The 57,671-nt window shown below is 58.4% G+C and carries 50 protein-coding genes, 2 tRNA genes, 1 other RNA gene and 1 pseudogene (1 of these 54 only partly in view); 17 read left to right on the forward strand and 37 right to left on the reverse strand.

Going from position 1 to position 57,671, the window contains the following annotated elements:
- Positions 1-167: 167 nt before the first annotated feature.
- From rpsO to rlmE, 14 genes are all read right to left on the reverse strand, one after another.
- The gene (rpsO, locus tag GTU76_RS06460; protein ID WP_003177875.1) at positions 168-437 is read right to left on the reverse strand and encodes a 30S ribosomal protein S15; all 270 of its coding nucleotides are present in this window, start codon (positions 435-437) and stop codon (positions 168-170) included.
- 142 nt (positions 438-579) lie between these two features.
- Positions 580-1,497, reverse strand: coding sequence for a tRNA pseudouridine(55) synthase TruB (gene truB / locus GTU76_RS06465; RefSeq protein ID WP_008088346.1), 918 nt, complete (start codon positions 1,495-1,497; stop codon positions 580-582).
- 4 nt (positions 1,498-1,501) lie between these two features.
- On the reverse strand, positions 1,502-1,903 hold the full coding sequence (rbfA, locus tag GTU76_RS06470; protein WP_016986495.1) for a 30S ribosome-binding factor RbfA: 402 nt from the start codon (positions 1,901-1,903) through the stop codon (positions 1,502-1,504).
- 160 nt (positions 1,904-2,063) lie between these two features.
- Positions 2,064-4,595 carry a translation initiation factor IF-2 gene (gene infB / locus GTU76_RS06475; RefSeq protein ID WP_180698271.1) on the reverse strand — a complete coding sequence of 844 codons (2,532 nt, stop codon included), beginning with the start codon at positions 4,593-4,595 and terminating at the stop codon, positions 2,064-2,066.
- 27 nt (positions 4,596-4,622) lie between these two features.
- Positions 4,623-6,104, reverse strand: a complete 1,482-nt coding sequence (nusA, locus tag GTU76_RS06480; RefSeq protein WP_008088341.1) for a transcription termination factor NusA — start codon at positions 6,102-6,104, stop codon at positions 4,623-4,625.
- Between the two features lie 47 nt (positions 6,105-6,151).
- Entirely contained in the window at positions 6,152-6,610 is a 459-nt protein-coding gene (gene rimP, locus GTU76_RS06485) for a ribosome maturation factor RimP (protein ID WP_016986496.1), read from the reverse strand.
- 139 nt (positions 6,611-6,749) lie between these two features.
- Positions 6,750-6,826: transfer RNA gene (locus tag GTU76_RS06490), tRNA-Met, on the reverse strand.
- 97 nt (positions 6,827-6,923) lie between these two features.
- Positions 6,924-7,009, reverse strand: a tRNA-Leu gene (locus GTU76_RS06495).
- A gap of 22 nt (positions 7,010-7,031) precedes the next feature.
- Complete coding sequence (gene secG / locus GTU76_RS06500) at positions 7,032-7,418, reverse strand: preprotein translocase subunit SecG (protein WP_016986497.1); 387 nt, start codon at positions 7,416-7,418, stop codon at positions 7,032-7,034.
- A 4-nt stretch (positions 7,419-7,422) separates the two neighbouring features.
- On the reverse strand, positions 7,423-8,178 hold the full coding sequence (gene tpiA / locus GTU76_RS06505) for a triose-phosphate isomerase (protein WP_016986498.1): 756 nt from the start codon (positions 8,176-8,178) through the stop codon (positions 7,423-7,425).
- A 65-nt stretch (positions 8,179-8,243) separates the two neighbouring features.
- The gene (glmM, locus tag GTU76_RS06510; protein ID WP_016986499.1) at positions 8,244-9,581 is read right to left on the reverse strand and encodes a phosphoglucosamine mutase; all 1,338 of its coding nucleotides are present in this window, start codon (positions 9,579-9,581) and stop codon (positions 8,244-8,246) included.
- A gap of 16 nt (positions 9,582-9,597) precedes the next feature.
- Positions 9,598-10,449 carry a dihydropteroate synthase gene (gene folP, locus GTU76_RS06515; RefSeq protein ID WP_016986500.1) on the reverse strand — a complete coding sequence of 284 codons (852 nt, stop codon included), beginning with the start codon at positions 10,447-10,449 and terminating at the stop codon, positions 9,598-9,600.
- An 8-nt stretch (positions 10,450-10,457) separates the two neighbouring features.
- On the reverse strand, positions 10,458-12,365 hold the full coding sequence (ftsH, locus tag GTU76_RS06520; protein ID WP_016986501.1) for an ATP-dependent zinc metalloprotease FtsH: 1,908 nt from the start codon (positions 12,363-12,365) through the stop codon (positions 10,458-10,460).
- 202 nt (positions 12,366-12,567) lie between these two features.
- Entirely contained in the window at positions 12,568-13,197 is a 630-nt protein-coding gene (rlmE, locus tag GTU76_RS06525) for a 23S rRNA (uridine(2552)-2'-O)-methyltransferase RlmE (RefSeq protein WP_008088328.1), read from the reverse strand.
- A 101-nt stretch (positions 13,198-13,298) separates the two neighbouring features.
- Here rlmE and GTU76_RS06530 point away from each other — a divergent pair, with 101 nt between their 5' ends.
- On the forward strand, positions 13,299-13,607 hold the full coding sequence (locus tag GTU76_RS06530; protein WP_016771761.1) for a YhbY family RNA-binding protein: 309 nt from the start codon (positions 13,299-13,301) through the stop codon (positions 13,605-13,607).
- A gap of 9 nt (positions 13,608-13,616) precedes the next feature.
- Here GTU76_RS06530 and GTU76_RS06535 read toward each other — a convergent pair whose 3' ends face one another.
- From GTU76_RS06535 to grpE, 8 genes are all read right to left on the reverse strand, one after another.
- On the reverse strand, positions 13,617-14,021 hold the full coding sequence (locus GTU76_RS06535) for a hypothetical protein (protein WP_016986502.1): 405 nt from the start codon (positions 14,019-14,021) through the stop codon (positions 13,617-13,619).
- 28 nt (positions 14,022-14,049) lie between these two features.
- The gene (gene greA, locus GTU76_RS06540) at positions 14,050-14,526 is read right to left on the reverse strand and encodes a transcription elongation factor GreA (RefSeq protein ID WP_003221530.1); all 477 of its coding nucleotides are present in this window, start codon (positions 14,524-14,526) and stop codon (positions 14,050-14,052) included.
- Positions 14,523-17,744, reverse strand: a complete 3,222-nt coding sequence (carB, locus tag GTU76_RS06545; protein WP_016986503.1) for a carbamoyl-phosphate synthase large subunit — start codon at positions 17,742-17,744, stop codon at positions 14,523-14,525. The genes greA and carB overlap by 4 nt, the downstream gene beginning before the upstream one ends.
- 126 nt (positions 17,745-17,870) lie before the next feature.
- Positions 17,871-19,007 (reverse strand): glutamine-hydrolyzing carbamoyl-phosphate synthase small subunit, encoded by a 1,137-nt coding sequence (gene carA / locus GTU76_RS06550; protein WP_007915228.1) that lies wholly within the window; start codon positions 19,005-19,007, stop codon positions 17,871-17,873.
- A gap of 257 nt (positions 19,008-19,264) precedes the next feature.
- Positions 19,265-20,071 (reverse strand): 4-hydroxy-tetrahydrodipicolinate reductase, encoded by an 807-nt coding sequence (dapB, locus tag GTU76_RS06555; RefSeq protein ID WP_175555413.1) that lies wholly within the window; start codon positions 20,069-20,071, stop codon positions 19,265-19,267.
- Between the two features lie 9 nt (positions 20,072-20,080).
- The gene (gene dnaJ / locus GTU76_RS06560) at positions 20,081-21,205 is read right to left on the reverse strand and encodes a molecular chaperone DnaJ (protein WP_175555414.1); all 1,125 of its coding nucleotides are present in this window, start codon (positions 21,203-21,205) and stop codon (positions 20,081-20,083) included.
- A 297-nt stretch (positions 21,206-21,502) separates the two neighbouring features.
- Positions 21,503-23,419: a molecular chaperone DnaK gene (dnaK, locus tag GTU76_RS06565; RefSeq protein WP_007915221.1), complete on the reverse strand. Its 1,917-nt coding sequence runs from the start codon at positions 23,417-23,419 to the stop codon at positions 21,503-21,505.
- Positions 23,420-23,521: 102 nt separating this feature from the next.
- Entirely contained in the window at positions 23,522-24,088 is a 567-nt protein-coding gene (gene grpE, locus GTU76_RS06570; protein WP_180698272.1) for a nucleotide exchange factor GrpE, read from the reverse strand.
- 240 nt (positions 24,089-24,328) lie between these two features.
- On the opposite strand from grpE, the gene recN reads away from it, so the two are divergent.
- The gene (gene recN, locus GTU76_RS06575; protein WP_016986507.1) at positions 24,329-26,002 is read left to right on the forward strand and encodes a DNA repair protein RecN; all 1,674 of its coding nucleotides are present in this window, start codon (positions 24,329-24,331) and stop codon (positions 26,000-26,002) included.
- 74 nt (positions 26,003-26,076) lie between these two features.
- On the opposite strand, the gene fur is transcribed toward recN, so the two are convergent.
- Positions 26,077-26,481 (reverse strand): ferric iron uptake transcriptional regulator, encoded by a 405-nt coding sequence (gene fur / locus GTU76_RS06580; RefSeq protein ID WP_016771770.1) that lies wholly within the window; start codon positions 26,479-26,481, stop codon positions 26,077-26,079.
- A 97-nt stretch (positions 26,482-26,578) separates the two neighbouring features.
- Here fur and GTU76_RS06585 point away from each other — a divergent pair, with 97 nt between their 5' ends.
- On the forward strand, positions 26,579-27,106 hold the full coding sequence (locus GTU76_RS06585) for an outer membrane protein assembly factor BamE (RefSeq protein WP_016986508.1): 528 nt from the start codon (positions 26,579-26,581) through the stop codon (positions 27,104-27,106).
- A gap of 64 nt (positions 27,107-27,170) precedes the next feature.
- On the opposite strand, the gene GTU76_RS06590 is transcribed toward GTU76_RS06585, so the two are convergent.
- The 3 genes from GTU76_RS06590 to GTU76_RS06600 are packed head-to-tail and all read right to left on the reverse strand — an operon-like array spanning position 27,171 to position 29,323.
- Positions 27,171-27,485 (reverse strand): RnfH family protein, encoded by a 315-nt coding sequence (locus GTU76_RS06590; RefSeq protein ID WP_016986509.1) that lies wholly within the window; start codon positions 27,483-27,485, stop codon positions 27,171-27,173.
- The gene (locus GTU76_RS06595) at positions 27,478-27,912 is read right to left on the reverse strand and encodes a type II toxin-antitoxin system RatA family toxin (protein WP_016986510.1); all 435 of its coding nucleotides are present in this window, start codon (positions 27,910-27,912) and stop codon (positions 27,478-27,480) included. Before GTU76_RS06595 ends, GTU76_RS06590 begins: the two co-directional genes overlap by 8 nt.
- Positions 27,913-27,919: 7 nt before the next feature.
- Entirely contained in the window at positions 27,920-29,323 is a 1,404-nt protein-coding gene (locus tag GTU76_RS06600; protein ID WP_016986511.1) for a sodium-dependent transporter, read from the reverse strand.
- A gap of 119 nt (positions 29,324-29,442) precedes the next feature.
- Here GTU76_RS06600 and smpB point away from each other — a divergent pair, with 119 nt between their 5' ends.
- Positions 29,443-29,925, forward strand: coding sequence for an SsrA-binding protein SmpB (smpB, locus tag GTU76_RS06605; protein WP_008088297.1), 483 nt, complete (start codon positions 29,443-29,445; stop codon positions 29,923-29,925).
- 119 nt (positions 29,926-30,044) lie between these two features.
- Here smpB and GTU76_RS06610 read toward each other — a convergent pair whose 3' ends face one another.
- Positions 30,045-30,812, reverse strand: coding sequence for an FCD domain-containing protein (locus GTU76_RS06610; protein WP_016986512.1), 768 nt, complete (start codon positions 30,810-30,812; stop codon positions 30,045-30,047).
- 262 nt (positions 30,813-31,074) lie between these two features.
- Between GTU76_RS06610 and GTU76_RS06615 the strand changes: the two genes are divergently transcribed.
- The 8 genes from GTU76_RS06615 to ssrA all read left to right on the forward strand — a co-directional run bounded on the left by GTU76_RS06615 (position 31,075) and on the right by ssrA (position 40,053).
- The gene (locus tag GTU76_RS06615) at positions 31,075-32,769 is read left to right on the forward strand and encodes a lactate permease LctP family transporter (RefSeq protein ID WP_180698273.1); all 1,695 of its coding nucleotides are present in this window, start codon (positions 31,075-31,077) and stop codon (positions 32,767-32,769) included.
- A gap of 149 nt (positions 32,770-32,918) precedes the next feature.
- Positions 32,919-33,743, forward strand: a complete 825-nt coding sequence (locus tag GTU76_RS06620; RefSeq protein ID WP_180698274.1) for a (Fe-S)-binding protein — start codon at positions 32,919-32,921, stop codon at positions 33,741-33,743.
- Positions 33,740-35,194: a LutB/LldF family L-lactate oxidation iron-sulfur protein gene (locus GTU76_RS06625; protein ID WP_180698275.1), complete on the forward strand. Its 1,455-nt coding sequence runs from the start codon at positions 33,740-33,742 to the stop codon at positions 35,192-35,194. Before GTU76_RS06620 ends, GTU76_RS06625 begins: the two co-directional genes overlap by 4 nt.
- Positions 35,194-35,865, forward strand: a complete 672-nt coding sequence (locus GTU76_RS06630) for a LutC/YkgG family protein (protein WP_016986516.1) — start codon at positions 35,194-35,196, stop codon at positions 35,863-35,865. Before GTU76_RS06625 ends, GTU76_RS06630 begins: the two co-directional genes overlap by 1 nt.
- Entirely contained in the window at positions 35,862-38,672 is a 2,811-nt protein-coding gene (locus GTU76_RS06635; protein WP_180698276.1) for an FAD-binding and (Fe-S)-binding domain-containing protein, read from the forward strand. Before GTU76_RS06630 ends, GTU76_RS06635 begins: the two co-directional genes overlap by 4 nt.
- A 130-nt stretch (positions 38,673-38,802) precedes the next feature.
- Positions 38,803-39,084 carry a BAR domain-containing protein gene (locus GTU76_RS06640; RefSeq protein ID WP_180698277.1) on the forward strand — a complete coding sequence of 94 codons (282 nt, stop codon included), beginning with the start codon at positions 38,803-38,805 and terminating at the stop codon, positions 39,082-39,084.
- Positions 39,085-39,291: 207 nt separating this feature from the next.
- Entirely contained in the window at positions 39,292-39,567 is a 276-nt protein-coding gene (locus GTU76_RS06645; protein WP_016986519.1) for a hypothetical protein, read from the forward strand.
- 97 nt (positions 39,568-39,664) lie between these two features.
- Positions 39,665-40,053, forward strand: a transfer-messenger RNA (tmRNA) gene (gene ssrA / locus GTU76_RS06650).
- Positions 40,054-40,144: 91 nt separating this feature from the next.
- Here the strand turns inward: ssrA and GTU76_RS06655 are convergent.
- Positions 40,145-41,185: a DMT family transporter gene (locus GTU76_RS06655; protein WP_180698278.1), complete on the reverse strand. Its 1,041-nt coding sequence runs from the start codon at positions 41,183-41,185 to the stop codon at positions 40,145-40,147.
- A gap of 316 nt (positions 41,186-41,501) precedes the next feature.
- On the opposite strand from GTU76_RS06655, the gene GTU76_RS06660 reads away from it, so the two are divergent.
- The 3 genes from GTU76_RS06660 to GTU76_RS06670 all read left to right on the forward strand — a co-directional run bounded on the left by GTU76_RS06660 (position 41,502) and on the right by GTU76_RS06670 (position 44,223).
- Positions 41,502-41,876, forward strand: a complete 375-nt coding sequence (locus GTU76_RS06660; protein ID WP_016986521.1) for a DUF6124 family protein — start codon at positions 41,502-41,504, stop codon at positions 41,874-41,876.
- A 250-nt stretch (positions 41,877-42,126) separates the two neighbouring features.
- Complete coding sequence (gene rimJ / locus GTU76_RS06665) at positions 42,127-42,714, forward strand: ribosomal protein S5-alanine N-acetyltransferase (RefSeq protein WP_175555420.1); 588 nt, start codon at positions 42,127-42,129, stop codon at positions 42,712-42,714.
- A 30-nt stretch (positions 42,715-42,744) separates the two neighbouring features.
- Positions 42,745-44,223, forward strand: a complete 1,479-nt coding sequence (locus tag GTU76_RS06670; RefSeq protein WP_425503629.1) for an ArnT family glycosyltransferase — start codon at positions 42,745-42,747, stop codon at positions 44,221-44,223.
- A gap of 66 nt (positions 44,224-44,289) precedes the next feature.
- Here the strand turns inward: GTU76_RS06670 and GTU76_RS06675 are convergent, their stop codons facing one another.
- Together GTU76_RS06675 and pmrG are read right to left on the reverse strand one after the other, a co-directional pair.
- Positions 44,290-45,111, reverse strand: coding sequence for a phosphatase PAP2 family protein (locus GTU76_RS06675; RefSeq protein WP_180698279.1), 822 nt, complete (start codon positions 45,109-45,111; stop codon positions 44,290-44,292).
- Positions 45,108-45,779, reverse strand: coding sequence for a lipopolysaccharide core heptose(II)-phosphate phosphatase PmrG (gene pmrG / locus GTU76_RS06680; protein WP_175555422.1), 672 nt, complete (start codon positions 45,777-45,779; stop codon positions 45,108-45,110). Before pmrG ends, GTU76_RS06675 begins: the two co-directional genes overlap by 4 nt.
- A 388-nt stretch (positions 45,780-46,167) precedes the next feature.
- Here pmrG and GTU76_RS30515 point away from each other — a divergent pair.
- A pseudogene (locus GTU76_RS30515) lies at positions 46,168-47,094 on the forward strand (methyl-accepting chemotaxis protein); the annotation flags it as partial.
- A gap of 144 nt (positions 47,095-47,238) precedes the next feature.
- Positions 47,239-47,952, forward strand: a complete 714-nt coding sequence (locus tag GTU76_RS30520; protein ID WP_371042694.1) for a methyl-accepting chemotaxis protein — start codon at positions 47,239-47,241, stop codon at positions 47,950-47,952.
- A gap of 177 nt (positions 47,953-48,129) precedes the next feature.
- Here the strand turns inward: GTU76_RS30520 and GTU76_RS06690 are convergent, their stop codons facing one another.
- The 7 genes from GTU76_RS06690 to GTU76_RS06720 form a co-directional block, all read right to left on the reverse strand.
- A complete protein-coding gene (locus GTU76_RS06690; RefSeq protein WP_180698280.1) occupies positions 48,130-48,342 on the reverse strand; it encodes a FitA-like ribbon-helix-helix domain-containing protein in 213 nt (70 codons plus the stop codon).
- A 106-nt stretch (positions 48,343-48,448) separates the two neighbouring features.
- Positions 48,449-49,777 carry a DUF1329 domain-containing protein gene (locus GTU76_RS06695; protein WP_425503630.1) on the reverse strand — a complete coding sequence of 443 codons (1,329 nt, stop codon included), beginning with the start codon at positions 49,775-49,777 and terminating at the stop codon, positions 48,449-48,451.
- A gap of 194 nt (positions 49,778-49,971) precedes the next feature.
- Complete coding sequence (locus tag GTU76_RS06700; protein ID WP_180698282.1) at positions 49,972-51,930, reverse strand: DUF1302 domain-containing protein; 1,959 nt, start codon at positions 51,928-51,930, stop codon at positions 49,972-49,974.
- A gap of 48 nt (positions 51,931-51,978) precedes the next feature.
- A complete protein-coding gene (locus GTU76_RS06705; RefSeq protein ID WP_180698283.1) occupies positions 51,979-53,268 on the reverse strand; it encodes a phospholipase C/P1 nuclease family protein in 1,290 nt (429 codons plus the stop codon).
- A 240-nt stretch (positions 53,269-53,508) separates the two neighbouring features.
- Positions 53,509-55,077 carry an FGGY-family carbohydrate kinase gene (locus tag GTU76_RS06710; RefSeq protein WP_180698284.1) on the reverse strand — a complete coding sequence of 523 codons (1,569 nt, stop codon included), beginning with the start codon at positions 55,075-55,077 and terminating at the stop codon, positions 53,509-53,511.
- Positions 55,078-55,097: 20 nt separating this feature from the next.
- Positions 55,098-56,690 carry a glycerol-3-phosphate dehydrogenase/oxidase gene (locus GTU76_RS06715; RefSeq protein WP_180698285.1) on the reverse strand — a complete coding sequence of 531 codons (1,593 nt, stop codon included), beginning with the start codon at positions 56,688-56,690 and terminating at the stop codon, positions 55,098-55,100.
- A gap of 5 nt (positions 56,691-56,695) precedes the next feature.
- Positions 56,696-57,671 carry the 3' portion of an FAD-binding oxidoreductase gene (locus tag GTU76_RS06720; protein WP_016986533.1) on the reverse strand. 620 nt of this gene lie beyond the right edge of the window, so 976 of the gene's 1,596 nt are visible here — the last part of the coding sequence; its start codon lies off the right edge, out of view; its stop codon occupies positions 56,696-56,698.

The raw sequence follows: 57,671 nt of genomic DNA on the forward strand, positions 1-57,671 counted from the left end.
GGGGGAACTGGTTTCTTGCGAATTCTTGGGCAATGTCGGGAATCGGCCCAACCGTTGTCCGGGGTAAAACGTGTATCCAGATAAAACTTGAGGCTGGGAGCCTGCAAGGCGTCTGCGGTAAACCGCAGACGTCCGACAGACAACCAACCTCATAGCGCAATCGCTGATTAGCGACGCAGACCCAGGCGACCGATCAGAGTCTGATAACGACCCAGATCCTTGCCTTTCAGGTAGTCCAGCAGCTTGCGACGCTGGTTTACCATGCGGATCAGACCACGACGGGAGTGGTGATCTTTACCGTTGGCCTTGAAGTGACCTTGCAGCTTGTTGATGTTGTGGGTCAGCAGTGCAACTTGCACTTCTGGCGAACCAGTGTCACCAACAGCTTGCTGGTAGTCAGCAACGATTTGAGCTTTTTCTTGAACGTCGAGAGCCATGAGGCAATCCTTTTATCAGGAAACTGTTTCAAAGAAACAGCTTCAACAGGCCAGGGACAAATCCCTGTATCTATAAATGAGTAGTGACCGTGCCTGTTAACAGCCACCCTCGCCAGCCTGCTTTGACACAGACCGGTTTCGGTCATTCCGACCGAATCAGTCGACGCGGCGCGATGCGCCCGTCTTCGCTCACTTCACCGATGCCGATGAAGCGACCATTGTGATCCTGTACCCGTACCATGCCGAACTTCGGAGCATCCGGGGCACGTACCGGCTGGCCGTTGAGCCAGTAGAACGCACTCGCTTCGGAGAAGTGCAGCAACGGCCAATCCTGCAAGCCGCTGTCCGATGGCATCAGGAAGCGATCCACCGCTTCGTTGCCGCCTTCGGCATGTACCGCTTCCAGCTCTTCGAGGGTAACGGTCTGCGCCAAAGTGAAAGGCCCGGCCTGGGTACGGCGCAATTCAGCGACGTACGCACCACAACCGAGTTGCTCACCGATATCCTCCACCAGGGTGCGAATATAGGTGCCTTTGCTGCAGTCCACCGCAAGTCGCGCAGTATCGCCTTCGAAGGCCAGTAATTCCAAGCGCGCAATAGTAACAGAACGCGGTTCGCGCTCCACTACTTCGCCTGCACGCGCCAACTTGTACAGCGGCTGGCCATCACGCTTGAGCGCCGAGTACATCGGCGGTATCTGACTGATTTGCCCACGAAATTTCGGCAATGCCGCTTCGACATCGGCGCGACCAACGGTCACCGGGCGCTCCTGCAAAACCTCACCTTCGGCATCGGCCGTGGTGGTGGTCTTGCCCAGTTGCGCCAGGGTTTCATAAGCCTTGTCGGAATCGAGCAGGTACTGCGAAAACTTGGTCGCTTCACCAAAGCACAACGGCAAGACGCCGGTGGCCAATGGATCGAGGCTGCCGGTGTGACCGGCCTTCTCGGCATTGAGCAGCCAGCGAACCTTCTGCAACGCGGCGTTGGAGGTGAACCCCAACGGTTTGTCGAGCAGGATGATGCCACTGACGTTACGACGGATACGTTTGACCTGAGCCACCGAATTACTCCTTGGTGTCTTCAGGTTCAGCAACGACCGGATGCTGATTGTCTTCAGCCACGGCACGCTCGATCAGCGCCGACAGGTGCGCACCACGGACAACGGATTCGTCGTAGTGGAAGTGCAATTGCGGCACGCTGCGCAGTTTCATTTCACGGGCCAATTGCATGCGCAGGAAGCCTGCGGCGGAATTGAGCACCTTGATACTTTGCGCGATGTCTTCAGCGTTGTCCTGCCCCATCACGGTGATGAAAATCTTCGCATGACCGACGTCACGGCTGACTTCCACTGCGGTAATGGTGACCAGACCCACACGTGGATCTTTGACTTCGCGACGGATCAGTTGAGCCAGCTCACGCTGCATCTGATCGCCGATACGTTGGGTACGGCTGTATTCTTTTGCCATGATTTTGTTACCTGTTACTGCCCGGCGGTGAAACCCGCCAGGTCTGAAAGCGGCAAACGCCCGGCCTGACAAAAGCCAGACCGGGCGTTGCGTTTAGAGTCCGGGGGATGCGCCACACCGTTGAGTGCGGCCGACCATCACGGCTCCTGAAGTGCGCGAGTTAGAGGCTGCGAGCAACCTGAACCTTCTCGAAGACTTCGATCTTGTCGCCGACTTTGACGTCGTTGTAGCTCTTCACGCCGATACCGCATTCCATGCCGGCACGTACTTCGGAAGCGTCATCCTTGAAGCGGCGCAGGGATTCCAGCTCGCCTTCGAAGATAACGATGTCTTCACGCAGTACACGGATCGGACGGTTACGGTGCACAACACCTTCGATCACCATGCAGCCTGCGATCGCGCCAAACTTCGGCGAACGGAACACGTCACGCACTTCAGCCACACCCAGAATGTTCTCGCGAACATCGCTGCCGAGCATGCCGGTCAGGGCTTTCTTGACGTCTTCGATGATGTCGTAGATCACGTTGTAGTAACGCATGTCCAGACCTTCCTGCTCGACGATCTTCCGTGCGCCAGCATCGGCACGCACGTTGAAGCCGAACAGTACAGCGTTGGAAGCCAGTGCCAGGTTAGCGTCGGACTCGGTGATACCACCGACGCCGCCGCCGACTACGCGCACTTGAACTTCGTCGTTGCCCAGGCCATTCAAGGCACCGTTCAACGCTTCCAGCGAACCACGGACGTCGGATTTGAGGACGATGTTGAGCGTCTTCTTCTCGGCCTGACCCATGTTTTCGAAGATGTTTTCCAGCTTGCCGGCGTGAGCGCGAGCCAGTTTGACTTCGCGGAACTTGCCTTGACGGAACAGAGCCACTTCACGGGCTTTCTTCTCGTCAGCAACTACGCTCATCTCGTCGCCAGCGTCCGGGGTACCGTCCAGGCCGAGGATCTCGACAGGGATGGATGGACCGGCTTCTTTGATTGGCTTGCCGTTCTCGTCGAGCATGGCACGCACGCGGCCATAGTTCGAACCGACCAGAACCATGTCGCCTTGGCGCAGGGTACCGTCTTGAACCAGAACGGTTGCCACCGGGCCACGACCTTTGTCGAGACGCGATTCAACCACAACGCCACGGCCAGGAGCCGATGGAGTTGCTTTCAGTTCGAGAACTTCAGCTTGCAGCAGAACGGCTTCAAGCAACTCGTCCACGCCAGTACCGACTTTCGCCGAAACCGGAACGAACGGCGTATCACCGCCCCACTCTTCGGAAGTCACGCCGTGAACCGACAGTTCGCTACGGATGCGATCGAGATCGGCGCCCGGCTTGTCGATCTTGTTCACTGCTACAACCAATGGAACGCCAGCCGCTACAGCGTGCTGAACAGCTTCAATGGTCTGCGGCATCACGCCGTCGTCCGCTGCAACCACCAGGATCACGATGTCGGTCGCCTTGGCACCACGAGCACGCATTGCGGTAAACGCGGCGTGACCCGGGGTGTCGAGGAAGGTGACCATGCCGCGTTCGGTTTCAACGTGGTATGCACCGATGTGCTGAGTAATACCGCCGGCTTCGCCAGCAGCTACCTTGGCACGACGAATGTAGTCGAGCAGGGACGTTTTACCGTGGTCAACGTGGCCCATTACGGTCACGACTGGCGCACGGGAGAACGACTCACCTTCAAACTTCAGGGACTCGGCCAGGGAATCTTCCAGGGCGGTGTCGCTGACCAGGGTCACTTTGTGGCCCAGTTCTTCGGCTACCAGTTGAGCAGTTTCCTGATCAAGCACCTGGTTGATGGTCGCTGGGGTACCCAGTTTGAACATGAACTTGATGATTTCAGCAGCCTTGACCGACATCTGATTGGCGAGATCGCCAACAGTGATGGTCTCGCCGATCTGCACATCACGCACGACAGGGCCGGTTGGGCTCTGGAAACCGTGAGCGTTGCGCTTCTTCAGCTTGGCCTTGCCGCGACCACCACGACGGAAGCCATCGCTTTCTTCGTCGGTAGTGCGTGGTGCCACGCGTGGAGCCGGCGCTTTTTCTTTGACCGAGGCGCGATGCGGAGCGTTTTTGCGCTCGCCATCACCGCCACCGCTGCGACGATTGTTATCGTCAGCACGTGGCTTGTCCGGACGGCGCTGTTCGTTCTGCTTGTTGCGAACGTCAGCAGACGGAGCTGGAGCAGCGGCAACCACCGGCGCGCTTTCGCGAACAGGTTCGGCAACTGCAGCCGGCGCCGCAACGGCGTCGCTGGTAGCGTTGTGCGCAGCAGCAGGCTGATTACGCGCTTCTACTTCGGCGCGTTGCTTGGCTTCTTCTTCAGCCTTCTGACGGGCAGCATTTTCTACTGCGCGACGCTCATCCAGTTCACGCTTGCGCTCGGCTTCGATTTCTTCCGGGCTGCGCTGTACGAAAACTTTCTTCTTGCGGACTTCAACGCTGATGCTTTTGCTGCCAGCAACACGCAGGGTGCTGGTGGTTTTACGCTGCAGCGTGATCTTGCGTGGTTCTTCCACTTTCGCCTTGTGGCTGCTTTTCAAGTGAGTCAGCAGGGACTGCTTCTCACTGTCAGTCACATTTTCTTCGGCGGCGGTGTGCGGCAGACCTGCCTCACGCATCTGCTGCAACAGGCGCTCTACCGGTGTTTTGACCTCATCGGCCAGTTGTTTCACCGTGACTTGCGTCATGCACTTCTCTCCTCAGGCCGCGCCTAATTACTCGAACCAGTGGGCTCGGGCGGCCATGATCAACTTGCCGGCACGATCATCGTCAATGCCGTCGATGTCGAGCAGGTCGTCAATAGACTGCTCGGCCAGGTCTTCGCGGGTAATTACGCCGCGCACCGCCAGTTCCATCGCCAAATCCTTGTCCATACCCTCAAGCGAGAGCAGGTCTTCGGCCGGATGGGCGTCTGCCAGCTTTTCCTCAGTAGCGATGGCTTTGGTCAACAAACGATCCTTGGCACGAGCGCGAAGCTCGTTGACGGTATCTTCGTCAAAGCCGTCGATGTTGAGCATTTCTTCCAACGGTACGTAGGCAATCTCTTCCAGGCTGGTGAAGCCTTCATCTACCAGCACCTGTGCCAGGTCTTCGTCGACTTCCAGCTCGTCGATGAAGTTGCGCAGGATGTCGCCGGTTTCTGCTTGCTGCTTAGCCTGGATGTCCGATTCGGTCATCACGTTCAGGGTCCAGCCAGTCAACTGGCTCGCCAGACGCACGTTCTGACCACCACGACCGATGGCCTGAGCCAGATTGTCTGCGCCAACGGCGATGTCCATTGCGTGGGCATCTTCGTCAACGATAATTGCCGCAACCTCAGCCGGGGACATGGCGTTGATCACGAACTGAGCCGGGTTGTCGTCCCACAGGACGATATCCACACGCTCACCGCCCAACTCACCCGACACTGCCTGGACGCGCGAACCGCGCATACCAATGCAAGCGCCTTGCGGGTCGATGCGTTTGTCCTTCGAGCGGACGGCGATCTTGGCGCGCGAACCCGGATCACGGGACGCTGCCATTACTTCGATCAGGCCTTCGGCAATTTCCGGCACTTCGATACGGAACAGCTCGATCAGCATTTCCGGCGCGGTACGCGACAGGATCAGCTGCGGGCCGCGGTTCTCGGTGCGGATTTCCTTGAGCAGCGCACGCAGACGCACGCCAACACGGAAGGTTTCACGCGAAATGATGTCTTCACGGGCCAGCAACGCTTCAGCGTTGTTACCCAGATCGACGATCACGTTGTCGCGGGTGACTTTTTTCACGGTGCCGGAGATGATTTCCCCCAGGCGCTCGCGATAAGCGTCGACCACTTGAGCGCGCTCGGCTTCACGTACTTTTTGCACGATGACTTGCTTGGCAGTCTGTGCAGCAATACGGCCGAACTCGATGGATTCGATTTTTTCTTCGACGACGTCGCCAACGTTGGCACCCGGATGCGTTTCCGCAACCTTGCTCGGCCAGGTTTCGATGGCCGGATCGTCGAGATCATTCTCTTCAACGACCGTCCAGCGACGGAAAGTTTCGTATGCCCCGGTGTGGCGGTTAATTTCCACACGCAGGTCAACTTCGTCTTCAAAACGCTTTTTGGTAGCAGTGGCTAAAGCCAGCTCCAGCGCTTCAAAAATTACGCTTGCCGGTACGCCCTTTTCATTGGATACCGACTCAACAACCAGCAGTACTTCTTTGCTCATCGTACGCCTCGCCTTTCGCAAGCCATTGGATCCGCGGGATCCGCGTCTCAGTCAAAACTGGGAATAATGTTGGCCTTGTCGATCATATCGATCGGCAACAAGAACTCATGGTCATCTACCTGCACCACGACATCCTGCTCTTCTACACCGCGCAGAAGGCCCTGAAAGTTGCGGCGCCCTTCGAAAGGCGAACGCAGCTTGATCTTCACTTGTTCACCGACAAACTGGGCGAACTGCTCAATAGTGAACAGTGGGCGCTCCATGCCAGGCGAGGAAACTTCGAGGGTGTATTCAACGGAGATCGGATCTTCAACATCCAGCACACCGCTGATCTGACGGCTGACAATGGCGCAATCGTCCACCAGCACGCCACCCTCTTTATCGATATAAACGCGCAACATCGAGTGACGACCCTGAGCCGAAAACTCGATACCCCAGCATTCATAGCCCAGGGCCACGACCACCGGGGCCAGCAAGGCCTGCAACTCTTCTAGCTTGCTCGACACCTGAACCCCCTAGTGCATGATATGTGCATGCTTTGCAAAATAAAAAAATGGGCTTAACGCCCATCCTTGAAACGCCGTCGAACAGCGGCGTTGAAAGTGTCCAGCTAACAAAAAGCCCCTTAAAAGGGGCTCCTTAAACTGGTTGCGGGGGCCGGATTTGAACCGACGACCTTCGGGTTATGAGCCCGACGAGCTACCAGACTGCTCCACCCCGCGACAAAGCTGGGGCGGAAGTATACGACCGATCCCTTATTGGGTCAATGTAACCTTCCACCTGCAAGAAAGCCCGCAACAGCGGGCTTTCCTGACTAATTGGTACCGAGAAGGGGACTCGAACCCCTACACCCTATGGGCACAACCACCTCAAGGTTGCGTGTCTACCAATTCCACCACCTCGGCAAAACTACGTTTGAAACCCTTCTTACTTCTGCTCTTGAGCTGGAGGTACGTCAGTCGCTGGAGTAGCCGACTTTTGCTCTTGAAGCACCGGGACATCATCAGAAGCCGGTTGTTGTTGCTTAGGTACTTCCAACACTGCTGGATTTGGAAGACCTGCCTGAGTCAGCTGATGAGCCTTCTCTTTAGCAAAGTAACCTAACCCCAAGCTGGTTATGAAGAAACCGGCGGCAAGTATAGCAGTAAACTTACTAAGAAAGGTAGAGGAACCTTGGCTTCCGAACACAGTATTTGAAGCACCTGCTCCGAAAGACGCGCCAGCGTCCGCACCCTTACCCTGCTGCAGCAAAACCAGAGCAACTACGCCCAATGCACCCAGCAGATGAAAAACGACTACGACTGTTTCCAGCATTTTCTCAGTTTCCCGCGGCGCGACAGATCGCACCGAACTCATCTGCATTCAGGGAAGCTCCACCAATGAGCCCCCCATCGATATCCGGCATGCCGAACAGTTCGACCGCATTGGCCGCCTTCACGCTGCCGCCGTATAGAAGCCGCACACCTCGTGCGACCTCAGAATTCTCTGCCGCCAGCTGCTCGCGAATGGCTTTATGCACATCCTGAGCCTGCTGTGGCGTTGCAGTCAGTCCGGTACCAATGGCCCAGACCGGCTCGTAAGCAATGACTGCCTTGGCAAAAGCACCAACACCCAGCTCCTCGATGATGCTGCCCAGCTGACGCCCGACAACCTCAAGAGTTTTTCCGGCTTCGCGCTGCTCAAGGGTTTCCCCTATACACAACACCGGAATCAAGCCACATGCCTGTGCCGCTGCGAACTTGCGATTCAGCATTCCGTCTCGCTCGCCCATTATCTGGCGACGCTCGGAGTGACCGACAAGAACCAGGGAACAACCTGCATCCACCAACTGACTCGGTGCAATTTCACCGGTCAATGCACCTTGCATGGATTCCACCGCAGAATTCTGCGCGCCGACCGAAATCGACTTGCCTTTCAAGCCATCAATCACTTGATTGATATACAAGCAAGGCGGGAATACCGCGACATCAACACCGCTTGGCAAGGCCAGATGACGAAGGCCGTTGATCAGCTCAGCGACGCTGGCGCGGGTACCGTGCATCTTCCAGTTACCAGCTACCATAGGGCGACGCATGCTGTACCTCGTCGGTCAAAGTGGGCGCAGATGTTACCCAACACAATCATGGCTTGCAAGCCGTATCAGGCAGAAACTTCAGTTACCAGTTTTGCCAGTTCTTCGGCGTAGTTGCGAACCTGGGTTTCGTCTTCGCCTTCAACCATTACGCGCACCAGAGGCTCTGTGCCGGACTTGCGCAAAAGCACACGCCCGCGCCCCGCCATCGCCTGAGTTACACGAGCACTGGCTTCCTTGACAGCTGGATGCTCCAACGGGCTTTCGCCACCGCCGAACCGCACATTGATTAACACCTGAGGGCACTTGCGTAAGGCCTGCCGGGTCTGCGCAAGACCTTCGTTACGCGCCTTGAGCGCCATCAGCACTTGCAGCGCAGCAATGATCGCATCGCCGGTGGTGGTGTGATTGAAGCAAACGATATGTCCCGAGTTTTCGCCACCGACCAGCCAATTGCGCTCCAACAGTTCAGCGATCACATAGCGGTCGCCAACATTGGCACGAATGAATGGAATCGAAAGATCGGCAAGGGCTAACTCCAACCCCAGGTTACTCATCAGGGTACCCACCACCCCACCCTGTAATTTGCCACGCTCATGCAGATCGCGGGCAATGATGAACAGCAGTTCATCACCATCAACGATAGCCCCCGTGTGATCGACCATCAAGACCCGATCACCATCGCCGTCAAAAGCGATCCCCAGATCGGCGTGCTCAGCCAGCACCGCTGCCTGCAACTGATCCATATGGGTCGAGCCGCAGTTGTCGTTGATATTCAGACCATTGGGCTGGGCCGACAGCACGACAACCTCGGCACCGAGTTCGCGGAAAACACTCGGAGCAACTTTATAGGTCGCGCCATGGGCACAATCGATAACGATCTTGAGACCGGAGAAGTTGGAGCCGGTTGGCACACTGCTCTTGCAGAATTCAATGTAGCGACCGGATGCATCGTTGATTCGCGACACTTTGCCGATCTTGCTCGACTCGACCACGGTCATTGGAGCATCGAGCAACTCTTCGATCATCAACTCCAGCTCATCGGGCAGCTTGGTGCCTTTGCCGGAGAAAAATTTGATCCCGTTATCATCATGCGGATTGTGCGATGCACTAATCACAATGCCAGCCTCAGCCTGAAACGTGCGCGCCAGATATGCGATGGCCGGCGTTGGCATAGGACCAAGCAGCATCACATCAGCACCCGCCGATGTCAGACCGGCTTCAAGGGCCGATTCGAACATATAACCGGAAATTCGCGTGTCCTTGCCAACCAGCACCTTGCAGGCGCCCATCTTGCGGAACGCCATACCGGCGGCCCAGCCAAGCTTGAGCATGAAGTCAGGAGTAATCGGGTATTCACCGACGCGACCACGAATGCCGTCAGTACCAAAATATTTCTTGCTCATAAGCGCTCCATCATTCTTATTCGGCTGATTCCACGGCTGCGATCATCCGCACCACATCTACCGTTTCCGCTACATCATGGACGCGCAATATACGCGCACCTTTTACCGACGCCAGCGCTGCCAGGGCCAACCCACCAAAAAGGCGCTCGCCTACAGGACGATTCAAGGCGTGTCCGATCATGCTTTTTCGCGAAACACCGACCAACAACGGTCGACCCAACGCATGCAGGGCTTCCATGTGCTTGAACAAGCTTAGATTGTGCTGCAGGGTTTTGGCGAAGCCGAAGCCAGGGTCGAGAATGATTCGCTCGGCAGGAATACCCGCCGAAGCACACACCGACATCCGCTCGGTGAGAAACTCGCCCACCTCCAGAGTGACATCCTGATACTGCGGATTATCCTGCATATCACCTGGCTCACCCAGCATATGCATCAAACAAACCGGCAAACCCGTCGCCGCAGCAGCATCCAGCGCGCCATCACGTTGCAACGATCGCACATCATTGATCAAGCCGGCCCCCAGCCGCGCAGTTTCGCGCATCACGGCAGGCGTTGAGGTATCGACCGAAATAATGACGTCGAGCTCGCGATTGATCAGCTCCACAATGGGCGCTACACGCTCCAGCTCTTCCAGCGGAGATACCGCCCGCGCACCGGGTCGAGTCGACTCACCGCCAACATCGATCAGCGTCGCACCGGCTGCCACCATAGATTCGGCGTGGCGCAAGGCCGCGTCGAGCTGACTGTAGCGGCCGCCATCAGAGAAAGAGTCGGGAGTGACATTTAGAATACCCATGACATGCGTCTGGGCCAAATCAAGAACCCGGTTGCCGCAAGGCAACCGGGTCAGGGACTGTACAGAAGTCATTTCAAACCTTAAACGTCAGCAGCCGGACCGCCGATCGGTGTTTCCGGACGCTCATCCCGAACGACAGGAGGCGGTGGCGTACCCGTGCCGCCCGACCAGTCGCGAGGTTCGCGAGGCGTGCGACCTGCCATGATGTCGTCGATTTGCTCAGCATCGATCGTCTCGTACTTCATCAGAGCGTCAGCCATTGCATCGAGCTTGTCACGGTTATCCGTGAGGATCTGCTTGGCCGTACCGTAGCACTGGTCAATGATGCTGCGGACTTCGGAGTCGATCAGCTTGGCTGTCTCGCCAGAGAAGCTGGCAGCCTGACCGCCACCGCCGCGACCGAGGAACACTTCACCCTCTTCTTCGGCATACATCAAAGGGCCGAGTTTTTCCGACAGACCCCACTTGGTCACCATGTTCCGCGCAATCTGACTGGCACGCATGATGTCGTTGGATGCACCGGTGGTGACTCCGTCGAAGCCCAAAGTCATTTCTTCAGCGATTCGGCCGCCGTACAGCGAGCAGATCTGACTGATCAGTGCACGCTTGGACAGGCTGTAACGATCCTCTTCCGGCAGGAACATCGTCACACCCAGTGCACGACCGCGCGGAATGATCGACACCTTGTACACCGGATCGTGCTCAGGCACGACGCGACCAACGATGGCGTGGCCTGCTTCGTGATAAGCGGTGTTCTGCTTCTCTTTCTCGGACATGACCATCGATTTGCGCTCGGCGCCCATCATAATCTTGTCTTTGGCCAGTTCGAACTCTTTCATTTCAACGATGCGTTTGCCGCTGCGTGCAGCGAACAGCGACGCTTCGTTGACCAGGTTAGCCAGGTCAGCACCAGAGAAACCCGGAGTACCCCGTGCGATAACGGCCGGAGCAACGTCGTCACCCATTGGCACTTTACGCATGTGAACCTTGAGGATTTGCTCGCGACCACGGATATCCGGCAGCCCCACCACAACCTGACGGTCGAAACGGCCCGGACGCAGCAGCGCAGGGTCGAGTACGTCAGGACGGTTGGTTGCAGCGATAACAATAATGCCGTCATTCATCTCGAAGCCGTCCATCTCAACCAGCAACTGGTTGAGAGTCTGCTCACGCTCGTCGTGACCGCCACCCATGCCGGCGCCACGATGGCGACCGACGGCGTCGATTTCGTCGATAAAGATGATGCAAGGCGCGTGCTTCTTCGCCTGCTCGAACATGTCACGTACACGACTGGCACCAACACCGACGAACATTTCGACGAAGTCAGAACCGGAAATGGTAAAGAACGGAACCTTGGCTTCGCCGGCAATCGCCTTGGCCAGCAAGGTTTTACCGGTACCCGGAGGACCGACCATCAGTACGCCGCGCGGAATACGACCGCCCAGGCGCTGGAACTTGCCCGGATCACGGAGGAACTCAACCAGCTCGCCGACTTCTTCCTTGGCTTCGTCGCAACCGGCAACGTCAGCCAATGTGGTTTTTACCTGATCTTCGGAGAGAAGGCGTGCCTTGCTCTTGCCGAAGCTCATCGGTCCGCCCTTGCCGCCAGCACCGCCCTGCATCTGGCGCATGAAGAACATGAACACCGCGATGATCACCAGGATCGGGAAGCTGGCCACAAGAAGCTGGGTCCAGATGCTTTGCTGTTCAGGCTGCTTGCCTTCAACCACAACGTGGTTGTCGACCAGATCGCCGATCAGGCCATTGTCCTGGATTGCCGGACGAATGGTCTTGAAGCTGTCGCCATCGTTCCGCTTGCCGGTAATCACATAACCATCAACGGCTACGCGCTCGACCTTGCCATCCTTGACCTGCTGGATGAAGTCGGAATAGTTGAGGGTCTGCGGCTCGTTAGGGCTGGAGAAGTTGTTCATCACCGTCACCAGGACAGCCGCGATGATCAACCACAGGATCAGATTCTTTGCCATATCGTTCAATTAACTACCCTCTGAAGCAAGCTCCGCTACTGGCGCGCGCTTCGCATGATATTCACCGGCCTAACTTACTACATTACCTACGACTCTGGCAGGCGCCGTCTGTAACCCTTTGTGAAACACTTTCTACACAATATTCGTTAATGCTCGCCGGGCGAAATACTAAAAACCTATCACCCTACACAAAAACCTCGTTTTACTCGCTACGCCCGCGATAACCCCAAGCCAGCATGTATTGCTCGCGAGAGCTGCCACGAGAGGAGTCCGGCTTGATCATCTGGATCTTGTCGAACTTCTTGCGAGCATCCTTCAGGTAAACATCAAACCCTTCGCCCTGAAAAATCTTGATCACGAAATTACCACCCGGTTTGAGGATCCGCTCTGCCAGATCAAGTGCCAGCTCGCAAAGGAACATGGCTTTCGGCATATCCACTTCAGGCGTACCACTCATATTGGGGGCCATATCGGAAATCACAAGGTCTACCTGCGAATTACCGACGGCTTCCAGGATCTGCGCGAGCACTGCGTCCTCGGTGAAGTCACCCTGAATAAAGGTCACGTCAGGGATGCTGTCCATTTCCAGAATGTCCGAGGCGATCAAACGCCCCTGACCGCCGATCAGCCGGCTAGTCACCTGCGACCAGCCACCGGGCGCAGCACCCAGGTCGACAACGCTCATGCCAGGGCGGATCAGCTTGTATTTCTCCTGGACTTCCAGAAGCTTGTAACTCGCACGCGAGCGGTAGCCATCCTTCTGCGCCTGCTTCACATAGGGATCGTTGACATGTCGTTTCAGCCAACCAAGGCTTGTCTTGGAACGCGCCATTGGGCACCTCGATAATAAGAGTCGTGATTAATTGGGCGGATCCACGAGCCCTCGGGTAAAATGGCCGCCATTTTACAGAATCCAGACGAAAGGGTCAGATTATGCCGCTCACTCCAGAGCAGAAGAAACAGTACAAATCCATTGGCCACCACCTGAAACCAGTTTTGACGGTGGCTGATAACGGTTTGACTGAAGGCGTGTTAGCCGAACTTGAACGCGCTTTGGCGGATCACGAGCTGATCAAGATCAAGCTCAATATCCTTGATCGCGAGTCGCGCCTGGCGCACATCGCAGAACTGTGCAAGGTCGGCAAAGCGGACCTGGTACAGGTCATCGGCAAGATGGCACTGGTTTACCGCAAGAATTTCAGCGCCAACAAGCAGCTGTCGAACGTTCATCGCTTCAAGTGATGAAAAGGGTCACGGGTGTGCCTGGCGCACCCTGCCACTCCATCCCGGCACCGGCTGCATCACCAGCACCAGCCCGGAAAACCCCAGAACCAGATAACTGAATACCTGCCAGCGCTGCGCATCCGGCCAGCCAACACGCACTGCGACAAACATCGCACACGCATACAACGCCATCAGCAGCACCTGACCGCGAAAATCTCGCCATAGACTGGCAAGACCCTCAGCCTGTACCAGCACCAAAGCCTGAAAAATAACGCATGCGGCGGAAAACCCCACCACCAGCACTTCAAATGCACTGGCCACTTCATCGATCAGCAACGGTGCCAGGCCAATCTTGCCCAGCGCCGGCTGCAAACCGAGATGAATCAGCCAAAGACCGCCGACCCAAAGCATCTGGGTCAGCTGCCAAAGCATGGCGCCCGCATGTAGCGGGCGCCCTTTTTCAGATGTGACGGACTTCGACAATCTCGTACTCGATCACGCCACTTGGCGTTTTCACGGCGACCACATCGCCCTCTTCCTTGCCGATCAAGGCACGGGCCAAAGGCGAGCCAACCGAAATCTTGCCGAGTTTGAAGTCAGCCTCATCCTCACCCACGATGTGGTAAGTGACGCTTTCATCGGTCTCGACGTTGGCGATTTCGACGGTGGTGCCGAAAATCACTTTGCCGGTGTGCGGAATAGTTGTGACATCGATGATGACCTGATTCTGAATACGGCCTTCGATGTCACGAATCCGCGCCTCGACCATGCCTTGCTGTTCGCGGGCGGCATGGTATTCAGCGTTTTCCTTCAAGTCACCCAACTCGCGGGCCGTACCGATGTCCTGGCTGAGCTTCGGACGAACGACCTTGGTCAGGTGAGCGTGTTCTTCTTCCAGGGCTTTAGCGCCCTGGACGGTCATTGGGTATTTGATCATGCCTTCAATCCTGCGTGTAGATCCTGCAAGCGGCGCACGGTCTTTTCAGGACCGAACTTCAGCGCTTCACAGATAGCTTCGCCAGCAGCAATGGTGGTGGTGCAATAGATCTTGTGCTGCAAGGCATTACGACGAATGGAGTACGAATCAGCGATCGACTGACGACCTTCGGTGGTGTTGATGATCAGGGTGACTTCGTCATTCTTGATCATGTCGACCACGTGCGGACGACCCTCGGTCACCTTGTTCACACGGCGCACTTTCAGGCCTGCGGCTTCGATCAGCTTGGCAGTACCGGCAGTAGCAACCACTTCGAAGCCCAAGTTGATCAGATCACGGGCAACGCCTGCAACCAGTGGCTTGTCGTCGTCGCGCACGCTGATGAACGCAGTACCGCCGGTCGGCAGCACTTCGCTGGCGCCCATCTGGGCTTTGGCGAATGCTTCACCGAAGGTGTCGCCGACGCCCATCACTTCACCGGTCGACTTCATCTCTGGGCCGAGGATCGGGTCAACGCCAGGGAATTTGGCGAACGGGAACACCGCCTCTTTCACGCTGTAGAAGTTCGGGATGATTTCTTTGGTGAAGCCGATTTCTTTCAGAGTCTTACCGGCCATCACACGGGCAGCGATCATCGCCAGAGAGACACCGATGCACTTCGATACGAACGGCACGGTACGGGAAGCGCGCGGGTTGACTTCGATGACATAGATGTCTTCGCCTTGCAGCGCCAACTGCACGTTCATCAGACCGACAACGCCCAGTTCCAAAGCCATTTTCTTGACCTGTTCGCGCATCTCGTCCTGGATGTGCGCCGGCAGCGAGTACGGCGGCAGCGAGCACGCGGAGTCACCGGAGTGAACGCCGGCCTGCTCGATGTGCTGCATGATCGCGCCGATCACCACGTCTTTGCCGTCGCAGACCGCATCCACGTCCATTTCGATGGCGCAGTTGAGGAAGTGGTCGAGCAGCACCGGGCTGTCGTTGGACACTTTCACCGCGTCACGCAGGTAGCGCTTGAGCTCTTCTTCTTCGTAGACGATTTCCATCGCACGACCACCCAGGACATAGGATGGGCGCACCACCAGTGGGTAACCGATCTTGCTGGCAGCACGAATCGCTTCGTCTTCACTGCGCACGGTGGCGTTTGGTGGCTGACGCAGGTTCAGGCGCTCAACCATTTGCTGGAAGCGCTCACGGTCTTCGGCACGGTCGATGGCATCAGGGCTGGTGCCGATGATCGGCACACCAGCAGCTTCCAGGGCACGAGCAAGTTTCAGCGGAGTCTGGCCGCCGTACTGGACGATCACGCCTTTCGGCTTCTCGACGCGGCAGATTTCCAGCACGTCTTCTAGCGTTACCGATTCGAAGTACAGACGATCGGAGGTGTCGTAGTCAGTGGAAACAGTTTCCGGGTTGCAGTTGACCATGATGGTTTCGTAGCCGTCTTCGCGCAGTGCGAGGGCAGCGTGAACGCAGCAGTAGTCGAACTCGATACCTTGACCGATACGGTTCGGGCCACCGCCCAGAATCATGATCTTGTCGCGACCCGACGGCGCGGCTTCGCACTCTTCTTCGTAAGTCGAATAGAGGTAAGCGGTGTCGGTGGCGAACTCGGCGGCGCAGGTGTCAACGCGCTTGTAGACCGGGAACACTTCCAGCTTGTGACGGTGCGTGCGCAGGTTCTTCTCGGTCACACCCAGCAGCTTGGCCAGACGCTGATCGGAGAAACCTTTGCGCTTGAGCTTGTACATCACGTCACGGTCGATCGCCGACAGACCAAGGGTCTTGACCTTCTCTTCGTCCTTGATCAGATCTTCGATCTGTACCAGGAACCACGGGTCGATCATGTTCATGGCGAAGATTTCTTCGACAGTCATGCCAGCGCGGAAAGCGTCAGCGACGTACCAGATACGCTCGGCGCCCGGCACGGTCAGTTCGCGCTTGAGCACGCTCATGCTTTCCGGGTTGCTCAGGTCGAGCTTCTCGTCCAGACCGCAAACGCCCACTTCCAGACCGCGCAGAGCTTTCTGCAGGGATTCCTGGAAAGTACGGCCGATGGCCATGACTTCACCGACCGACTTCATTTGCGTGGTCAGGCGTGCGTCAGCCTTGGCGAATTTCTCGAAGGCAAACCGTGGCAGCTTGGTGACGACGTAGTCGATCGACGGCTCGAAGGACGCCGGGGTCTTGCCACCGGTGATGTCGTTCGACAGTTCGTCGAGGGTGTAGCCCACAGCCAGTTTGGCCGCGACTTTGGCGATCGGGAAACCGGTGGCTTTCGAAGCCAGCGCCGAGGATCGCGATACACGCGGGTTCATTTCGATCACGACCATGCGGCCAGTGTTCGGGCAGATACCGAATTGAACGTTGGAGCCGCCAGTCTCGACGCCGATCTCGCGCAGTACTGCCAGCGAGGCGTTACGCAGGATCTGGTATTCCTTGTCGGTCAGGGTTTGTGCCGGAGCCACGGTGATCGAGTCACCGGTGTGCACGCCCATCGGGTCGAAGTTTTCGATCGAGCAGACGATGATGCAGTTGTCCTTTTTGTCGCGGACAACTTCCATTTCATATTCTTTCCAGCCGATCAGCGATTCGTCGATCAGCAGCTCTTTGGTCGGCGACAGGTCCAGACCACGGGCGCAGATTTCTTCGAACTCTTCACGGTTGTACGCGATACCACCACCGGTGCCGCCCATGGTGAACGACGGACGGATGATGCACGGGAAGCCCAGGGTTTCGAGAACCGCGTTGGCTTCTTCCATGCTGTGGGCGATACCGGAACGCGGGCACGCCAGGCCGATGGATTTCATCGCTTTGTCGAAACGCGAGCGATCTTCAGCCTTGTCGATGGTGTCGGCGTTGGCGCCGATCATTTCTACGCCGAACTTCTCCAGAACGCCTTCGCGCTCCAGGTCCAGGGCGCAGTTCAGAGCCGTCTGGCCGCCCATGGTTGGCAGTACCGCGTCCGGACGCTCTTTTTCGATGATCTTGGCAACGGTTTGCCACTTGATCGGCTCGATGTAGGTCGCGTCGGCCATGTCCGGATCGGTCATGATGGTGGCCGGGTTGGAGTTCACCAGGATGACGCGGTAACCCTCTTCGCGCAGGGCTTTGCAGGCCTGGGCGCCGGAGTAGTCGAATTCGCAGGCCTGGCCGATAACGATCGGGCCAGCGCCGAGAATCAGGATGCTTTTAATGTCTGTACGTTTTGGCATGGGTTTGTCACTCAAATCCGCAGGTCAGTCGGCAAGCCGTCTTGATCGATTTCTGAAGTCTCGAGGGGGCCGCCGGTGTCGGGGCCGCCCTCGAGGGGCTTCTCTCTACAGTCTCAAGGCGAACGCTTAGCGTCGCTTGGCCATCTCGTTGATGAAGCGGTCGAACAGTGGCGCGACATCGTTCGGCCCCGGGCTCGCTTCAGGGTGACCCTGGAAGCTGAACGCGCTCTTGTCGGTGCGCTCGATGCCTTGCAGGGTGCCGTCGAACAGCGATTTGTGGATCGCACGCACGTTGGCTGGCAGGGTTTCTTCGTCTACCGCAAAACCGTGGTTCTGGCTGGTGATCATTACGACGCCAGTGTCCAGATCCTGCACCGGGTGGTTGGCACCGTGGTGGCCGTGACCCATTTTCAGAGTCTTGGCGCCGGAGGCCAGAGCCAGCAGTTGGTGACCGAGGCAGATGCCGAATACCGGAATCTCGGTTTCCAGGACTTCCTTGATCGCCTTGATCGCGTAGTCGCATGGCTCCGGGTCACCAGGGCCGTTGGACAGGAACACGCCGTCAGGCTTCAGTGCCAGTACGTCGGCCGCTGGAGTCTGAGCCGGCACCACGGTGACGCGGCAGCCGCGCTCGACCAGCATGCGCAGGATGTTGACCTTGACGCCGTAGTCGTAGGCAACCACGTGGTAAGGCAGCTCGGAAGCGTCGATGGTCGCGTGGCTATCGGTCTTCAGATCCCAGACAGTCGAGCGCCATTCGTATTGGGTCTTGGTACTGACGACTTTCGCCAGATCCATGCCCTTCAGGCCCGGGAAGCCTTGCGCCGCGGCGATGGCCGCCTCTTCGGAGATGTTGTCGCCGGCCATGATGCAGCCGTTCTGAGCGCCTTTTTCACGCAGGATGCGGGTCAGGCGACGCGTGTCGATACCGGCGATTGCCACAACGTTGTTGGCTTTCAGGTAGTCAGACAGGGACATCGTGTTACGCCAGTTGCTCGCTACCAGCGGCAGGTCACGGATGACCAGGCCAGCGGACCAGACGCGGTCGGACTCGGCGTCTTCCGGCGTGGTGCCGGTGTTGCCGATGTGCGGGTAAGTCAAGGTAACGATCTGTTGGGCGTAGGAAGGATCGGTAAGGATTTCCTGATAGCCGGTCATTGCGGTGTTGAACACCACCTCACCAACGGTTTGACCGTCGGCACCAATGGCTTCGCCGCGAAAAATGCTGCCATCAGCAAGGGCAAGTATGGCTGGCTTAGTCAAGAAGACCTCCCGTAAATAACGCATGAAAGGGCGATCGCAGGTTGTAAAAAAGCGGAGTGACGTATGGACACGTCACCCCGCTTCTTCACTGAATTATTCTGCGCGCTTTTAGTGGACACACTAAAGCTGTAGCTTACAGAAAAAGGCTTTTTTGGTCCACCGCTAAAGAGCCTAAAAGGCCGGAGAATGCGACAGGTCGTCGCCAAGCGGGGAAAAACCGGCGCAAACAGGGCGTTTGCGCCGGGTTCAGCAGTGTATCAACGCAGGTCGAGCACGTCTTGCATGTCATACAGACCCGGCTCGCGACCATCCAGCCACAAAGCCGCACGCACCGCGCCCTTGGCGAACGTCATGCGGCTCGACGCCTTGTGCGTGATTTCCAGACGCTCACCTTCGCAGGCGAACAGCACGGTGTGATCACCCACCACATCACCACCACGAACAGTGGCGAAGCCGATGGTTTCACGCTCACGAGCGCCGGTGTGGCCCTCACGACCGTAGACCGCAACCTTCTGCAGATCACGATCCAGCGCACTGGCAATCACTTCACCCATGCGCAACGCCGTACCCGACGGCGCATCGATCTTGTGCCGGTGATGCGCTTCGATGATTTCGATGTCCGCTTCATCACCCAGCACGCGCGCTGCCATATCCAGCAGTTTCAGCGACAGATTGACGCCGACACTGAAATTGGCCGCGAACACGATCGGAATGTCCTTGCCCGCCTCGACCAGCAACTGCTTCTGCCCAGCGTCGAGGCCAGTGGTACCGATAACCATGGCCTTGCCGGCCTTACGGCAGAACGCGAGGTTTTTCAGCATCACTTCCGGCAGCGTGAAGTCGATCAATACATCAAACTCTTCAGCGACTGCCTCGATATGACCGGACAAAGGCACGCCGATGCGACCCAGCGAGGCCAGCTCACCGGCATCGACGCCGATCAGTGTGCTGCCCGGACGAACCACGGCAGCGGTCAACCCGGTCAGCGGCGCGCGCTGCTGCACGGCCTCGACCAGAATCTTGCCCATGCGCCCAGCAGCGCCCATCACAGCTATACGTCGCATGCCGACTCCTTACAGATCGCCGAAGAAACGCTTCACACCGTCGAACCAACCGGTGGTTTTCGGCGAGTGACTGTTGTCGTCCGCCAGCGAGCTGCGGAATTCTTCCAGCAGTTCGCGCTGACGACGGTTCAGGTTGACCGGGGTCTCGACTGCCACGCGGCACATCAAGTCGCCCGCACCACCGCCACGCACCGGCGCGACGCCCTTGCCGCGTACACGGAACTGCTTGCCGGTCTGGGTCCCTTCAGGGATTTTCAGTTTGACGCGACCGTCGAGGGTCGGAATTTCCAGCTCGCCGCCCAGCGCCGCATCGACGAAGCTGATCGGCACTTCGCAAAACAGGTGCTTGCCATCGCGCTGGAAAATGTCGTGCTCGCGGACATTGATGACCACATACAGGTCGCCCGTCGGGCCGCCCTGCGTGCCCGCCTCGCCTTCACCAGACAGACGAATGCGGTCGCCGGTATCGACGCCAGCCGGCACTTTGACCGACAGGGTTTTGTATTCTTCAACGCGGCCGTCACCGTGGCAGGAGTCGCACGGATCGGAAATGATCTTGCCCTGGCCATGGCAACGCGGGCAGGTTTGCTGCACCGAGAAGAAGCCTTGCTGCATGCGTACCTGACCGATGCCACCGCAGGTCGGGCACGTCGATGGCGACGAGCCTTTCTTCGCACCCGAGCCATCGCACGGTTTGCAGTTGACCAGCGTCGGAACGCGGATATTCACCGACGTGCCGCGCACCGCTTCTTCCAGATTCAGCTCCAGGGTGTAGCGCAAGTCACTGCCACGCTGAGCACCGCCACGGGAACCACCGCGACCACCGCCGAAGAAATCACTGAAGACATCGCCAAAGATGTCAGAGAAATTCTGGCCGCCGAAACCGGCGCCACCGCCACCCATGCTAGGGTCGACGCCGGCATGGCCGTACTGATCGTACGCCGCACGCTTGCTCGAGTCGGACAGCACTTCATAGGCCTCGTTGGCCTCTTTGAACATTTCTTCCGATGTTTTGTCATCGGGATTACGGTCCGGGTGGTGCTTCATCGCCAGACGACGGTAAGCCTTCTTCAGGTCCGCATCGCTTGAGCCGCGCTCAACACCCAACACTTCGTAATAGTCACGCTTTGCCATAAGTCTTCTGCACTCTTGAGGACGTTCGGCAAACCCCTCCTGAGGATGGCCAAACTCGTTGAGCCCCAATACAGGCCCGGACCCAACTCACGTCAATTCAACGATCCTGGTCTTTGTTTCTTGCGGTACTTGCGGCGCGAAAAGCAGGAGCATTCCCGGCCATACCGCCAACATCCGAACCTTGTCGCATGCTGTAAAAATTCGCGTATTCCAGATACGCCAACGCGGGAGCTAGCTCCCGCGCGGCGACATCCTACCAGTCACTGCCTAAAGGCAGTCAACCGGCCGACCAACAACTTACTTGTGGTCTTTGACTTCTTCGAACTCTGCATCGACAACGTCGTCAGCCTTCTCAGCCGATTCGCCTTGCGGGGCTGCGCCATCAGCTGGCTGAGCCTGTTCGGCGTACATCTTCTGAGCAACCGGAGCGGAGACTTTCGACAGCTCTTCAACCTTCGCTTCGATAGCAGCCTTGTCGTCGCCTTTGACAGCGGCTTCCAGAGCAACCACAGCAGCTTCGATCGCAGTCTTCTCTTCGGCGGTGACTTTGTCGCCCGCATCAGCAATCATTTTGCGCGTCGAGTGAACCAGTGCATCACCCTGGTTACGGGCAGCGGCCAGCTCTTCGAACTTGCGGTCTTCCTCAGCGTTGGCTTCGGCGTCACGCACCATGCGCTCGATTTCTTCGTCGGACAGACCGGAGTTGGCCTTGATCACGATCGACTGAGTCTTGCCGGTCGCCTTGTCTTTCGCACCAACGTGCAGAATGCCGTTAGCGTCGATGTCGAAGGTCACTTCGATCTGCGGCACGCCACGTGGAGCAGGTGGAATGTCGGCCAGGTCGAACTTGCCCAGGGACTTGTTCTGAGTGGCTTGCTTACGCTCGCCCTGCAGAACGTGAATGGTCACAGCGCCCTGGTTGTCGTCGGCAGTCGAGAACACTTGCGATTTCTTGGTAGGAATCGTGGTGTTTTTCTCGATCAGCGCGGTCATCACGCCACCCATGGTTTCGATACCCAGGGTCAGCGGGCTGACGTCGAGCAGCAGAACGTCTTTCACATCACCGGCCAGAACGGCGCCCTGAATCGCAGCACCCATGGCAACGGCTTCGTCCGGGTTAACGTCTTTACGTGCTTCTTTACCGAAGAAATCAGTAACCAGCTTCTGCACCAGCGGCATACGGGTCTGACCACCGACCAGAATCACGTCGTTGATCGCGCCAACGTCCAGACCAGCGTCTTTCATGGCGATGCGGCAAGGTTCGATGGTGCGCTGAACCAGGTCTTCAACCAGTGCTTCGAGCTTGGCACGCGAGATCTTCACGTTCAGGTGCTTAGGACCGGTCGCGTCTGCAGTGATGTACGGCAGGTTGACGTCGGTCGACTGAGCGGACGACAGCTCGATCTTGGCTTTCTCAGCGGCTTCTTTCAGGCGCTGCATGGCCAGCGGGTCACCTTTGAGGTTCATGCCGCTTTCTTTCTTGAATTCGTCAACGAGGTAGTCGATCAGACGAATGTCAAAGTCTTCACCGCCGAGGAACGTGTCACCGTTGGTGGCCAGTACTTCGAACTGGTGCTCGCCATCAACTTCAGCGATCTCGATCACGGAAACGTCGAAAGTACCGCCACCCAGGTCATAAACGATCACGGTGTGATCGCCCTTGGCCTTGTCCATACCGTAAGCCAGAGCAGCTGCGGTCGGTTCGTTGATGATACGTTTTACGTCCAGACCCGCGATGCGGCCAGCGTCTTTGGTCGCCTGACGCTGGCTGTCGTTGAAGTAGGCCGGAACGGTGATTACCGCTTCGGTCACGGTCTCGCCGAGGTAGTCTTCGGCGGTCTTCTTCATCTTTTTCAGGATTTCAGCCGAGATTTGTGGCGGTGCCATTTTCTGGCCGTTCACTTCAACCCAAGCGTCGTTGTTGTCAGCCTTGACGATCTTGTAAGGGACCATCTGGATGTCTTTCTGCACAACTTCTTCGTCGAAACGACGACCGATCAGACGCTTTACCGCGTACAGAGTGTTGTGCGGGTTGGTCACAGCCTGACGCTTGGCCGACTGACCTACCAGGATTTCGCCATCGTTGGCGTAAGCGATGATCGACGGCGTGGTACGCGCGCCTTCAGCGTTTTCGATAACTTTTGCTTTGCCGTTTTCCAGCACGGAGACGCAGGAGTTGGTAGTCCCCAGGTCGATACCGATAATTTTGCCCATGTTAACTCTCCCGAAACTTTGGATTTTTTTGCCGCAGCAGTGGTGGCTGACTGCGGTAATACTTAAACGCTTGACTTCTAAATGGGGGCCTTGCGGCTAATTTCAAGCCTTCTCGTCAATCGAAGGCGAAATTGGCGCAGGCGCCTTGCTGACCACAACCATGGCCGGACGCAGCAGGCGACCGTTGAGCTGGTAGCCCTTCTGGAACACCTTCAGAACGCTGTTCGGTTCTACGTCGGCGCTTTCCTGCATGGCCATTGCCTGATGCTGGACGGCGTTGAACGGTTCGCCATGCGGATCGATCGCTTCCAACTGATAACGCTTGAGGGTGTCGTGGAACATTTTCAGCGTCAGCTCGATGCCTTCGCGCATCGGACGGATGCTTTCGTCGTCCGGGTTCGACAGCTCGAGGCCGCGCTCCAGGCTGTCGACGATCGGCAGCAAGTCGCCAGCGAATTTTTCAAGGGCAAACTTGTGCGCCTTCTCGACGTCCTGCTCGGCACGGCGACGGACGTTCTGCAGATCGGCAGCTACACGCAGAGATTGATCCTGCGCGGCGGCCAATTGCTCTTCGAGCACTTGTACACGGGTCGCCAGGTCATCACCCGAAACTTCGGGCGCCTGATTGGCTTCTGGGTTTTGCGTATCTACTGTCTGTTCGTCAGCCATAGAATTCTCCTTTCAATTTCGTCCGCGAGCCTGACTCGCGCTTCTGCCCCGATATATGGGGCCGCAAAATCAGGCTTCAAGGGCCTTCAATCATTAACCCTACAAAAAAGTGCCGCATTGTCATTCCTCGATGCGCTAAGCAGATCTGCGTTTCAAGCAAATCGACCTAAGGGAGGGCATTGTCAGCCTGAAACAAAACACTGTATAAATAACCAGACCTAAAGCTTGGGAGCGGCCTTTATGCTGGTGCACCTGTCCGTACACAACTACGCCATCGTTGAACATCTCGATCTTGAACTTGATCGCGGGATGAGCGTGATCACAGGGGAAACCGGCGCCGGCAAGTCGATCATGCTTGACGCGCTCGGCCTGACCCTCGGTGATCGTGCCGACAGTGGCGTGGTGCGTCCCGGCGCCGACAAAGCCGACATCCTCGCGACTTTCGATCTGGCCGATATTCCCGAAGCCAGCGCGTGGCTGGCCGAACGCGATCTGGAGACTGATGGCCCCTGCATTCTGCGCCGGGTAATCACATCGGAAGGTCGCTCGCGCGGCTACATCAATGGCACCCCTTGCCCACTCGGTGACCTCAAGTCGCTGGGCGAGTTGTTGATCGATATCCACAGCCAGCATGAACACCAGTCCCTGTTGAAAACCGATACCCATCGCCGCTTGCTGGACGAGTATGCCGGCGCCACGGATCTGGCCCGCCAGGTTCAGCTCGCCGCCCAGCGCTGGCGCCAGACTCGCCAGGAACTGGAGCGTCTGTCTAATTCCGGTGACGAACAACGCGCCCGCCATCAACTGCTCAGCTATCAGCTCGAAGAGCTGGAAAACCTCGGCCTCGGTGACAACGAACTGGAGCAACTGGAGCAGGAACACAAAAACCTGACCAACGCCGAGACGCTGCTGGGCATTTGCCGGCAAGTGGTAGAGCAATGCAGCGAGAGCGATTCCGGCAATGTGCTGAACGCGCTGACCGCCAGCCTCAATCGTCTGTCGAGCGTGAATAACTCCGTCGGCGCACTGGGCGAAGCCAGCAGCCTGCTGACCAGCGCACAGATTCAGGTTGAAGAGGCCGTCGGCGAACTCAATCGCTTCCTCGACAACTTCGATGCCGATCCGGCGCGCCTGCAGTATCTCGAAGAACGCCTCGACGCGATTTACACCCTGGCGCGCAAGCACCGGATTCAACCAACCGAAGTCGGCGAAATGCAGCAGAAGCTGCTGGATGAAATCGAAACCCTCAATGCCAATGACGAATCCATTGAGCGCCTGGGGGAAGAATTGGCCTCCTATGCCCGCCACTATCAGGAGAAGGCCCGGGAACTGAGCGATTTGCGGCATCGTGCTGCCGGCAGCCTGGCCAGCGCGGTGGAGCAGGAGATTCAGCGACTTGGCATGCCCGGTGGGCGCTTCACCATTGAGCTGCGCGCCAACTGCAGCGACGAACTGCTACCTAATGGACTGGAACAGGTTGAACTGCTGGTCAGCGCTAACCCCGGCCAACCGCTGAAGGCACTGGCGAAAGTGGCATCCGGTGGCGAGTTGTCACGGATAAGCCTGGCGATTCAGGTCATCACCGCGCAGACGTCTCGTGTGCCAACACTGGTATTCGACGAAGTCGACGTAGGCATCGGCGGCCCGACCGCTGAAATCGTCGGCCAGTTATTGCGCCGCCTCGGCGAACGCGGCCAGGTACTGACAGTGACTCACCTGCCCCAAGTAGCGGCGCAAGGGCATCAACATTTATTCGTACACAAGGTTCGGGGCGAAGAGGCAACGCATACAGCCGTCTCCAAATTGAGCAAAAATGAACGTATAGAAGAGGTGGCGCGAATGCTCGGCGGCATAGACTTAACCAAGGAGTCCCTGGCCCACGCCAAGAAAATGGTCGTCACCGCAAAAGTTTGATGATGGCAGAAAGCACGAAGGCGACCCTTGGGTCGCCTTCGCTCGTTTCGCGAACCGAAATTCGCGCGACATGCTTACTTTTTCTTGCGCACGTATAGAACCAGATTGTGATCAACCATCTCGAAGCCATGCTTCTCGACGATAGATTTCTGAAGTTTTTCGATTTCTTCGTCGAAGAATTCGATGACTTCACCCGACTCCACGTTGACCATATGGTCATGGTGACCACCATCGGCCAATTCGAATACCGCGTGGCCACCGTCGAAATTGTGACGGACCACGAGGCCAGCTGCTTCGAACTGGGTCAGAACACGGTAAACCGTGGCCAGACCGACGTCCTCGCCAGCTTCCATCAACGCCTTGTAGACGTCCTCGGCGCTCATGTGACGCTGCTCGGTGGAGTCGAGCATTTGCAGGATCTTGACCCGTGGCAGGGTCACTTTAAGGCCGGCTTTGCGTAGTTCGCTATTTTCAACCATGGTCAGCTTTCTCGCGATGCTGCTTCGCAGCTTCTCTTAATGCGGGTATGATCGGCGTTTACGTTGTCCCAGCCAAGATAGTGGAAGTCGCCCACCGATGCAAAACACCAAGCTCTTGCTAACCAGTTTCACCTTTGTGGGACTGCTCGCACTCGCCGGTTGTTCATTCCCCGGGGTTTACAAAATCGACATCCAGCAGGGCAATGTCGTCACGCAGGACATGATAGACCAGTTACGCCCGGGAATGACCCGGCCGCAAGTACGGTTTATCATGGGCAACCCTCTGCTTGCCGACACGTTCCATGCCGATCGCTGGGATTATCTGTACAGCCTGCAACCGGGTGGCGGTGAACGCCAACAGGAACGCATCAGCGTTATTTTCAACTCAAACGACCAGCTTGTCAGCCTGTCCGGTGACTTTATGCCGGGCGTAAGCCGTGACGAAGCCATTCTCGGCAAGGACAGTGGCACGACCGTGACCGCTCCTGCTGAAAACGCCGAGAAGCCAAAACCGGAAAAACCGGTCAAGCCAGGTTCCTTGCTGGATCAGATCCAGAAGGACGTCGATGGTGTGGAAACCGTTCCGGTTCCGACACCAGAGCCGCTGGATACCTCGCCGCAATAAATAATTGGCGAGGCAATAAAAAACCCGGAGATTCCGGGTTTTTTATTGCCTGCAATTTGTCTTTTTACGCGTTTCGAGCCTTGGCTGCGGCAGCCTTGGCAGCACGCAAACGTCGAACCTCTTTGGGGTCGGCAAGCAACGGGCGATAAATTTCGATGCGCTCCCCCTCCTGAATCACCCGCGTATCCGGGTCAGCCACCACTTTGCCGAAGATACCCAACGGACACTCCGCCAGATTCAACTCGGGAAACTCGCTACAGATACCCGACGCAAGTACCGCACCCCGCACCGTCGCGCCTTCATTGACGCTGAATGAGCGCAATACCTGACGATCCACGGCCGCGTATACCACCTCTATCTCGATCACAGGATCAACCATGCATCTGCTTGGCGCGCTGGCAGAACGCGTCCACCAGCGTATTGGCGGCCTGATTGAACAGCGGCCCCAACGTCGCGCGCACCAGCGGCCCGGCGTAATCAAACGACAGATCCAGGCTGATCTTGCAGGCCTTCTCGTTCAACACCTTGAACACCCAGACGCCGTGCAGTTGATTGAACGGCCCTTCTTCCAGGTTCATCTCGATCGACTGCCCCGGCACCAGGGTATTGCGCGTCACAAAATGCTGACTGAGACCGCCCTTGGCTACGCCAACACTGGCGCGCATGTGCTCCGGCGAACTTTCCAGCACTTCAGCGGAGGAACACCACGGCAGAAATTCCGGGTAGCGCGCCACGTCGTTGACCAGGTCATAGAGAAATTGCGCCGGGTACGGCAGCAACGCCGATCGTTGAATATGTGTCGTCATGTAAGCGTTACTTCCAGAGCTGAGCGGCAAACACTACAACAATGCCAATAGGCGCCACGTAGCGCATCAAAAACAAAGACAGGGCGAACAGTGCCGGGTTGCGGATCGACAATTCATCGCGCACCGCTTCACGTCCCATCACCCATCCGGCAAACAGCACGAAACACAGGCCACCGAGCGGCAACATGATCCGCGAGGTGAAGAAATCGATCACGCCAAAGAAGTCCAGACCGCTCTGCGCACCCCATTGGTAGAGGTGGAACATCCCGCCTTCGTTCACGAAAAATTTGGCTTCCTTCCAGATATTGAAGGAGAACACTGTACCCAGACCAACGAACCAGCAGATGAACGCCAGCCAGAAAGTCACCCACGCGCGGCTGACTTTCGTGCGTTCAACCAGATAGGCAACCATCGGTTCCAGAAGGGAGATCGCCGAACTCCAGGCAGCGATCGCCACCAGCACAAAGAACACCACACCCATCAGCTGGCCGAAAGCCACGTTACCAAACGCAAATGGCAGGCTGACGAACATCAGGCCAGGCCCTTCGCTCGGGTTCAGGCCGCCGGCAAATACAATCGGGAACAGGGCCAGACCGGCGATCAGCGAAACAAAGGTATCCAGCAGTGCCACGCCGACAACGGTGCCCGACAACGACGAACTCTTCGGCATATACGCGCCGTAGATCATGATCGAGCCGACACCGACACTCAGCGAGAAGAACGCATGCCCCATCGCCGGCAACAAGCCGTCGAGGACTTTTTCCGGGTGGAAGTCGAACATGAAATGCACGCCCTCCATGAAATGCCCGGTGGTCATGCTGTAACCCAGCAATACCAGGATCATCACGAACAGCAGCGGCATCATGATGCGCAGGCTGCGTTCAAGCCCGGCGACCACGCCTTTGGCGATGACGAAGGCCGACAGCAGCATGAAAATCGTATGCCAAAGTGTCAGACGCCACGGATTGGAAATGACATTGCCGAAATAAGCACCGACCTGATCGGCCGTGGCACCCTGGAAGTCACCGCGCCCCATGTCGACGATGTAGTCCAGCGACCAGCCGCCGACCACACTATAGAAAGACAGGATCAGCAACGCCGTGATCATCCCGGCAAATGCCCCCCACGACCACTTGCCCGAGTGCCCGGCTTCCAGCGCCAGCACCTTCAAGGCGTTCGCCGGACTCTGCCGAGCGCGCCGGCCGATCAGGGTTTCAGCCAGCATGACCGGGATGCCGATCAGCGCGATACACGCCAGAAACATCAGCACAAAGGCACCGCCGCCGTAGACCCCGACCATGTAGGGGAACTTCCAGATACTACCCAGTCCCACGGCCGAACCGGTCGCGGCGAGTATGAATACCCAGCGGCTAGCCCAACTGCCGTGGACAGAAACCTTGTCTGTCGACATCGTTTATCACGCCCAAGCGTTAGAAAAAGAGGCCGCATTGTCCGGGATTCACTCAACCTGCTCAAGCACGCAGCATCACCGTAGCCGACAGCCGTTTATCTCCATATAATGCCGCCCCTATGGCTAAACAGAAGAAACACCCAACAGGGACCATCGCGCAGAACAAAAAGGCGCGACACGATTACTTCATCGAACACAAGTTCGAGGCTGGTCTGGTCCTGGCCGGCTGGGAAGTAAAAAGTCTGCGGGCAAGCAAGCTACAGCTGGTCGACAGCTATGTCCTGCTCAAGGATGGCGAAGCGTGGTTGCTCGGCAGCCACATCACGCCTCTGATGACCGCAAGCACCCACGTCATCGCCGACCCGGTGCGCACACGTAAATTGCTGCTCAACCGCCGCGAGCTGGAAAAGCTTGCAGCGATGGTGCAGCAAAAGGGTTACGCCTGCGTCTGCCTGTCCTGGTATTGGAGCAAGCACATGGTCAAGTGCGAGATCGCTCTGGGCAAGGGCAAGAAGGAATACGACAAGCGTGACACCGAGCGCGAGCGCGATGCCGGTCGTGAACTGCAGCGTGCGGTGCGCAACAAGGGCAAGGAAGATTAATTTCCTCTGCCTTTAGAGCGTATTCGCGAGCAAGCTCGCTCCCACCTTGGAATGCATTTCAAATGTGGGAGCGAGCTTGCTCGCGAACGCTATTGCAACATCACCACAGAAACAACTGATCACATCCCCTTGCGCCGCTCCGCCCGAGCCATGCGCTGAACCTCCTGCCGCACCTCTTCCAGCACTTCCTGCACATACAAAATATGTCTGCTGGAAACTTCCCGCGCCTGCTCCGCACGACCTTCAATAATCGCCATATACAATTCCCGATGCTGGGTAATCAGCATGTCGCGGGTTTCCGTGCGCTGCTTGTACATGCCGCCGATGTTCGTCACCACGTTGCGCTTGAGCAGATCGAACAGCCCGCGAATGGTGTGCAGCAACACCGCGTTATGGCTGGCTTCGGCAATTGCCAGATGGAATTTCGCATCCGCCGCGCCCTCTTCCGCCCGACTGACTTCGTCGTGGCGCGAATAGCAGTCTTGCAGCTCTTCGAACGCTGCGGTCAGCCGCTCACGATCGACATCTGTCGCGCGCAAGGCAGCGTAATACGCACACGATGCCTCCAGAGTGTGTCGAAACTCCAGAAGATCACGTTGCGCTTCGGGATTGCTTTCGAGCAACTGCAGCAGTGGATCACTGAACGTCGACCCCAGGCTTTCGACCACATAGTTGCCGCCACCCTGACGACTGACCAGCAACCCCTTGGCCGCCAGTTTCTGAATCGCTTCGCGCAATGACGGCCGTGATACGCCAAATTGTTCGGCCAGCGTGCGCTCCGCCGGCAGCCGCTCACCGGACTTCAGCGTGCCCTCGAGGATCATCCCCTCAAGTCGCTCGACAATATCGTCAGACAAACGGCGCTGACGTATCTGATCAAACCCCATAACTCATTTCTCCACGATCCCGACCGCTCGCCGGGCTCTCTATTCTGGCCTATCGGCGCCTTGCCGACACCTACCAGACGCCACTTGCCGAAACCGGATCAGATGCGATCTACGCCGCTTGTTCGACAAAAGTTTCAGGGCGACAAATTGACACACCGACATCAAGGCTTTTACCCTAGCCAACAGCGATTGTAAATTGGTATTACCAATTATCCAAGAACGCTGACAGTGCCTGACCAACAACAATTAGGGGCCACCCCATATGCAAACCTGGCAACAGCTCTACAGCCCGCTCGGCAGTCTCGGCGTGTCCGCACTCGCGGCCGTCATCCCCATCGTGTTCTTTTTCCTCGCATTGGCGGTGTTCCGCCTCAAAGGCCACGTGGCCGGGAGCATCACCCTCGCCCTGTCGATTGCCGTGGCGATCTTCGCGTTCCAGATGCCCGTCGACATGGCCTTCGCCGCTGCCGGTTATGGTTTCGCCTACGGTCTGTGGCCGATTGCCTGGATCATTGTCGCGGCGGTGTTCCTCTACAAACTGACGGTGAAAAGTGGTCAGTTCGAGGTCATTCGAAGCTCGGTGTTATCGATTACTGACGACCAGCGCCTGCAAGTGCTGCTGATCGGTTTCTGCTTTGGTGCATTTCTGGAAGGTGCCGCCGGTTTCGGCGCGCCGGTGGCGATTACTGCCGCACTTCTTGTCGGACTGGGCTTCAACCCGCTGTACGCCGCCGGCCTGTGCCTGATCGCCAACACCGCACCGGTGGCGTTTGGTGCCTTGGGGATTCCGATCATTGTTGCCGGCCAAGTCACCGGCATCGACGCGTTCAAGATCGGCGCCATGACCGGTCGCCAACTGCCACTGCTGTCGCTGTTCGTACCGTTCTGGCTAGTGTTCATGATGGACGGTCTGCGCGGCGTGCGTGAAACCTGGCCGGCTGCATTGGTCGCGGGCCTGAGCTTCGCCATCACCCAATACTTCACCTCGAACTTCATCGGGCCAGAATTGCCGGACATCACTTCGGCGCTGGCCAGCCTGATCTCGCTGACTCTGTTCCTGAAAGTCTGGCAGCCAAAACGCACCGCCGGCGCGCAAATCGCTGGCGCCACCTCCAGCGCAGCAATCACCGCCAGCGTCGGTGGTTTCGGCCAAAAGCGCACCACCGTGGCGTCGCCTTACAGCCTTGGGGAAATTTTCAAAGCCTGGTCGCCGTTTCTGATCCTCACCGTGCTGGTGACCATCTGGACGCTGAAGCCTTTCAAAGCGATGTTCGCCGCGGGCGGCTCGATGTACAGCTGGGTGTTCAACTTCGCGATTCCGCACCTTGATCAATTAGTGATCAAAACCGCACCGATCGTAGCCGTCCCGACTGCCATCCCCGCAGTGTTCAAACTTGACCCGATTTCCGCGACCGGTACGGCGATTTTCTTCTCCGCGCTGATCTCGATGCTGGTCCTGAAGATAAATTTCAAAACTGGTCTGACCACTTTAAAAGAGACCTTCTACGAACTGCGCTGGCCCATCCTGTCGATCGGCATGGTGCTGGCGTTTGCCTTCGTCACCAACTACTCCGGCATGTCTTCGACGATGGCGCTGGTATTGGCTGGAACGGGCGCGGCATTCCCGTTCTTCTCGCCGTTCCTCGGCTGGCTCGGTGTGTTCCTCACTGGTTCCGATACATCGTCGAATGCTCTGTTCAGTTCGCTGCAAGCGACCACAGCACACCAGATCGGCGTCAATGACACTCTGCTAGTGGCAGCCAATACCAGCGGCGGAGTGACCGGCAAAATGATCTCGCCACAATCGATCGCCGTGGCCTGCGCCGCGACCGGACTGGTGGGCAAGGAATCGGATCTGTTCCGCTTCACGCTCAAGCACAGCCTATTCTTTGCAACGATTGTCGGCCTGATCACCCTGGCTCAGGCCTACTGGTTCACTGGCATGCTGGTGCACTGAACCTAATAAAACACAGAAAAAACCGACGCCGGTTCGTGATGCCGGCGTCAGCAATTCACCACCCGGTCTGTAAGGCTGCTGAAAGCAACACTCTCTATATTCAGCAGCCTCAGCGGACGGATAACCGGGACCACCCGGAGACACGCCTGATGAGCGAGCTTTTTTATAACGCTGTGCCGAACGCGACCCGCGTGGCACCGCCACTGCCCGAACCTCGGCAATACCCCAGCGAGAAACCGTCGCGGGTTTATCTGTTCGGCACGTGTGTGGTTGATCTGTTCTACCCCGAAGCCGGGATGGACGCGATCCACTTGCTGGAGCGCGAAGGGATCCGGGTCGAGTATCCACAAGGGCAAAGTTGCTGCGGGCAACCGGCCTACACCTCGGGTTACACCGAGCAGGCGCGGACGGTAGCGCGCTCGCAGCTGGCGCTGTTTGCCCGGGACTATCCGGTGGTGGTGCCGTCGGGATCCTGCGCCGGCATGCTGCGCGAGCATTACGCCGACTTGTTCAAGGACGAGCCGGAGACGTTGAAACAGGTTCAGGCCCTCGCGGCCCGCACCTATGAGCTGGCCGAATTTCTGCTGTTCGTCTGCAAGGTGCAGCTCAAGGACAGCGGCGAACCGGTCAAAGTCGCGCTGCACACTTCGTGTTCGGCACGCCGCGAAATGAACACACACCTGCACGGCCGCGAGTTGTTGGCGCAGTTGAGCAACGTGGAACGGGTCAACCATGACCACGAAAGCGAATGCTGTGGCTTCGGCGGAACATTCAGCGTCCGTATGCCAGACATTTCCGGCGCGATGGTGGCTGACAAGACCCAAGCGTTGAAGGATTCCGGCGCGCACAAGGTATTGAGCGCCGATTGTGGCTGTTTGATGAACATCAACGGCGCATTGGAGAAACAAAAAGAAGCGCTGCGCGGGCAACATCTCGCCAGCTTTCTGTGGCAACGAACCGGGGGTGCGCAATGAGCACTTCCGCGATTATTCCTACGGTCGCCGTAGAAGAGGATTTCCGCACCCGGGCGCACAACGCCTTGGGTGATCAGCAACTGCGGAACAACTTCCGCACTGCCATGGACTCACTGATGCTCAAGCGGGCAGCCGCTTTCAGCGATGCCCACGAAAGAGAACATTTGCGCGCACTGGGCAATTCGATCAAAGCCCGCGCGCTGTCCAAGTTGCCCGACCTACTCGAGCAACTGGAACAGAACCTGACCCGCAACGGTGTGACAGTGCACTGGGCGGAAACGGTGGACGAGGCCAATGGCATCGTCTTATCGATCATCCGCGCTCACGAGGCGCGGCAAGTGATCAAGGGCAAATCGATGGTCAGCGAAGAGATGGAGATGAACCATTTCCTCGAGGCTCGGGACATTGAATGTCTGGAGTCCGATATGGGGGAATACATCGTCCAGCTCGACCACGAGAAGCCTTCACACATCATTATGCCGGCGATCCACAAGAATGCCGGTCAGGTCGCGTCCTTGTTCCACGACAAACTTGGCGTGGAATACACCAAGGACGTTGACCAACTCATTCAGATCGGTCGCAGAGTCCTGCGGCAGAAATTCTTCGAAGCGGACATCGGCGTCTCCGGTGTCAACTTCGCCGTCGCCGAGACCGGCACCCTGTTGCTGGTGGAAAACGAAGGCAACGGGCGCATGACCACCACCGTGCCGCCGGTGCACATCGCCGTCACCGGTATCGAAAAAGTCGTGGAAAACCTACGCGACGTGGTGCCGTTGCTGTCACTGCTGACGCGCTCGGCGCTGGGCATTCCGATCACCACTTACGTCAACATGATCTCCGGCCCGCGCAAGGAACACGAACTCGACGGCCCACAGGAAGTGCATCTGGTCCTGCTCGACAACGGTCGCAGCCAGGCTTTCGCCGACAGCGAACTGCGCCAGACCTTGAATTGCATCCGCTGCGGCGCCTGCATGAATCATTGCCCGGTCTATACCCGCGTCGGCGGCCACACTTACGGCGAGGTGTATCCGGGGCCGATCGGCAAAATCATCACCCCGCACATGGTCGGTCTGGCGAAGGTACCGGATCACCCGAGCGCGTCATCGCTGTGCGGAGCCTGCGGTGAAGTGTGTCCGGTAAAAATTCCGATCCCGGCAATCCTGCGGCGCCTGCGCGAAGAGAACGTCAAAGCCCCGGACAGCCCACATCAAGTGATGCGCGGTCAGGGCAGCAAGTATTCGCGCAAGGAACGCTTTATCTGGAACGCCTGGGCCAAGCTCAATAGCTCGCCGACGCTGTATCGATTGTTCGGTTTCTTTGCCACGCGCCTGCGTGCGCTGACCCCGAGCAACGTTGGCCCGTGGACGCAAAACCACAGCGCGCCGAAACCCGCCGCTCGCTCACTGCACGACATGGCCCGCGAGCATCTGGCCAAACAGGGAGACCGCTGATGAGCGCCAAGCAAAATATCCTCGGCAAGCTGCGGAAAAGTCTGACTGGCACCACGCCGATTGCCGACGACTTCGATGTCGATCTGGTGACGCAGCCCTACACCTACAGCGCCGAACAACGCATCCCGCAACTGCGCAAATTGATGGAAGCGGTGCACACCGAAATCCACCTGACCTCGGGCGAAGAATGGCCAGCCTTGCTCGCACAATTGCTGCGTGATCGTCAGTTGCCGAGCCTGTTGATCGCACCGACGACAGCGCACGGGCAGAAAATCGTTCAGCACTGGGCGAACAATCCCGAGCTGCCGACGCTGAAATCCTACGACCGTCCAATGGAAGAATGGAAAGCCGAACTGTTCAACGATACCCCGGCCAGCCTCACCGGCACCCTCGGCGCAATCGCCGCCACCGGCAGTTTGATCATGTGGCCAACCCGAGAAGAACCACGACTGATGAGCCTGGTGCCGCCGGTGCATTTCGCCCTGCTCAAGGCCAGTGAAATCCGCGACAACTTCTATCAGGTGCAACAGGAATTCGAATGGGCGCAAGGCATGCCGACCAATGCTCTACTGGTCTCCGGCCCATCGAAAACTGCCGACATTGAGCAAGTACTGGCATACGGCGCCCACGGCCCGAAAGACCTGGTGGTTCTGATTCTGGAGGACCAATGACGCTTCCCGTTAACTTCCTGCGTGATGCGCAGCAACTGATTCCCGCCGAGCGCCGTTTTGATGACCCGTTATCGACCCTGGCCTTTGGTACGGATGCCAGTTTTTATCGGCTGATTCCGCAACTGGTAATCCGCGTCGAGTCCGAAGATGAAGTGGTCGCGCTGCTGAAACTGGCCCAGCGTGACCATGTCCCGGTGACCTTCCGCGCTGCGGGCACCAGCCTGTCAGGCCAAGCGATTAGCGACTCCGTGTTGATAGTGCTTGGGGATAACTGGAACGCCCGCGAGATTCGTGGCCAAGGCACGCAGATTCGCCTGCAACCAGGTGTGATCGGCGCGCAGGCCAACGCATGGCTGGCACCGTTCGGGCGCAAGATCGGCCCGGATCCAGCGTCGATCAACGCCTGCAAGATCGGCGGCATCGTCGCCAACAACGCCAGCGGCATGTGCTGCGGCACCGCGCAAAACACCTACCACACGCTGGCCGGCATTCGCCTGGTACTCGCCGATGGCACACGCCTGGATACCGAGGACGCTGCCAGCGTCGACGCTTTTCGCAACAGTCATGGCGAGTTGCTGGAGCGCTTGACGACCTTGGGCCGCGAAACCCGCGCCAACGCCGAACTCGCCGCACGAATCCGCCACAAATACCGTCTGAAAAATACCACTGGCCTGTCGCTGAATGCCTTGGTGGATTTCGATGAGCCTGTGGATATCTTGAGCCACCTGCTGGTCGGTTCCGAAGGCACGCTTGGCTTCATCAGCGCGGTGACCTACAACACGGTGATCGATCACCCGAACAAGGCTTCGGCGCTGATCGTGTTCCCGGATGTGGAAACCTGCTGCAACGCGGTCACCGTGTTGAAAAGCCAACCGGTATCCGCCGTAGAACTGCTGGATCGGCGCAGCCTGCGCTCGGTGCAAGACAAACCGGGTATGCCCGCGTTCGTACAGCAGCTGTCGAACAATGCCTGCGCGCTGCTGATCGAATCCCGCGCCGCGTCTTCCACTTTACTGCAGGAACACCTGGCGCAAATCATGGCGTCGCTCAGTGGTTTCCCGGTGGAGAAGCAAGTCGACTTCACCGAAGATCCTCTGGAAAACGCCAAGCTCTGGGCCATCCGCAAGGACACCTTCCCCGCCGTCGGCGCCGTGCGTAAAACCGGCACCACGGTGATCATCGAAGACGTGACCTTCCCGGTCGAACAACTGGCCATCGGCGTCAATCGCTTGATCGAGCTGTTCGACAAACATGCCTACGACGAGGCGATCCTTTTCGGACACGCGCTGGAAGGCAATCTGCACTTCGTCTTCACCCAAGGCTTCAACAACCCGGAAGAAGTCGCACGCTATCAAGCGTTCATGGACGACGTCGCGCAACTGGTTGCGGTGGAATTCGGTGGATCGTTGAAAGCCGAACACGGCACCGGCCGCAACATGGCGCCGTTCGTGGAACTGGAATGGGGCAGCGACGCCTATCAGTTGATGTGGCAGCTCAAACGTCTGCTCGACCCGAACGGAATTCTCAATCCCGACGTGGTGCTCAGCGAAGATCCACAGATTCACCTCAAGCATCTGAAGCCACTGCCGGCAGCCGACGAGATTGTCGATAAGTGCATTGAGTGCGGCTTTTGCGAACCGGTCTGCCCGTCGAAAGGCCTGACCCTGAGCCCGCGCCAGCGCATTGTGATCTGGCGCGATATTCAGGCGAAAAAACGCGCCGGCGTCGACACCACCGAACTGGAAAAAGCCTACGAGTACCAAGGCATAGAAACCTGCGCCGCCACTGGTCTGTGCGCGCAACGTTGTCCCGTAGGCATCAACACCGGCGAGCTGGTGAAAAAGCTCCGAGGCCGACACGCAACGCATCAGAAAACGGCTGACTGGATTGAAGGAAATTTCGCCAAGACTTTGCAGGGCGCACGCTTCACTCTGCACGTGGCCAACGGTGCGCGGATGATGCTCGGCGCGCCGCGTCTGGCGAAACTTTCGGCAACCATTACGCGGCTGTCCAAGGGCCAAGTGCCGTTGTGGACGAATGCGATGCCGCAACCGGAGAAGGCGATTCGCTTCAGCCCGAGCGTGTCGGACGGGCGCCCGCGCGTGGTGTATCTGGCGGCTTGTGTATCGCGGGTCATGGGACCAGCGGCGGGTGATAAAGAGCAGATGTCGCTGTACGACAAAACCCGTGGGTTACTGGAAAAGGCCGGTTACCAAGTGGTCTTCCCGGACAATCACGACAACCTCTGCTGCGGCCAGCCGTTCGCCTCCAAAGGCTACACCGAGCAAGCAGAGCACAAGCGTCAGGAACTGATCAGCGCATTGCTCCATGCCAGTCGTGGCGGTCTCGATCCGATCTACTGCGATACCAGTCCGTGCACGTTGCGCCTGGTTCAGGACGTAGGAGAAACCCGTCTGGATCTGTACGATCCGGTGCGCTTCATCCGTACGCATCTTCTCGAACGACTCGACTTCACCCCGCAAGATGCACCGATTGCCGTGCACGTGACCTGCAGCACTCAGCATCTGGGCGAAAGCCAGGCGCTGATTGATCTGGCGCGCAAGTGCAGCAAAACCGTAGTGATTCCGGAAGGGATTCATTGCTGCGGATTTGCCGGCGACAAGGGCTTCACCACACCGGAGTTGAACAGCCATTCGCTGCGCACGCTCAAGGATGCGGTGCAGCATTGCAGCGAGGGGATTTCCACCAGTCGCACGTGTGAAATCGGCCTGACGCAACACGGTGGAATCGATTATCACGGCCTGGTTTATCTGGTCGATCGAGTCACTCAGGCGAAGGCCTGCTGAAGAAAATCAGAACCCCTGCGCGAGACCGCAGTCCACAGAACAGGCCTCGAACACTCGAGGCCGTTCCTTCTTTCGGTGACCGGCACTCAGGGTCAGCGAAGTCTGGATCCCTCAGCGTAAGGAGATACACATGAAACGTTCTGTACTGCTCGGTCTGTTCGTTACTGCCTCGGTGATGGCGTCGACTTCGTTTGCCGCTGATAAGCCAGGCAGCCTGTGCGAAGCCAATTTGAATCAAATCGAAAGTGCCAAGTCGCAATATCAGACGTCACCGGAATTGAATGCGCGCGTCTCAGCCAGTGTGAGTAAAGCCCAAGCCCTCAAGGCCCAAGGCAAGACCGACGAATGCCTCGTGGAAACCCAGCAAACCCTTCTGGAGATCCAGAAAAGTACGGGCGACACAAAAAAATGAGCCATGAGCTGACCAGCATTCAGATTGGCGTCATCGGCTCGGGGTTTGGTGCGCTGGCAGTTTCATACCAGATGTAAAAAAAAACCGAATTCTTGTGTGCCGTCGCGGTCGATTGAACAGGCCCGACACAACGCGGCCTGCCATGACCTCGGCATAGCCGCCAGACCGTCCGGCAGCACCGAGCTCCCATCGCTCAAGGAGATACCCATGAAGCATTCTGCAATTGCTGGACTGTTCATCGCTGGTGCACTTCTGGCGTCGCCGGTGTTTGCGGCAGACAAAGACCTGTGTGCCGGGAATCTTCAAACCATAAAAGACTTCATCACCAGCCAGCCTTCTATTCCGGAGACCTCGCTGAACAACGTCAAGACTGCGCAGGAAGATGCCATGAAGGCTCAAGCTGCCGGGGATGACAAGAAATGCGTTGAGATCAGCAACGGCATGATCACGAAAATGCAGATCCGCAACCCAACACGTAACTGACACGCCTGGAAGCCAACCTTCGGGTTGGCCTTCCACCACCGTTTGACGTACACTGCGCAGGCTTGTTGCTCAAACAGATGTACTGAGCAATGAGTTCGGGGCCGTTTAGGATTCGACGCCGGTTGCGAAACTTTAGGTGCATGCCGACTTGGTAACAGAAGTCGTAAATCCACTGTTGCAACTACTTATAGTTGCCAATGACGACCAATACGGTGTTGCTCTCGCTGCTTAATTGCAGCTGACAATGCTCCTGGTACCTTCGGGTCCAGCAATCATCAGGGGATGTCTGTAAACCCAAAATGATTGTCATATAGAACAGAATCGCCGTGCAGTACGTTGTGGACGAAGCGGCTAAAACTTACACAACTCGCCCAAAGCACCCTGCCCGTCGGGTCGCTGAGGGTTAACTTAATAGACACGGCTACGCATGTAGTACCGACAGCGGAGTACTGGCGGACGGGGGTTCAAATCCCCCCGGCTCCACCAACTCTCAACAACAAAGCCCGCCAAGTGCGGGCTTTGTTGCATCTAGCCGTCCCATCCAGCCCCTTTCGAAAACCAACCCCGTCCACACACCTCAATGCTCATGCCGATGATGCACATCCGGGAAATGCGCATGACGGTGACGCATCGGCGTATGCACATGCGGATGACTGTGCGGCTCCGTTCCATCCCAGTCAAACCCGTGCACATGCTGGTGATGCTCGTCATGTGTGTGGCGATGATCATGCTCGAGCCGTTCGTGCTGATGCTCATGAGCATGGTTCTCCATCAGATGAATCCATACCCCCACGGCCATTAACGCTACAGCGAGCAGGAACATCAGCGATACCGACTCGCCCAGCAGCAGAATCGAGATACCTGCGCCCAGAAACGGCGCGGTGGAAAAGTACGCGCCGGTGCGCGCACTGCCCAGCCCGCGCAGGGCCAGGACGAACATCACCAGGCTGACGCCATAACCGAGAAATCCGACCAGCAGAATGGGCACCAGCGAGGCGGCTGCGGGCAGCTGTTTGCCGATGAACAAGGCGAGGCCGCAGTTGACCAATCCCGCCACAAGCCCCTTGCTGCCCGCGATAAACAGTGCATCCGAGGCAGAGACCTTACGCGTCAGGTTGTTATCGATGGCCCAGCAAAAACAGGCAAAGGCGACGGCGAGCGGCCCTGTCCAGTCCTGCGCCGAGACGGCCTCTTGCGGCCATGACAACACGACACCACCCGCCACGATGGCGAGCATGCCGATCACGATTCGCCGATCGGCATTTTCCTTGAACACTACCCACGCCAGCAGTGCCGTGAGCACTGATTCCAGATTGAGCATCAGTGACGCGCTCGCGCCGGACGTTCTGGTCAAACCGAACATCAACGCCACCGGCGCCAGCACACCGCCGAAGCCGATGGCGCCGACCAGCCACGGCCATTCGCCGGGTCCGAGTCCGGAACGCTGCCAGCCTCGATCGCGGGCAAAACGCAGGACGGTCAAACCCAGCCCGCTGCCCAGATAGAGCAACCCGGCCAATAGAATCGGTGAAATCTGTACCCCCAACAGCTTGGCGAGTGGCGTACTGGCGCCAAACAATGCTGCCGCAACCAACGCGTAGAGCACGCTCGCATTCATGAAGGGATCACTCGCTCGGGCCGATGAAATACCGGCAACAATCATGGCAGAACTCAGGTGAGAATTATGTGAACGGTTTCGCCCGCTGACCACATGCCTTGAGATGACTTTCCGCGATCACCACGACTGCTGTCTGGTTTTATCGCCACGCCCTCCTTCCCACACAGAACGTCCTAGGAAAATTCCCGCAACACGCGTCGACTTTGATGAACTGGTGGACAGTTCCTCGTGGCGTTACCCTCCACGACCACTGCCATCCCAATGGACGACTTGGCAGACGCAATTGCAGTGAATGTTCACTCCACGGAGCTACGTCATGAAGAAAATCACCCGCCTTTCCCTGGTTGGCCCGGCACCTTCCGACGCGCCAGCGTCCAGCACTCAAACCCAATCGAATACCACCGCACGCAACGAGGCGCAGAACCGGCGGCGTAGAGTTCCTCTCAATCAGCTCATCAGGGTACGCGACGATGTTGACACCCTGACCCTGCTCACCCACGCCAGCGAGATTCTCGACTCTCTGACGGCCATCAGCGCCAACTTTGCCGATGAGTTCGACGGTTCGAAACGCCATGTGGCGGTGGCAATGAAGCAATTAAGCGCACTGGCCGAGATCCTGGTCTGCCGGGCACGGGACAATCTTGATCCGCAGGGCACGCCGCCCTCATCCAGGCCTGAAACCTGCCATTGACGGGTAAAGTCTGTGCACGTTTATTGACGCATCAGACACGGTTGGAGCCGCCCATCGAGATGAATTTTTCTTCACTGCAGCTGCGCGGCCAACCCTTGTACAGTCCGTTCGCTCATTCAAGAAACTACGGTTCGCCCGCGCTCCTGCGGGCTTTTTTTTGCCTGAAACAAAGCCCCTGCTTCGCCACGACTTGCCGAAACCCGGCGGATTGCGCGACTCTGCCGGAAGATTCCCCATTCCGGAGCGCCCGATGCCGCTGTTGACCCTGCCCTGCCAACGCCTGACGCTCGCGATACTGGCTCCGGACCAGGCCGAACTTGAAAGCGAGTTCTATCAACGCAACCAGCGTCACCTCGCGCCATGGTCGCCTATCCGCACCACCGAATATTTCTCCACCGAGCAGATTCGCCGGCGTCTTGAAATACAGGCCAGCGCCTTCGAGGCCGGGCTGGCCCTGCATTTCGCACTACTGACGCCGGACGGCCAGCAGATGATCGGCGCATGCAACTTCAGCGGCATTATTCGCGGGGCCTTTCAGGCGTGTTATCTGGGCTATCACATCGATGAGGCCCAACAGGGACAGGGCTTGATGCACGAGGCGCTGGAGGCTGGCATCGCTTACATGTTCGATACCCAGAACCTGCACCGGATCATGGCCAATTACATTCCGGGCAACGAACGCAGTGCGCGCTTGCTTGAGCGCCTGGGCTTCGAACGTGAGGGTTACGCCAAGGCGTATCTGAACATTGCCGGACGCTGGCAGGACCACGTGATGACGGCGCTGGTCAACTCCAGGTTCGAAACGCCGGAAAAGCGCTGGTCGAAACCTTTGGCGTGAGTTTCACAATTCGTTAAGGATTGCCGTCGTATGCTCAGGCCTCCCGCCCCTTCCGGTTGCCTGATCCTTATGTCGCGTGCCGTCACTTCGCTGTTTCTGCTTGCTGCCCTGCTGTTTTTCTTCGCGCTGGGTAACCACCAATTGCAAGGCTCCACCGAGGCCCGCGTCGCCGGCATCGCCATGGAGATGCATCTGGACGACGACTGGGTGACACCTCGTCTGTTCGGCGAACCGTTTCTGGAAAAACCACCGCTGAGCCTGTGGCTGGATGCTGGTGCCATGCGCGTATTCGGCGTGTCACCGTGGGCCGTGCGACTGGCGTCGGCGGTGGCCGGGCTGCTCAGTGTGATGCTGCTGTACGGCATGTTGCGCCGCTTTGAACGGCCGAAGATGATTGCCTGGACGGCGGGCATTCTGCTCGCGACCATGGCCAGTTACTGGAGCAATGTGCGCGGCGTCGGTGAAGATGCATTGCTCGCCCTCGGCGTGACCACGGCACTGCTCGCCTTTTTCCAGGCGCAACGAGCATCGACTCTCGGCAACTCGCTGTTGTTTGTCGTCGGGATCGCCATCGCTACATTGAGCAAAGGTGTGCTGGGGCTGGCAATGCCGGGGGTGGTGATTTTTGCTTATCTGCTGGCTGACAACCTGATGGACAAGCGCCTGAAAATCACCGATTGGCTGCGCCCGGGCTTACTGACCCTGGTCGGTTTGATTCCGCTGCTGATCTGGCTCGTCATCCTCTTCCAGCACGGCGGCGCACAGGCCGTCAAAGAGGTGCTGCTGACCAACAGCGTCGGACGCTTCAGCGGTTCGTTCGTCGAGGCCGGGCACTACGAACCGTTCTACTACTACCTCGCCAAACTGCCGGAAGCCTTCCTGCCGTGGAACATTCTGGTGTACCTGGGGCTCTGGCATTTCCGTAAACAATTGAAGGCTAACCGCTACTTGCTGTTTTTCAGCCTGTGGATCGTTGCGCAGTTCGTGATGCTGACGTTGGCGTCGAGCAAGCGTACGGTGTACCTGATGTCGATGACACCCGCCGCCGCAGTGATCGCCGCGGAGTATGCGGGCGTGCTGTTCGAGCGCTTGAAGCAGTACGAATCAGGCAATGGATTCGTAGGCCGAATCGCCCGACAGCGTCAGACACTGGCAATGGGTGTACTCACACTGGTGATCGGCAGTTACCTCGCAGCCGCGCAATGGGCCCTGCCCCACGCCGACAAAAAGCTTTCGTTCCTGCCATTGAGTGCAGAGATTCAGACGCTGCAAACCACTGGCCATCAAGTTGCGCTGTTTCAGGCCAACGAGCGGGTCGGTGGCGCTACGGTCTTCTACACCCAGCAGGTACTCAAAGGCCTGGATACCGAAGTGCAATTGCGAGGTTTCCTCGCGGCCTCGCCATCCCATGTCGTGGTGATGGCCGGCGACAGCGAACCCGCCGCCCCACTGAAAGTACTCAAGACCATGATGGTCGGACGACAGGCGTATTACTTCGTCGGCTATTGAGGCCTGCGCAGCCGCATAAAAAAACCGCCGATAATTGGCGGTTTTTTTCATTTCATCCGGACGGGTTCAGAGAGAGACCTCAGACTGCGCAATGAAAGCTTTCTGCGTGCGCTTGCTCAGCACCGGCACATCCAGCCGCACCCGGCCGTAGAACGCCAGCGCTGTCAGCAAACACGCCAGCCAGACAAAGATTCCGGCCCAGAAGGTGTGGGACATGTAGTGCCAACCTTGCAGGACACGAGTAGTGCCATAAACGAACCCCAGCAACAGTGAGCCCCACAAGATTGCACTGGAAAAACGCCATTGATAGCGCCGCGCCACGAAGTACAGCGCCAGCATGGTGAAGCCACCCGACGCATGACCACCCGGCCAGCACCGGCCACTCCCGGCTTCGTGGAACAGTTGAAAGTTGCTGTACCACTCAATGTGGGCCATTTTTCCGCCGTACAGCGTGGTCTCGATCGGGCAGTAAACGCTGGTGTGGGATTTGAGGAAATGGATCACCCCGGTGCAGACCGCAAACGCGACCACCACAAACAGAAAATCCCTACGATGATCAGCGGCAAAGCGCAGCACTGGCGCGACCTTACTGCGCTCCAGCATTGCGCCGAGGCGCGGACGCTTGTGCGGATTGACCAATGGCCAGACCACCGACAGCAGCGCGCCGATCAGGGCGACTTCCGCCGTCCAGTTCGGAATGATCCGCGCCCATTTATGCGTGAGCTTTTCGAAGAAGTGGATTTTGTCGAGCGGGAAGGTCTGGGTCAGCGGATCGAACAGCAGGTTGCTGAAGGCGATGTCGATTTTAGTCATGTCGAACATCAGGAACACCAGCGCCGCACAGGCGAGCGGAATACCAAAGTTGTATGCGTAGAAGCGGGATTTCATCGGGTATTCACCGTGCGCCAGTCGGAGGCTTCAATGAAGCCGAGCATCTTGGGAGCCGCCGGACTGGCAGCGGAAACAAACAATGACGAGCCATAACCCATGTCCGAGGCTGGCACTTTGAGGTCTTTCTCGATTTGCGCCATGCATTCGCTGTGGGTCACCAGCACCAGATTGCGACCGGGAACCTTGTGGGCCAGCGCATCCTGCAACATGCGCCCCCGGCAATTGATCAACCAGTCGTCACCGCTGGCGGCATGGTTGAACATGTAACCGGCGGTCTGCACCGTGCGCATCGACGGGCTGTTATAGATGTCGGCGTTGTTCAGGCCCAATTGTTCGAACCTTGCACCGACCGCCACCGCGACACTGCGCGAGCGATCGGTGATGCCGTCATTGCCACTCAGGCATGCCGCTTTGGAGTGATCGCAACGCTCGACGTGACGCACCAGCACGATCATCTCACCCTTGGCCCATCCCGCCGCCAACGCTTGCGCACCGGCAACATTGCCGTGGGCCAGGTCCGGCACCGCCGCCGGCGCCAGCAACCACAGGGTTACGGGGATCACCAATACCGATGCAGCCAACACCACCCAGGTGTTGCGAAAACGCGCCAAAAAGCTCAGATCGATCGAGCGTTTGACGCCGAACAGACTCAGTCTCAATTCCACAAAAACCGCCTCGCCACTCTGCATCACGGGTTCATTCGATGCGGCGAAGGTACAGAGGCGGGCGTGGGCAGCCAGTGAAACCCATGTGAAAAAAGTCTTGGGATCCGATGTTACAAATTCCGTAGGACAAAATCCTTTCAGCTCTGGGAAATGCGGCCGATACAAACCTGCTAACACCCTTGCTGGCTCAAAAAAACAACAATCTTCCAGCCTAACTGACGACAAGAAACCCAACGTTTCTGGAGGATTTTTGATGAATAGCTGGTTCGGCAACATCAGCGTAAACATGAAACTGGGCCTGGGCTTCGGCCTGGTACTGGCCCTGACCTGCGTGCTGGCCCTGACGGGCTGGACCAGCCTCGGTGGCCTGATCGATCGCAGCAACTGGATGAGCGACATCACCCAGCTCAATGCCGGTTTGACCAAACTGCGCGTGGTGCGCCTGCAATACATGCTGACCAATGGCGACGAAACCGCCGCACAGAATGTGCAAACCACCCTCGAAAGCTTCGCCGCGCAGCAACAGAAGCTGATCAATAGCTTCAAGAGCCCGGAAAACGTCAAACTGCTCAAGGAGCAGGCAGCGACCATCGCTGAATACCAGACGTCGCTGAATAAAATGCGCAATGCCTATCGCACCGGCAACAGCGCCCGCGACAGCATGAGCGTGAGTGCCGAGACCGCGTACAACCAGATCGAATCGATCAGCAAACGCGTGCAGCAGATGGACATGAGCGAGCAGCGTTTCGAACAGTTCCAGGCGATCACCGCCGCTAAGGAAGCGTTCATCCTCGCGCGCTACGAAGTGCGCGGCTACACCGCCACCACCAACGCCGAAACCGAGCAGAAAGCCGTCGGCCAACTGGATGTCGCGATCGCCAGCCTCAAGCAACTGAACGTGCATTTCGCCGACTCTCAGCAAGACGCCCTGCGTCAGCTGGAAACCGCACTGGTTAACTACCGCAGCGCATTGATGGCGTATAAAAACGCCAACACCGACGCTGTGCAGGCCCGTAAGGAAATGACCGATCAAGGCACCGCGATCGTCAACACCAGCGAGCAGCTGTATCAGATTCAACTCGACCGCCGCGATGTCGAAAGCGCCCAGGCACGCACCTTCCAGTTGATCAGCACCCTGCTGGCACTGTTGGTCGGCGTGATTGCTGCGGTGATCATCACCCGTCAGATCACCCGTCCGCTGCAAGAAACCCTGGCTGTAGTCGAGCGCATCGCCAGCGGCGACCTGACCCAGAACGTCACCGTCACCCGCCGCGACGAACTCGGCGTGCTGCAACAAGGCATCGCGCGCATGGGCGTAACCTTGCGCGACTTGATCAGCGGCATCCGCGACGGCGTCACCCAGATTGCCAGCGCTGCCGAAGAGTTGTCGGCCGTGACCGAGCAGACCAGCGCCGGTGTGAACAGCCAGAAAGTCGAGACCGATCAGGTCGCCACAGCGATGCACGAGATGACTGCCACCGTGCAGGAAGTCGCGCGCAACGCCGAAGAAGCCTCGCAAGCCGCTGCCGCCGCTGACGGTGAAGCCCGCGAAGGCGACAAAGTGGTCAACGAAGCCATCGCGCAGATCGAACGTCTGGCCAGCGAAGTGGTGCGTTCCACCGAAGCAATGAGCGTGCTGCAACAGGAAAGCGACAAGATCGGCAGCGTCATGGACGTGATCAAGGCCGTGGCCGAACAGACCAACCTGCTGGCCCTCAACGCTGCGATCGAAGCGGCACGTGCCGGTGAAGCCGGTCGTGGTTTTGCCGTGGTCGCTGATGAAGTTCGTGGTCTGGCTCAGCGCACACAGAAATCCACCGAAGAAATCGAAGGCCTCGTCGCCGGTCTGCAGAACGGTACCCAGCAAGTCTCGGCGGTAATGAGCAACAGCCGCGCCCTGACCGACAGCAGCGTCGCCCTGACGCGCAAGGCTGGTGCGTCGCTGGAAAACATCACCCGCACGGTGTCGAACATCCAGTCGATGAACCAGCAGATCGCCGCAGCGGCTGAACAGCAGAGCGCCGTGGCTGAAGAGATCAGCCGCAGCATCATCAACGTACGCGATGTGTCCGAACAGACCGCCGCGGCGAGTGATGAGACGGCTGCATCGAGTGTTGAATTGGCGCGCCTGGGTGGTCAGTTGCAGCAGATGGTCAGCCACTTCCGCGTTTGATCTTCGTACAGCGCTGAAGCAAAAAACCAATCGCGGGCAAGCCCGCTCCCACAGGTTTTTCAGTCGTTCACAGATGTTGTGTGCGACTCATAACCTGTGGGAGCGGGCTTGCCCGCGATTGCGTTATGGCTTGCGCTACTGATGCGTGGTCATACCGTGAAACTGCGTGCCCCACTTTCAACGCGAAGGCAAATCCAGCTCAACTCCGCCAACGCTTCTGAACCGCTCTTTGATCGCAGTCCCCAAGCCGCCAGTGGATTGATTCTGCTCAAGAGCGTTCTTCAAAATCACACACGCTTGCTCTTCAATCGATCGAGCATTGAGGTCGGCCGCCACCCTAAGCACTTCATAGAGCTGAGGGTCAAGATTGTCGATGGTCAAACTTGCCACAATGCACTCCGTCATAACTGAAATCGCAGCAGCGGAGGCTACCATGAAGCTTTTGCTGCGACGGTTTCAGGTTGTAACGCCAGAAAACATAGACAGGTCTGCTATCTCAGCGCGTACCCCGCTGCCGCAACGCCGACGGCATAAAGTACGCATCCTCCGGCACCGGCTGCGCGAAATCCACCGTCTCCGCCTCTTCGTTATCAAGGTTCTGTACGTAGTAACGGCGCGCCTGCAAATCGTGGAAAACATCCAGCGCACTCCACGTGGTCGGCAGGTCGTAGAAGTTTTTCAGGTAGGCCATCGACACGCGCCACAACTCCCCTCGCCCATCGTACTGATCGACCAGTGCCGCGCCCCAGCTGTCTTCATCGAGAAACAGCACACGCTTGGAATAGATATGCCGCGAGCCCGGTTTCAGGTTGCCTTCCACCACCCAGACCCGGTGCAGCTCATATCGGGTGTATTGCGGGTTGAGGTGACCCGGGGTGAGCAATTGCGCGTACTTCACCTCGGGGCTGGCGACTTTGTAGTTGTTGTAGGGAATGTAGATTTCCTGTTTGCCCTTGAGCTTCCACTCGTAGCGGTCCGGCGAGCCGTTGAACAGGTCGGTGTCGTCGGCGGTGCGCAGGCCATCGGAGGATGCGATCGGCGTGTCGTAGGCGAGGTTCGGTGCACGGCGCACGCGGCGTTGGCCGGCGTCGTAGATCCAGGCTTGACGTGCGTCTTTGAGCTGGTCGAGGGTTTCGTGCACGAGGGCGGCACCGCCGGCCAGGCGCGCCGGGCTTTTCACGAAGGCGAGGTAGTAGAACAGGATGTTTTTCAGGTCGGCGAACTGGCCGTTCGGGCGGTAATAGTTGAACAGCGCTTCCTGCTGCGAGGTCACCAGCGCGAAGCTGCCGTTGCGTTGTACCGGCGCTTCGGAAGCGCGGCGCACGACGTAGATGCCGCGATAGCGGGTGATGTGGTTCCACAGCACTTCAACGCCGTCCTTGGGCACCGGGAATGGCACGCCGCCGTAGGCATCGGAGAAACCGCTGCCGCCTTCGAGCAGCTTGGCCGAGGTGGCGTTTTTCAGGGTGTTGTCGTACAGCCACTGCGGCGCCGAGCCAGAGCGACGGGACGGGTAGATCGGCATCTGGAAGGTGTCGGGGTAGCTGTTGAACAGGGCGATCTGACCGGGGCTGAGGTGGGCTTTGTATTGGTCGAGATTGGCTTTGGTGATGGTGAACAGCGGTTTGTCGGCGGCGTATGGATCGGGGTGATGCTGACCGGGTTTGTAAGCGGCCGGGGCTTGAGTGATGCCGCCGGTCCACGCGGGAATCGTGCCGGCAGCGTTGCCCGCGCGCTCGGCGCCCATGGGGGTCAGGGTGGTTTTCAGTTGTTCGGCTTGTTGCGGGGTGATGGCGGCGAAAGCGCTACTGGCCGCCAGCCCCATGACGAGCGCCAGCGTGGTCTTGGTAAATCGTGAAGTGTGAAACATGATCTTCTCCAGAATGCAGAAACCTGTGGGAGCGAGCTTGCTCGCGAAAGCGATGGGTCAGTCGACATCAAGGTTGAATGTGCTGGCCTCTTCGCGAGCAAGCTCGCTCCCGCAGGGGGATGAGGTGTCGCAGACATCTCGTATGAAACTCACAGGAAATACTTGAGGTTGAACCCGACGTTGTCGCGGTCGCGAATGCCGTTGTTCTGCCCGCCGCCGTAGAACTCGGTGTACTGAAGTTCGGCTTCAAGCTTGTTCTGGTAATTGGCCTTTATCCCCAGCGTGTAAGCCTTGCGACCTTCGATGGTGTTGCCGGCCTGATAGCTGTTGCCCTCGAAATCGTCCTTGTAGACGATGTACGGCGAGACGTTAACCCCGGCATACACATCGTTCCAGGTGCCGTTGAGCATCGCCGTGTAGCTGTAGGAATTGCGGTTGACCTGATCGTCGCGATCACCGCCGGAGACATAGGAATAGTTACCGGTACCGGCGTAATAACGTCGGCTGCCGTCGTAGGCGGTGTATTGCAGACTGCTGCCGCGCAGGTGCTCGGAGGCCAGTTCGAAGATGCCGAACAGCGAGTCGAACGAGGCAGTCGGGCCGAAGTTGTAGATGGTCCCCAGCGAGGTGTTGAACGCTTCGACACGTTCGGCGTTGTTGATCTCGCTGTTGAGATTGACCATCTGCCCGCCGACGTTGATCGACCGACCCGTCACCGCCACAGCTGCACCGTTGGCCAGGTCGCCAATCAAATCGTTGGTCGCTGCAACGCCGATCGGCAAGTTCGGCCGATAAGCGATTTCACCAAACACCGACGCCTCGCCCAGCGTGGTGTTGAAGCTGAAGCCGTACATGCGGATGTCTTCGGCGTAGCGCCGATGCGCCTGGATATTGCCCATCACATCAGCCGTGGCCAGACCATTGGCCAGCGCCCCGGCCTGACTGCCAGCGACACCCGCCAGCAGGTTGGTCAGCGCATCCATGTCGATGCCTTTGTAGCCGCCCAGATCGGCAGCGATGGTCGGTTCCTTGGCGTGGTAATTGACCATGTACAAACCGAACTCGGTGCTGTTGAGCTGTTCGGCGATGTAGCGAAAAGCAAAGCCGAACTGGCCATCGTTGCGTGCGTTGTAGTCCTTGCCGACGCTCGCCACTTTCAGTGTGTTGCCGTAGGCCGGCGTCACGCCATTGGCGTACAGCCCGGTGCTTTGCAGGGCGGAACTCAGCAGCGGGTTGTTGCCGAGTGCGCTGTACAAACCGATGACGTTGCCAAACCCCGGCACCGGCGTATCGAGCGCCGTGCCGCTGAAGTTGTTGTAACCGGTGTTGCCACCGTCGGCGAACAGGTCGGTCTGCGAGTAGAAGGTGCCGACCGGGTCGATGCGGGTTTCCTTCCAGTTGGTCTGGTAGAAACTCTCCATGGTCAGTGAATCGGTCAGGCCAACGTTGAAGCTCAGCGCCTCGACCGGCACCAGCACTTCCTTCACTTCGGCGCCGGGCAAGCGGTACTTGGCGGCGTCCACCGGGTTGGTGGTGTTGATTCCGCCGCGATAGAAAATCCCCTCGCCCCAGTTGAACACCTGACGGCCGACACGTGCGGTCACCGGCATCTGCGCGACGTCCCAACTGCCGTGCACATAGGCGTCGAGCATCTCGATGCGGCTGCCGGCAATGTCGCGGGTCTGACTGGTGAAATGGTCGTCCTGCGGGTAGCTCTGGCTCGGTTGCGAGGGGCTGTTGTTGTCGTAGTAGTCGTTGCGTTTGTCCATCAGTTGCGTGTCGTAGAACGCAGTGCCGCGCACGAACACGCCATAGTTCTGATAGTTGGCTTCAAGCTCGGAGGTGATCTTGTACACCTCGGAAACCAGCCCGGTGTCGAAGTTGCGATTGCCGTCGTTGGTGTTGACGTCATCGTTAGTCTTGTCGCGGCCCTGCACCCGCCACAAACGGCCGTAGGACAAGGTCGTGTCGAGGGAGCCAGTGACCTGTTTGTCCATGAAGCTGAACTCCACCGCGTGCGCCGCATCGACTGCGCACAGTTGCAGCAACCCGGCCAGGCCGACACCGGGGAGTGCGGCGCCCGTCAGGCGCAATCGAGAGTTGATCATGTGTTCCTCCTTCCCTGTTTTTTTATTGTTTTGGTGTGCATTGCCGCGCTACGGGGCCAATCCCGCGCTGACGTAAATCCGGCTGTGTGAACCGAAATGCCCGAGCAATTTGAATAGCTGCTGGTTAAGTGCCGGGTGGTCGAAGTCTTCCTGTTGCAGTTGGTTGCCGCTGCTGAAATCACTGTTGACGGGCGCGGCTTCCAGCCACTGGCCGATGGCCTCGTCGAAGGCTGCGGAATCGTTGACCGACTCGGCGCTGACCACTTCGCGCAGGTAGTCGACCGCGTACGGCGGGTAGGTTTTGTCCTGAGCCACATCGGCGTATGCCGCGAGCATCGGATGCGGCTGACCGGTGCGTAGCACGCGCCGCAGCCAGGTTGACTGATACTTCTCGACTTCCATGTGTCGGGTCGCGACGCGCTCAATGGAGGCCTGTTTGTCCTCAGCAAAACCGGCGATGGCCTTGCCTTCCAGTAACAGAAGGCTGGCGAGGTCGACGCCGGGTAATGGCTTGGCGTGATACGGCTGGGTCAGGTCCTGAATGTGGTGCAGGCCCCAGCCGAGAAAGCGATAACCCCAATACGGATGACCGCTGGCAAACGCCAGTCGCGCCAGGCCCATGTATTGATACGCACGCCAGTCCGGCCAACTGCGTTCAAGGAAACCGGCAGCGGCGTACACCACGGGGCTTTCGTGGAAGAAGCCCATGTGGAACGGCGCCTGCGAGCTGTACTGGAACCGCGCATCACCGAACGGTTGCGGGCCGAAACCGTAGAGCGCGCCGACGTTGCCAGGGTTGTCGCTGAACAGGTTGATGTCGTGGCCGTAATCCGGCTCGTCGGCGGCGCTGGCGAGCACGGCCAGCGGTGCGACTTTTTCGTGATCGGTGACCACGATGAAACGTTGGCGATTCCACGGAGAAAGGGTTTGCTCGACCATGACCTGATTGGCCTGCAAGTGCTCACGCTCAGGCAGGTCTTTACCCGGCAAGGGCTGGATGACCATCGCCAGATGAATCTCGGGATTGATGCGCAGCGCCGTGAGGAAGTCGTGACGCAGATTGTCACTTGGCACGACCGGCAACTTCAGGTTATCGGGGCGTGGCGGGTATTGAGCAAAGTGCTCACGGGCGAAGGTTTCCTGTTGCTCCAACAGCGCCAGCACGGCCGGATATTGCTCGCTGAGAAACTGCTCCAGTGGCTCGACTGCAACCGCTGGTGCATCACGCAACGCCGGCAGTTCCTGCAACGCCAGATAGCTGCCCACCGTATGGTTCGACCAGCCCCAGGCGCTCGGGGCCGTTGCACAAAGCAGCAACAGGAGGAAGGTCAGCTTCATTGCTTTTCGTTCTTATTGGCGGTGCCGTGGGGGGTGAGCCTAACAACCGACCCCGCCGCTGACACTGTCCGATCTCACCAGAAAAAGTCTCCGATGGCGCCACATAAGCGGATCTGATTCCACCGCATAACCTTGTGGGAGCGAGCTTGCTCGCGAAAGCGGTGGGTCAGACAAGACATTAGTGACTGACACTCCGCATTCGCGAGCAAGCTCGCTCCCACAGGGATTGGTGGTGTTCTTTCAGGCGGGATAGCCGGTGATTTTGCGAATGCTCTGATACAGCGGCTTGAGCTGGCGATACATGCGCAGGTAGACCTCTTTGTACAGCTGCTCGTAGATTTTTTGTGCCTCCGGCTGTGGGGTGAACACCGTGCCCACCCGCGTCATCGCCGCGATCGCCGTAGGGAAATCCGCATGCAACCCCAACCCCACCGCACAACAAATCGCCGCGCCCAGACCCGACGCTTCGTACACATGCGGACGCTCCGCCGGCAGGCCGAAAATATTCGCCGTCAGCTGCATCGCCGCATCACTCTGCGAGCCGCCACCGGCCACGCGCAGACGCTTGACCGACACCTTCGAACGCCGCTCGATGTTCTCCATGCCCTGACGCAACGCATACGCCAGTCCCTCAAGAATCGCCCGGTAAATATGCGCCCGGGTGTGCACATCACCGAAGCCGATCATTGCGCCCTTCGCCTCGACACCCGGCTCGCGAATCCCCGGCGACCAGTACGGTTGCAACATCAGGCCCATCGACCCCGGCGGCACCGCCTCAACCAGCGCATCGAACAACTGCTCCGGCTCGATGCCCTGCTCTTTGGCCTGCTGCATCTCGCGCAGACCGAACTCGTTTTTGAACCAGCTGACCATCCAGTAACCGCGATAAATCATCACCTCGCAGTTGAACTGATCGGGCACAGCTGACGGGTACGGCGGAATCAACGGGACAATTTCCAGATAGCGCGAGCGGGTGCTGGTGATCGTCGCCGTGGTGCCGTAGGACAGACACACCGTACCCGCATCGACCACGCCGGCACCGACCACTTCACAAGCCTTGTCAGCGCCCGCCGCAATCAACGGCAAGCCTTCGGGAATACCCGTATGGCGAGCGGCCTCGGCGGTAATGTAGCCGAGGGTTTCACCGGGTTTTTGCAGGCTCGGCAATTGCTCGGGCCGCACCGCCAGCGCCTGCCATTTCCAGTCACTCGGCGCGGCCCATTTCAGGCGTTTGAAGTCGAACGGCAGATAGCCGACGCAGCAACCTACCGAGTCGACAAAACGCCCGCACAGTCGATGGGTGAGAAACCCCGAGAGCAGTAAAAACTTGTCGGTCGCCGCCCACACGTCAGGCTGATGTTTTGCTATCCAGTTAGCCTCAGCCTGGGCACGAAAGTAATCCACAGTGCCCTGCGCACCGACCAGTTTGAACAGCCAGCCCCACGGCCCTTTGATCCTGCCCTCGACTTCGCTCTGCCGTTGGTCGAGCCACAGAATCGCCGGACGCAGCGGCTTGCCTTCGGCATCAACGTTGATCACTGTACCGCGCTGCGTGGTCAGGGAAACGCCGGCAATCTGCGAGCGATCAATCCCCGTTTGCTGCCAGACCTGCTGACACGCCTCACCGAGTTTCGCCCAGTAATATTCCGGATTCTGCTCGGCCCAGCCCGGTTGCGTCGAGTAATACGCCTGCAACTCGACCTTGCCTTTGCCGAGCAGATTGCCCTGCAAATCGAAGAGCAGCGCACGCACGCTCTGGGTGCCGTTGTCGATGGCCAGCAGGTAACGCTTGTTCGGGTGGTTATCCATGGAGCTCTCTTCAAGGGGCATCAAGGCGTGGCATCCGGCAAACCATGATGGCGTTGCCACAACGCCCGATAACGCTGAATTTCCTGCTGCCAGTGTTCGTCGCTCCAACCCAGTCGTGGCTGGCAGAGTGGGCGGATGGCGGCGAAATACTCTTCGCCACCGCGCGGCAACAGCAGACCGAGACGCGTGCGGCGCAGCAGCAGATCATCCAGGTGCAGAACCATTTCACTCTCGCAGGCGAAGGCCAATTCCGCCCACAACGTATCCGTGGCGCCGATCGTGGCGTGGCCGACATCTTTGATCAGTTGCGCCAGCCTTGGCAGCTCTCGGCCATGCCTTCCGGCCAGACGTCGCCACTGATGGCTGCTCAACTCAGGAATCGCCAGCGCAGGCACAGCCGCAAACACTGGCGCGGCGTCGTCAACGAAAGGACGCTCAAGCATCGCCGCGCAGGCCTTGAGTAATTCGATGGCTTGCGGACGAAACGTGGTGAGTTTGCCGCCGGCCAGGGTCACGCAACCGGGCTCCTGCCACAGCACATGCTCGCGGGTTTCGTTCGACGGTTTGTCTTGATGCTCACCTGCGCTGCCCACCACCGGACGCACGCCGGACCAGGTCGACAGCACATCATTCGCCGTCACTTCTGCGCCGGGAAATTGTTGCGTGCAGGCCGCCAGCAGATAGTCGAGTTCTTCGCCGCTGATGCTCGCGCTCTGATCGAGATCCTCACGATGATCGAGGTCCGTGGTGCCGACCACCGTCGCGCCCTCCCACGGAAAAACAAACACCGGACGCCGATCAAGCTCATGCATGAAAGTGAACGCCTGCGCCACCGATAGACGCCAACCCGGCAGCAACAAATGACTGCCGCGCAACGGCCGCAATTGCCTTGGCGCCTCAGTCGGCCGCAAGCGTTCGGCCCACGCGCCAGTCGCCACAGCGAGCACGCCGCAGCGCAATTGCAGTGACGTGCCAGCCTCGCAATCCTCGACCTGAACGCCACACACGCGCCCGTTTTCTCGCAGCAAATGTTCGACGCGAACGCCGTTCACCACGACAGCACCGTCGGCCCGCGCCTCGCTCAGAACGCGCATTACCAGCCGCGCGTCATCGGTCAGTGCATCGACAAAACTAGTGCCGCCGAGCAAGTCATTTTCCTTCACCCCCGGCGCCAGATAACGCAGTTGCTGCGCATCATGAAAACGATGGCTGCGACGCCCGGCCAAGGCGTCGTAAACGCTCAGCAAGCCACCCAACACCCGAGGCCCGGGAAAGCCGCCGCGATAGTGCGGCATCATGAAACTCATCGGCTCGACCAGCCCCGGCGCTTCGTCGAGCAAGCGCTGACGCTCGCGCACCGAATCACGGGTCAGGCGCCACTGGCCTTTGGCGATGTAGCGCAAACCGCCGTGGACCATTTTCGAAGATCGACTTGAGGTGCCCCAGGCAAAGTCGCGTTGCTCCAGCAGCAGACAGCGCCAGCCTCGACGCGCCGCCTCACGCAGGATTCCGGCGCCGCTGATGCCGCCACCAATGACGATCAGATCCCAGGTTTCCTCCGCCAGCGTTGGCAGAACTTGCTGGCGCCACGCGGCGTTCCAGTGCTGACTCATGGTCATCACTCCGGCAGCAGCGTGCCGGGGTTGAGGCGCCCGGCCGGATCGAAATGTTTGCTCAGCGCCTGCAAGGTATCCATTGCCAGTGCGCCCTTCTCGCGCAGCAGATACGGCGCGTGATCCTTGCCGACGCCGTGCTGATGGCTGATGGTGCCGTGGTTGTCGACGATGGTCTGGCTGGCCACGTGTTTGAGTGCTTTCCAGCGCGCCAGCGTCGCCGGATAGTCAGCCGCCGGGCGAAACACGTAAGTGGTGTAGATGCTCGAACCTTCGCCGTAGACGTGGGACAGGTGGGTGAACACGTGCACTCGCTCGCCTTCGGCGGCCAAGGCCTCGCGCAGGCTGTTTTCAACGAGGTTGAGCAGGTGGTCGACATTGCTCCAGTCGGTGGCGGTCTCGAGGGTGTCGACCACGTAACCGGCGTTCCACAGGTTCTCGCGCAGGTAGGGGAAACGGAAGCGGTTCTGCGCCCATTTCTTGCCGAGCAAGGTGCCGGTGAATACGCCGCCGAAGGCCTTCAGATGCTGTCGTGCCTGGGTCAGCGACAGTGCGTTTTGTCGACGATTGCCGGTTACGCCGAAGGTCAGCAGGCATTTGCCCTCTGCCGCCCCCCATAACTTCAGGTACTTTTCCAGCCAGGCGATTTGTTGTGGATGACCGGCCAGTGCCAGTTGCGTTTCGGTTTCCACGGCGTTGGACAGGCGCAGCATCGACAGTGGTACGCGCGCCTGGGCCAATTGGCGGATGGCTTGCAGGGCCTTGGTCCAAGAAGGCAGAAACACGCCGTAGAAACGCTCATCCGTCGGCAACGCGCTGACCCGCACCTTGACCTCGGAAATGATCCCGAAACGGCCCTCGCAACCGAGCACCACTTCGCGCAAATCGGGTCCGGCAGCCGAAGCCGGGAAAGTTGGTATTTCCAAAGGCCCGGCAAAGGTTTCCAAGGTTCCGCCCGCAAACAATTGCTCGATCCGGCCA

The sequence above is a fragment of the Pseudomonas crudilactis genome (assembly GCF_013433315.1).
Lineage (GTDB): Bacteria > Pseudomonadota > Gammaproteobacteria > Pseudomonadales > Pseudomonadaceae > Aquipseudomonas > Aquipseudomonas crudilactis.

Bases quoted from the DNA above. Each gene is read 5' to 3' on its own strand.
- rpsO (WP_003177875.1), bottom strand. From the start codon at position 437: ATGGCTCTCGACGTTCAAGAAAAAGCTCAAATCGTTGCTGACTACCAG.
- rbfA (WP_016986495.1), bottom strand. From the start codon at position 1,903: ATGGCAAAAGAATACAGCCGTACCCAACGTATCGGCGATCAGATGCAG.
- infB (WP_180698271.1), bottom strand. From the start codon at position 4,595: ATGACGCAAGTCACGGTGAAACAACTGGCCGATGAGGTCAAAACACCG.
- nusA (WP_008088341.1), bottom strand. From the start codon at position 6,104: ATGAGCAAAGAAGTACTGCTGGTTGTTGAGTCGGTATCCAATGAAAAG.
- secG (WP_016986497.1), bottom strand. From the start codon at position 7,418: ATGCTGGAAACAGTCGTAGTCGTTTTTCATCTGCTGGGTGCATTGGGC.
- tpiA (WP_016986498.1), bottom strand. From the start codon at position 8,178: ATGCGTCGCCCTATGGTAGCTGGTAACTGGAAGATGCACGGTACCCGC.
- glmM (WP_016986499.1), bottom strand. From the start codon at position 9,581: ATGAGCAAGAAATATTTTGGTACTGACGGCATTCGTGGTCGCGTCGGT.
- folP (WP_016986500.1), bottom strand. From the start codon at position 10,449: ATGACTTCTGTACAGTCCCTGACCCGGTTGCCTTGCGGCAACCGGGTT.
- ftsH (WP_016986501.1), bottom strand. From the start codon at position 12,365: ATGGCAAAGAATCTGATCCTGTGGTTGATCATCGCGGCTGTCCTGGTG.
- rlmE (WP_008088328.1), bottom strand. From the start codon at position 13,197: ATGGCGCGTTCCAAGACAAGCCTTGGTTGGCTGAAACGACATGTCAAC.
- GTU76_RS06530 (WP_016771761.1), top strand. From the start codon at position 13,299: ATGCCGCTCACTCCAGAGCAGAAGAAACAGTACAAATCCATTGGCCAC.
- GTU76_RS06535 (WP_016986502.1), bottom strand. From the start codon at position 14,021: ATGCTTTGGCAGCTGACCCAGATGCTTTGGGTCGGCGGTCTTTGGCTG.
- greA (WP_003221530.1), bottom strand. From the start codon at position 14,526: ATGATCAAATACCCAATGACCGTCCAGGGCGCTAAAGCCCTGGAAGAA.
- carB (WP_016986503.1), bottom strand. From the start codon at position 17,744: ATGCCAAAACGTACAGACATTAAAAGCATCCTGATTCTCGGCGCTGGC.
- dapB (WP_175555413.1), bottom strand. From the start codon at position 20,071: ATGCGACGTATAGCTGTGATGGGCGCTGCTGGGCGCATGGGCAAGATT.
- dnaJ (WP_175555414.1), bottom strand. From the start codon at position 21,205: ATGGCAAAGCGTGACTATTACGAAGTGTTGGGTGTTGAGCGCGGCTCA.
- dnaK (WP_007915221.1), bottom strand. From the start codon at position 23,419: ATGGGCAAAATTATCGGTATCGACCTGGGGACTACCAACTCCTGCGTC.
- grpE (WP_180698272.1), bottom strand. From the start codon at position 24,088: ATGGCTGACGAACAGACAGTAGATACGCAAAACCCAGAAGCCAATCAG.
- recN (WP_016986507.1), top strand. From the start codon at position 24,329: ATGCTGGTGCACCTGTCCGTACACAACTACGCCATCGTTGAACATCTC.
- fur (WP_016771770.1), bottom strand. From the start codon at position 26,481: ATGGTTGAAAATAGCGAACTACGCAAAGCCGGCCTTAAAGTGACCCTG.
- GTU76_RS06585 (WP_016986508.1), top strand. From the start codon at position 26,579: ATGCAAAACACCAAGCTCTTGCTAACCAGTTTCACCTTTGTGGGACTG.
- GTU76_RS06590 (WP_016986509.1), bottom strand. From the start codon at position 27,485: ATGGTTGATCCTGTGATCGAGATAGAGGTGGTATACGCGGCCGTGGAT.
- GTU76_RS06595 (WP_016986510.1), bottom strand. From the start codon at position 27,912: ATGACGACACATATTCAACGATCGGCGTTGCTGCCGTACCCGGCGCAA.
- GTU76_RS06600 (WP_016986511.1), bottom strand. From the start codon at position 29,323: ATGTCGACAGACAAGGTTTCTGTCCACGGCAGTTGGGCTAGCCGCTGG.
- smpB (WP_008088297.1), top strand. From the start codon at position 29,443: ATGGCTAAACAGAAGAAACACCCAACAGGGACCATCGCGCAGAACAAA.
- GTU76_RS06610 (WP_016986512.1), bottom strand. From the start codon at position 30,812: ATGGGGTTTGATCAGATACGTCAGCGCCGTTTGTCTGACGATATTGTC.
- GTU76_RS06615 (WP_180698273.1), top strand. From the start codon at position 31,075: ATGCAAACCTGGCAACAGCTCTACAGCCCGCTCGGCAGTCTCGGCGTG.
- GTU76_RS06620 (WP_180698274.1), top strand. From the start codon at position 32,919: ATGAGCGAGCTTTTTTATAACGCTGTGCCGAACGCGACCCGCGTGGCA.
- GTU76_RS06625 (WP_180698275.1), top strand. From the start codon at position 33,740: ATGAGCACTTCCGCGATTATTCCTACGGTCGCCGTAGAAGAGGATTTC.
- GTU76_RS06630 (WP_016986516.1), top strand. From the start codon at position 35,194: ATGAGCGCCAAGCAAAATATCCTCGGCAAGCTGCGGAAAAGTCTGACT.
- GTU76_RS06635 (WP_180698276.1), top strand. From the start codon at position 35,862: ATGACGCTTCCCGTTAACTTCCTGCGTGATGCGCAGCAACTGATTCCC.
- GTU76_RS06640 (WP_180698277.1), top strand. From the start codon at position 38,803: ATGAAACGTTCTGTACTGCTCGGTCTGTTCGTTACTGCCTCGGTGATG.
- GTU76_RS06645 (WP_016986519.1), top strand. From the start codon at position 39,292: ATGAAGCATTCTGCAATTGCTGGACTGTTCATCGCTGGTGCACTTCTG.
- GTU76_RS06655 (WP_180698278.1), bottom strand. From the start codon at position 41,185: ATGAATGCGAGCGTGCTCTACGCGTTGGTTGCGGCAGCATTGTTTGGC.
- GTU76_RS06660 (WP_016986521.1), top strand. From the start codon at position 41,502: ATGAAGAAAATCACCCGCCTTTCCCTGGTTGGCCCGGCACCTTCCGAC.
- rimJ (WP_175555420.1), top strand. From the start codon at position 42,127: ATGCCGCTGTTGACCCTGCCCTGCCAACGCCTGACGCTCGCGATACTG.
- GTU76_RS06670 (WP_425503629.1), top strand. From the start codon at position 42,745: ATGCTCAGGCCTCCCGCCCCTTCCGGTTGCCTGATCCTTATGTCGCGT.
- GTU76_RS06675 (WP_180698279.1), bottom strand. From the start codon at position 45,111: ATGAAATCCCGCTTCTACGCATACAACTTTGGTATTCCGCTCGCCTGT.
- GTU76_RS30520 (WP_371042694.1), top strand. From the start codon at position 47,239: ATGCACGAGATGACTGCCACCGTGCAGGAAGTCGCGCGCAACGCCGAA.
- GTU76_RS06695 (WP_425503630.1), bottom strand. From the start codon at position 49,777: ATGGGGCTGGCGGCCAGTAGCGCTTTCGCCGCCATCACCCCGCAACAA.
- GTU76_RS06700 (WP_180698282.1), bottom strand. From the start codon at position 51,930: ATGATCAACTCTCGATTGCGCCTGACGGGCGCCGCACTCCCCGGTGTC.
- GTU76_RS06705 (WP_180698283.1), bottom strand. From the start codon at position 53,268: ATGAAGCTGACCTTCCTCCTGTTGCTGCTTTGTGCAACGGCCCCGAGC.
- GTU76_RS06710 (WP_180698284.1), bottom strand. From the start codon at position 55,077: ATGGATAACCACCCGAACAAGCGTTACCTGCTGGCCATCGACAACGGC.
- GTU76_RS06715 (WP_180698285.1), bottom strand. From the start codon at position 56,690: ATGAGTCAGCACTGGAACGCCGCGTGGCGCCAGCAAGTTCTGCCAACG.